This is a genomic window from Pseudomonas sp. H11T01, from assembly GCF_048515765.1.
GTDB lineage: Bacteria > Pseudomonadota > Gammaproteobacteria > Pseudomonadales > Pseudomonadaceae > Aquipseudomonas.
This window is the reverse complement of record NZ_JBLYED010000008.1, coordinates 1-55,512: the sequence shown is the minus strand read 5'-3', so window position 1 is coordinate 55,512 and position 55,512 is coordinate 1. Positions and strand designations below refer to the sequence as shown.

The 55,512-nt window shown below is 58.4% G+C and carries 54 protein-coding genes (1 of these 54 only partly in view); 21 read left to right on the top strand and 33 right to left on the bottom strand.

Going from position 1 to position 55,512, the window contains the following annotated elements; genetic code table 11:
• The 3 genes from ACN1C3_RS12635 to ACN1C3_RS12625 form a co-directional block, all read right to left on the bottom strand.
• On the bottom strand, positions 1 to 1,368 hold the 5' portion of the coding sequence (locus ACN1C3_RS12635) for a proline--tRNA ligase (protein ID WP_419116152.1). It extends 348 nt beyond the left edge of the window; 1,368 of the gene's 1,716 nt are visible here — the first part of the coding sequence; it begins with the start codon at positions 1,366 to 1,368; its stop codon lies beyond the left edge, outside the window.
• A 127-nt stretch (positions 1,369 to 1,495) separates the two neighbouring features.
• Positions 1,496 to 3,082 carry an AmpG family muropeptide MFS transporter gene (locus ACN1C3_RS12630; RefSeq protein WP_419116151.1) on the bottom strand — a complete coding sequence of 529 codons (1,587 nt, stop codon included), beginning with the start codon at positions 3,080 to 3,082 and terminating at the stop codon, positions 1,496 to 1,498.
• A 42-nt stretch (positions 3,083 to 3,124) separates the two neighbouring features.
• On the bottom strand, positions 3,125 to 3,478 hold the full coding sequence (locus ACN1C3_RS12625) for an MGMT family protein (RefSeq protein WP_419116150.1): 354 nt from the start codon (positions 3,476 to 3,478) through the stop codon (positions 3,125 to 3,127).
• Between the two features lie 164 nt (positions 3,479 to 3,642).
• On the opposite strand from ACN1C3_RS12625, the gene ACN1C3_RS12620 reads away from it, so the two are divergent.
• On the top strand, positions 3,643 to 4,668 hold the full coding sequence (locus ACN1C3_RS12620) for a DUF481 domain-containing protein (protein WP_419116149.1): 1,026 nt from the start codon (positions 3,643 to 3,645) through the stop codon (positions 4,666 to 4,668).
• A gap of 128 nt (positions 4,669 to 4,796) precedes the next feature.
• On the opposite strand, the gene ACN1C3_RS12615 is transcribed toward ACN1C3_RS12620, so the two are convergent.
• The gene (locus ACN1C3_RS12615) at positions 4,797 to 5,006 is read right to left on the bottom strand and encodes a cold-shock protein (protein ID WP_014336857.1); all 210 of its coding nucleotides are present in this window, start codon (positions 5,004 to 5,006) and stop codon (positions 4,797 to 4,799) included.
• 353 nt (positions 5,007 to 5,359) lie between these two features.
• On the opposite strand from ACN1C3_RS12615, the gene dcd reads away from it, so the two are divergent.
• Together dcd and ACN1C3_RS12605 are read left to right on the top strand one after the other, a co-directional pair.
• Positions 5,360 to 5,926 (top strand): dCTP deaminase, encoded by a 567-nt coding sequence (dcd, locus tag ACN1C3_RS12610; protein ID WP_419116148.1) that lies wholly within the window; start codon positions 5,360 to 5,362, stop codon positions 5,924 to 5,926.
• Positions 5,927 to 6,034: 108 nt separating this feature from the next.
• A complete protein-coding gene (locus tag ACN1C3_RS12605; protein ID WP_419116147.1) occupies positions 6,035 to 6,244 on the top strand; it encodes a hypothetical protein in 210 nt (69 codons plus the stop codon).
• A 109-nt stretch (positions 6,245 to 6,353) separates the two neighbouring features.
• On the opposite strand, the gene ACN1C3_RS12600 is transcribed toward ACN1C3_RS12605, so the two are convergent.
• From ACN1C3_RS12600 to ACN1C3_RS12570, 7 genes are all read right to left on the bottom strand, one after another.
• Positions 6,354 to 7,118 carry an ABC transporter ATP-binding protein gene (locus ACN1C3_RS12600; RefSeq protein ID WP_419116146.1) on the bottom strand — a complete coding sequence of 255 codons (765 nt, stop codon included), beginning with the start codon at positions 7,116 to 7,118 and terminating at the stop codon, positions 6,354 to 6,356.
• A gap of 14 nt (positions 7,119 to 7,132) precedes the next feature.
• A complete protein-coding gene (locus tag ACN1C3_RS12595) occupies positions 7,133 to 8,251 on the bottom strand; it encodes a succinylglutamate desuccinylase/aspartoacylase family protein (RefSeq protein WP_419116145.1) in 1,119 nt (372 codons plus the stop codon).
• Positions 8,252 to 8,278: 27 nt separating this feature from the next.
• On the bottom strand, positions 8,279 to 8,989 hold the full coding sequence (locus tag ACN1C3_RS12590; RefSeq protein WP_419116144.1) for an ABC transporter permease: 711 nt from the start codon (positions 8,987 to 8,989) through the stop codon (positions 8,279 to 8,281).
• Entirely contained in the window at positions 8,986 to 9,714 is a 729-nt protein-coding gene (locus tag ACN1C3_RS12585) for an ABC transporter permease (RefSeq protein WP_419116143.1), read from the bottom strand. Before ACN1C3_RS12585 ends, ACN1C3_RS12590 begins: the two co-directional genes overlap by 4 nt.
• A 58-nt stretch (positions 9,715 to 9,772) precedes the next feature.
• Positions 9,773 to 10,552, bottom strand: coding sequence for a transporter substrate-binding domain-containing protein (locus ACN1C3_RS12580; protein ID WP_419116142.1), 780 nt, complete (start codon positions 10,550 to 10,552; stop codon positions 9,773 to 9,775).
• Positions 10,553 to 10,789: 237 nt separating this feature from the next.
• Positions 10,790 to 13,240 carry a penicillin acylase family protein gene (locus ACN1C3_RS12575; RefSeq protein ID WP_419116141.1) on the bottom strand — a complete coding sequence of 817 codons (2,451 nt, stop codon included), beginning with the start codon at positions 13,238 to 13,240 and terminating at the stop codon, positions 10,790 to 10,792.
• A gap of 167 nt (positions 13,241 to 13,407) precedes the next feature.
• Positions 13,408 to 14,052 (bottom strand): glutathione S-transferase N-terminal domain-containing protein, encoded by a 645-nt coding sequence (locus ACN1C3_RS12570; RefSeq protein WP_419116332.1) that lies wholly within the window; start codon positions 14,050 to 14,052, stop codon positions 13,408 to 13,410.
• A 144-nt stretch (positions 14,053 to 14,196) separates the two neighbouring features.
• Between ACN1C3_RS12570 and ACN1C3_RS12565 the strand changes: the two genes are divergently transcribed.
• Positions 14,197 to 14,754 (top strand): cysteine hydrolase family protein, encoded by a 558-nt coding sequence (locus ACN1C3_RS12565; RefSeq protein ID WP_419116140.1) that lies wholly within the window; start codon positions 14,197 to 14,199, stop codon positions 14,752 to 14,754.
• Positions 14,755 to 14,927: 173 nt separating this feature from the next.
• Here the strand turns inward: ACN1C3_RS12565 and ACN1C3_RS12560 are convergent, their stop codons facing one another.
• The 4 genes from ACN1C3_RS12560 to ACN1C3_RS12545 form a co-directional block, all read right to left on the bottom strand.
• Positions 14,928 to 15,146, bottom strand: coding sequence for an SEC-C metal-binding domain-containing protein (locus tag ACN1C3_RS12560; protein ID WP_419116139.1), 219 nt, complete (start codon positions 15,144 to 15,146; stop codon positions 14,928 to 14,930).
• A gap of 5 nt (positions 15,147 to 15,151) precedes the next feature.
• The gene (locus ACN1C3_RS12555; RefSeq protein WP_419116138.1) at positions 15,152 to 15,637 is read right to left on the bottom strand and encodes an LEA type 2 family protein; all 486 of its coding nucleotides are present in this window, start codon (positions 15,635 to 15,637) and stop codon (positions 15,152 to 15,154) included.
• Between the two features lie 72 nt (positions 15,638 to 15,709).
• Positions 15,710 to 16,186 carry a YchJ family protein gene (locus ACN1C3_RS12550; protein WP_419116137.1) on the bottom strand — a complete coding sequence of 159 codons (477 nt, stop codon included), beginning with the start codon at positions 16,184 to 16,186 and terminating at the stop codon, positions 15,710 to 15,712.
• A 4-nt stretch (positions 16,187 to 16,190) separates the two neighbouring features.
• The gene (locus tag ACN1C3_RS12545; protein ID WP_419116136.1) at positions 16,191 to 16,688 is read right to left on the bottom strand and encodes a DUF6231 family protein; all 498 of its coding nucleotides are present in this window, start codon (positions 16,686 to 16,688) and stop codon (positions 16,191 to 16,193) included.
• 318 nt (positions 16,689 to 17,006) lie between these two features.
• On the opposite strand from ACN1C3_RS12545, the gene ACN1C3_RS12540 reads away from it, so the two are divergent.
• Together ACN1C3_RS12540 and ACN1C3_RS12535 are read left to right on the top strand one after the other, a co-directional pair.
• Positions 17,007 to 17,270 (top strand): DUF1145 domain-containing protein, encoded by a 264-nt coding sequence (locus ACN1C3_RS12540; protein WP_419116135.1) that lies wholly within the window; start codon positions 17,007 to 17,009, stop codon positions 17,268 to 17,270.
• Complete coding sequence (locus ACN1C3_RS12535; protein ID WP_419116134.1) at positions 17,263 to 18,021, top strand: collagen-like protein; 759 nt, start codon at positions 17,263 to 17,265, stop codon at positions 18,019 to 18,021. The genes ACN1C3_RS12540 and ACN1C3_RS12535 overlap by 8 nt, the downstream gene beginning before the upstream one ends.
• A gap of 116 nt (positions 18,022 to 18,137) precedes the next feature.
• Here ACN1C3_RS12535 and ACN1C3_RS12530 read toward each other — a convergent pair whose 3' ends face one another.
• Positions 18,138 to 18,602, bottom strand: coding sequence for a CopD family protein (locus ACN1C3_RS12530; RefSeq protein WP_419116133.1), 465 nt, complete (start codon positions 18,600 to 18,602; stop codon positions 18,138 to 18,140).
• Between the two features lie 99 nt (positions 18,603 to 18,701).
• Here ACN1C3_RS12530 and dinG point away from each other — a divergent pair, with 99 nt between their 5' ends.
• From dinG to pdxH, 5 genes are all read left to right on the top strand, one after another.
• Positions 18,702 to 20,846, top strand: coding sequence for an ATP-dependent DNA helicase DinG (gene dinG / locus ACN1C3_RS12525; RefSeq protein ID WP_419116132.1), 2,145 nt, complete (start codon positions 18,702 to 18,704; stop codon positions 20,844 to 20,846).
• Between the two features lie 95 nt (positions 20,847 to 20,941).
• Complete coding sequence (locus ACN1C3_RS12520) at positions 20,942 to 23,365, top strand: beta-agarase (RefSeq protein WP_419116131.1); 2,424 nt, start codon at positions 20,942 to 20,944, stop codon at positions 23,363 to 23,365.
• A gap of 238 nt (positions 23,366 to 23,603) precedes the next feature.
• The gene (locus ACN1C3_RS12515; protein ID WP_419116130.1) at positions 23,604 to 24,749 is read left to right on the top strand and encodes a serine hydrolase domain-containing protein; all 1,146 of its coding nucleotides are present in this window, start codon (positions 23,604 to 23,606) and stop codon (positions 24,747 to 24,749) included.
• 136 nt (positions 24,750 to 24,885) lie between these two features.
• Positions 24,886 to 25,899, top strand: a complete 1,014-nt coding sequence (locus tag ACN1C3_RS12510; protein WP_419116129.1) for an OmpA family protein — start codon at positions 24,886 to 24,888, stop codon at positions 25,897 to 25,899.
• 24 nt (positions 25,900 to 25,923) lie between these two features.
• The gene (gene pdxH, locus ACN1C3_RS12505) at positions 25,924 to 26,571 is read left to right on the top strand and encodes a pyridoxamine 5'-phosphate oxidase (protein WP_419116128.1); all 648 of its coding nucleotides are present in this window, start codon (positions 25,924 to 25,926) and stop codon (positions 26,569 to 26,571) included.
• A gap of 5 nt (positions 26,572 to 26,576) precedes the next feature.
• Here the strand turns inward: pdxH and ACN1C3_RS12500 are convergent, their stop codons facing one another.
• Positions 26,577 to 26,813 (bottom strand): hypothetical protein, encoded by a 237-nt coding sequence (locus ACN1C3_RS12500; RefSeq protein WP_419116127.1) that lies wholly within the window; start codon positions 26,811 to 26,813, stop codon positions 26,577 to 26,579.
• Positions 26,814 to 26,980: 167 nt separating this feature from the next.
• Between ACN1C3_RS12500 and ACN1C3_RS12495 the strand changes: the two genes are divergently transcribed.
• Positions 26,981 to 27,445 (top strand): glycine zipper 2TM domain-containing protein, encoded by a 465-nt coding sequence (locus tag ACN1C3_RS12495; RefSeq protein ID WP_419116126.1) that lies wholly within the window; start codon positions 26,981 to 26,983, stop codon positions 27,443 to 27,445.
• A 79-nt stretch (positions 27,446 to 27,524) separates the two neighbouring features.
• On the opposite strand, the gene nhaA is transcribed toward ACN1C3_RS12495, so the two are convergent.
• Entirely contained in the window at positions 27,525 to 28,712 is a 1,188-nt protein-coding gene (nhaA, locus tag ACN1C3_RS12490; protein ID WP_419116125.1) for a Na+/H+ antiporter NhaA, read from the bottom strand.
• A 324-nt stretch (positions 28,713 to 29,036) separates the two neighbouring features.
• On the opposite strand from nhaA, the gene ACN1C3_RS12485 reads away from it, so the two are divergent.
• Positions 29,037 to 30,131 carry a PLP-dependent cysteine synthase family protein gene (locus ACN1C3_RS12485; RefSeq protein ID WP_419116124.1) on the top strand — a complete coding sequence of 365 codons (1,095 nt, stop codon included), beginning with the start codon at positions 29,037 to 29,039 and terminating at the stop codon, positions 30,129 to 30,131.
• 124 nt (positions 30,132 to 30,255) lie between these two features.
• Here ACN1C3_RS12485 and ACN1C3_RS12480 read toward each other — a convergent pair whose 3' ends face one another.
• Complete coding sequence (locus ACN1C3_RS12480; protein WP_419116123.1) at positions 30,256 to 31,869, bottom strand: NAD(P)/FAD-dependent oxidoreductase; 1,614 nt, start codon at positions 31,867 to 31,869, stop codon at positions 30,256 to 30,258.
• A gap of 110 nt (positions 31,870 to 31,979) precedes the next feature.
• A complete protein-coding gene (locus ACN1C3_RS12475; protein ID WP_419116122.1) occupies positions 31,980 to 32,651 on the bottom strand; it encodes a COG3650 family protein in 672 nt (223 codons plus the stop codon).
• Between the two features lie 189 nt (positions 32,652 to 32,840).
• On the opposite strand from ACN1C3_RS12475, the gene ACN1C3_RS12470 reads away from it, so the two are divergent.
• Entirely contained in the window at positions 32,841 to 33,188 is a 348-nt protein-coding gene (locus ACN1C3_RS12470) for a SecDF P1 head subdomain-containing protein (RefSeq protein ID WP_419116121.1), read from the top strand.
• Between the two features lie 31 nt (positions 33,189 to 33,219).
• Here ACN1C3_RS12470 and ACN1C3_RS12465 read toward each other — a convergent pair whose 3' ends face one another.
• The gene (locus ACN1C3_RS12465; RefSeq protein ID WP_419116120.1) at positions 33,220 to 33,819 is read right to left on the bottom strand and encodes a short chain dehydrogenase; all 600 of its coding nucleotides are present in this window, start codon (positions 33,817 to 33,819) and stop codon (positions 33,220 to 33,222) included.
• Positions 33,820 to 33,922: 103 nt separating this feature from the next.
• Here ACN1C3_RS12465 and ACN1C3_RS12460 point away from each other — a divergent pair, with 103 nt between their 5' ends.
• Entirely contained in the window at positions 33,923 to 34,831 is a 909-nt protein-coding gene (locus ACN1C3_RS12460; RefSeq protein ID WP_419116119.1) for a LysR family transcriptional regulator, read from the top strand.
• Positions 34,832 to 34,856: 25 nt separating this feature from the next.
• Here the strand turns inward: ACN1C3_RS12460 and ACN1C3_RS12455 are convergent, their stop codons facing one another.
• The 9 genes from ACN1C3_RS12455 to ACN1C3_RS12415 form a co-directional block, all read right to left on the bottom strand.
• Positions 34,857 to 35,366 carry a DoxX family protein gene (locus ACN1C3_RS12455; RefSeq protein ID WP_419116118.1) on the bottom strand — a complete coding sequence of 170 codons (510 nt, stop codon included), beginning with the start codon at positions 35,364 to 35,366 and terminating at the stop codon, positions 34,857 to 34,859.
• Positions 35,363 to 36,136: a DNA-binding domain-containing protein gene (locus ACN1C3_RS12450; protein ID WP_419116117.1), complete on the bottom strand. Its 774-nt coding sequence runs from the start codon at positions 36,134 to 36,136 to the stop codon at positions 35,363 to 35,365. Before ACN1C3_RS12450 ends, ACN1C3_RS12455 begins: the two co-directional genes overlap by 4 nt.
• Positions 36,133 to 37,026, bottom strand: coding sequence for a DUF692 domain-containing protein (locus ACN1C3_RS12445; RefSeq protein ID WP_419116116.1), 894 nt, complete (start codon positions 37,024 to 37,026; stop codon positions 36,133 to 36,135). The genes ACN1C3_RS12450 and ACN1C3_RS12445 overlap by 4 nt, the downstream gene beginning before the upstream one ends.
• A gap of 20 nt (positions 37,027 to 37,046) precedes the next feature.
• Positions 37,047 to 37,352, bottom strand: coding sequence for a DUF2282 domain-containing protein (locus tag ACN1C3_RS12440; RefSeq protein WP_419116115.1), 306 nt, complete (start codon positions 37,350 to 37,352; stop codon positions 37,047 to 37,049).
• Between the two features lie 278 nt (positions 37,353 to 37,630).
• Positions 37,631 to 38,332, bottom strand: a complete 702-nt coding sequence (locus ACN1C3_RS12435) for an ABC transporter ATP-binding protein (protein ID WP_419116114.1) — start codon at positions 38,330 to 38,332, stop codon at positions 37,631 to 37,633.
• The gene (gene livG / locus ACN1C3_RS12430; RefSeq protein ID WP_419116113.1) at positions 38,333 to 39,100 is read right to left on the bottom strand and encodes a high-affinity branched-chain amino acid ABC transporter ATP-binding protein LivG; all 768 of its coding nucleotides are present in this window, start codon (positions 39,098 to 39,100) and stop codon (positions 38,333 to 38,335) included.
• Positions 39,097 to 40,353 (bottom strand): high-affinity branched-chain amino acid ABC transporter permease LivM, encoded by a 1,257-nt coding sequence (locus ACN1C3_RS12425; RefSeq protein WP_419116112.1) that lies wholly within the window; start codon positions 40,351 to 40,353, stop codon positions 39,097 to 39,099. The genes livG and ACN1C3_RS12425 overlap by 4 nt, the downstream gene beginning before the upstream one ends.
• A complete protein-coding gene (gene livH / locus ACN1C3_RS12420; RefSeq protein WP_419116111.1) occupies positions 40,350 to 41,273 on the bottom strand; it encodes a high-affinity branched-chain amino acid ABC transporter permease LivH in 924 nt (307 codons plus the stop codon). Before livH ends, ACN1C3_RS12425 begins: the two co-directional genes overlap by 4 nt.
• Positions 41,274 to 41,504: 231 nt before the next feature.
• Entirely contained in the window at positions 41,505 to 42,632 is a 1,128-nt protein-coding gene (locus tag ACN1C3_RS12415) for a branched-chain amino acid ABC transporter substrate-binding protein (RefSeq protein WP_419116110.1), read from the bottom strand.
• 338 nt (positions 42,633 to 42,970) lie between these two features.
• Between ACN1C3_RS12415 and ACN1C3_RS12410 the strand changes: the two genes are divergently transcribed.
• The gene (locus ACN1C3_RS12410) at positions 42,971 to 43,276 is read left to right on the top strand and encodes a DUF2288 domain-containing protein (RefSeq protein WP_419116109.1); all 306 of its coding nucleotides are present in this window, start codon (positions 42,971 to 42,973) and stop codon (positions 43,274 to 43,276) included.
• Positions 43,277 to 43,752: 476 nt separating this feature from the next.
• Here ACN1C3_RS12410 and ACN1C3_RS12405 read toward each other — a convergent pair whose 3' ends face one another.
• Positions 43,753 to 45,933: a hypothetical protein gene (locus tag ACN1C3_RS12405; RefSeq protein ID WP_419116108.1), complete on the bottom strand. Its 2,181-nt coding sequence runs from the start codon at positions 45,931 to 45,933 to the stop codon at positions 43,753 to 43,755.
• Between the two features lie 198 nt (positions 45,934 to 46,131).
• On the opposite strand from ACN1C3_RS12405, the gene ACN1C3_RS12400 reads away from it, so the two are divergent.
• Positions 46,132 to 47,028 carry an NAD(P)-dependent oxidoreductase gene (locus tag ACN1C3_RS12400; RefSeq protein WP_419116107.1) on the top strand — a complete coding sequence of 299 codons (897 nt, stop codon included), beginning with the start codon at positions 46,132 to 46,134 and terminating at the stop codon, positions 47,026 to 47,028.
• On the opposite strand, the gene ACN1C3_RS12395 is transcribed toward ACN1C3_RS12400, so the two are convergent.
• The gene (locus tag ACN1C3_RS12395; protein ID WP_419116106.1) at positions 46,919 to 49,207 is read right to left on the bottom strand and encodes a putative bifunctional diguanylate cyclase/phosphodiesterase; all 2,289 of its coding nucleotides are present in this window, start codon (positions 49,205 to 49,207) and stop codon (positions 46,919 to 46,921) included. The genes ACN1C3_RS12400 and ACN1C3_RS12395 overlap by 110 nt on opposite strands.
• A 292-nt stretch (positions 49,208 to 49,499) precedes the next feature.
• Between ACN1C3_RS12395 and ACN1C3_RS12390 the strand changes: the two genes are divergently transcribed.
• The gene (locus ACN1C3_RS12390; protein WP_419116105.1) at positions 49,500 to 50,846 is read left to right on the top strand and encodes a spinster family MFS transporter; all 1,347 of its coding nucleotides are present in this window, start codon (positions 49,500 to 49,502) and stop codon (positions 50,844 to 50,846) included.
• Between the two features lie 196 nt (positions 50,847 to 51,042).
• On the opposite strand, the gene rapA is transcribed toward ACN1C3_RS12390, so the two are convergent.
• The gene (rapA, locus tag ACN1C3_RS12385) at positions 51,043 to 53,889 is read right to left on the bottom strand and encodes an RNA polymerase-associated protein RapA (protein ID WP_419116104.1); all 2,847 of its coding nucleotides are present in this window, start codon (positions 53,887 to 53,889) and stop codon (positions 51,043 to 51,045) included.
• Positions 53,890 to 54,110: 221 nt separating this feature from the next.
• On the opposite strand from rapA, the gene ACN1C3_RS12380 reads away from it, so the two are divergent.
• The 3 genes from ACN1C3_RS12380 (at position 54,111) to ccoM (ending at position 55,009) form a co-directional block, all read left to right on the top strand.
• The gene (locus ACN1C3_RS12380) at positions 54,111 to 54,452 is read left to right on the top strand and encodes an aspartate-semialdehyde dehydrogenase (RefSeq protein ID WP_419116103.1); all 342 of its coding nucleotides are present in this window, start codon (positions 54,111 to 54,113) and stop codon (positions 54,450 to 54,452) included.
• 135 nt (positions 54,453 to 54,587) lie between these two features.
• Positions 54,588 to 54,749 (top strand): hypothetical protein, encoded by a 162-nt coding sequence (locus ACN1C3_RS12375; RefSeq protein WP_392886021.1) that lies wholly within the window; start codon positions 54,588 to 54,590, stop codon positions 54,747 to 54,749.
• A 143-nt stretch (positions 54,750 to 54,892) separates the two neighbouring features.
• The gene (gene ccoM / locus ACN1C3_RS12370) at positions 54,893 to 55,009 is read left to right on the top strand and encodes a cytochrome c oxidase subunit CcoM (protein WP_419116102.1); all 117 of its coding nucleotides are present in this window, start codon (positions 54,893 to 54,895) and stop codon (positions 55,007 to 55,009) included.
• The last annotated feature ends 503 nt before the right edge of the window (positions 55,010 to 55,512 follow it).

Sequence of the window (55,512 nt, the reverse complement as noted above, 5' to 3'; positions counted from 1 at the left end):
CTGCTCGATAGCAGCGGCAACCACGCGTGAAACGCCAATGCCGTAGCAACCCATGGCCAGGGTGACAGGCTTGCCGTTTTCGCCGAGGACCTGGCACTTCATCGCTTCGCTGTACTTGGTGCCCAGCTGGAAGATGTGCCCGACTTCGATGCCGCGTTTGATTTCCAGGGTGCCTTTGCCGTCCGGGCTTGGATCGCCGCTGACGACATTGCGCAGGTCGGCGACGGTTGGAACCGGCAGATCGCGCTCCCAGTTGACGCCGAAGTAGTGCTTGTCATCAATGTTGGCGCCGATGCCGAAATCGCTCATTAGCTCGACCGAACGGTCGATGATGATCGGCAATGGCAGGTTCAACGGGCCGAGGGAGCCGGCGCCGGCGCCAATGGCGTCACGCAGTTCTGCTTCGGAGGCCATGACCAGCGGGCTGGCAACGCCTGGCTGGTTGGCAGCCTTGATTTCGTTCAGGTCGTGGTCACCGCGAATGATCAGCGCGATCAGCTTGCCTTTCTCTTCCGCGTGAACCACAAGGGTCTTGATGGTCTTTTCAATCGGCAGATTGAAGCCTTCGACCAGTTGCGCGATGGTTTTGGCGTTTGGCGTATCGACCAGGCGCAGCTCTTCACCTGGCGCAGGGCGCGAGGTTTCCCGAGGAACGGCCTCGGCCTTCTCGATGTTCGCCGCGTAGTCGGAGCCGTTGCTGAAGACGATATCGTCTTCACCGGACTCGGCCAGTACGTGAAACTCGTGGGAGCCGGCACCGCCGATCGAGCCGTTGTCGGCTTCAACCGGGCGGAACTTCAGGCCCAGACGGGTGAATACGTTGCAGTACGCCTGGTGCATGCGGTCGTAGGTGACCTGCAGCGATGGCTGGTCGGCGTGGAACGAGTAGGCATCCTTCATGATGAATTCGCGACCGCGCATCAAACCGAAGCGTGGACGGATTTCGTCACGGAATTTGGTCTGGATCTGGTACAGGTTGATCGGCAGCTGTTTGTAGCTGCTCAACTCGTTGCGCATCAGATCGGTGATCACTTCTTCATGGGTCGGGCCGGCGCAGAAGTCGCGGCCATGGCGATCCTTGAAGCGCAGCAGTTCAGGGCCGTACTCTTCCCAGCGACCGGATTCCTGCCAGAGCTCAGCCGGTTGGGTGCTGGGCATCAACACTTCCAGGGCGCCGGCGGCGTTCATTTCTTCGCGAACGATGGCTTCAACCTTACGCATTACCCGCAGGCCCATAGGCAGCCAGGTGTACAGGCCCGAGGCCAGTTTGCGGATCATGCCAGCGCGCAACATCAGCTGATGGCTGATCACAACCGCGTCGGAAGGCGTTTCTTTCTGTGTGGCGAGCAAATATTGACTGGTGCGCATGGTTGGCCGTTGTCGGTTGCTAATGACTTGAAATGATGGAGCATTGTACGGGCGAGATCTGTTTGCGTACAGGATTGCAGCCGGGCGAACCGGGGAGCCGGGCGAATGCCGGCCGCCCCGGGGTTTCCTAAAGTTCTTCGCGGACTTTGTTGGCTTCGCTGACTTCCTTGATCTCGTTGACTTCGCTGGCTGCGGCGGCGTTCACGCGGGCGCGGCGGTTTTCCTGAAACCAGTGCAGGGCGATCAATAGCAAGGTCGGAATGCCGAGTAGGGCGGTGATCAGGAAAAAGTCGTGATAGCCGAATTTCTCCACCATTACCCCGGAATAACCGCCGATCAGACGTGGCAGCAGGAGCATGATCGAGCTGAGAAGGGCGTATTGAGTGGCGGAGAATTTCAGGTTGGTCAGGCTCGACAGGTAAGCGACAAATGCAGAGGTAGCCAGGCCTGAGCTGAAGTTGTCCAGCGAGATGGTGACAATCAGCATCTTCAGATTGGGCCCCATGTCGGCGAGCATCAGGAACAGCAGGTTGGTAGCTGCCGAGGCTGCGCCACCGATGAGCAGGATCGGCAGGATCCCGAAGCGCACGATCAGCAAACCACCCATTCCGGCGCCGACCAGGGTCATGATCAGGCCGAAAACTTTGCTGACTCCGGCGATCTGATCTTTGGTGAATCCCAGATCGATGTAGAACACGTTGGCCATCACGCCCATGACCGTGTCGGACATCCGATAGGTGGCGATCAGTCCCAGTAGCAGGAACGCCTGCCAGCGGTAGCGCAGGATAAAATCGTTGACAGGTGTCAGTACCGGCGCCAAGCCGCGGCGACCCATGCTCGAGAGGCACAGGGCAGTCAGAGTGGTATAGAGGATGGCTCGCAGGAAGGCGCGGTCCTCCAAAAGCAGGTCCAGCAGGCTGACACCATTGAACAGCACGCTGGCGAAGTCAGTGTTGTAGAGTTGGGTGCACATCGCCGGTACCGAAACCAGCAGCACGATCAACACGAATACCGACACCAATTGATGCACAAAGCTGTAGCGGCCGGCTGACAGCTGGGTGCGTAGCGGCACCGGTGGTTCGCGCATAAATATGGTGGTGAGCAGTGCCGGGATCATCAGCGCACCGAACAGAATGTAGGTGCCGGCCCACGCCGAATGTTTGTAGTTGAAGCCGGTGGAGCCGAAGCCTTCGGCAAAGAACAGCGCGCCGGCAGTTGCCAGCAGTGCCGCGACCCGATAACCGGACATGTAAGCGGCGGCCAATGCGGCCTGACGGCTGTCTTCGGCAATTTCCAGGCGATAGGCATCAATCGCGATGTCTTGGGTGGCTGAGGCGAAGGCGACGACCACCGCAATGGCGATCAGCCAGGACAGATGTTTTTGCGGATCGCAGAAACCCATACCGATCAATCCGAGGATGACCAATGATTGAGCAAGGACTAGCCAGGAGCGACGACGCCCGAGTTTGCTGAGCAGTGGCAGGCGCCATTGATCGAGCAGCGGTGACCATACCCATTTAAAGGCATAGGCCAAACCGATCAGGCTTGCGTAGCCGATGGTTTCGCGGGCCACACCGGCTTCGCGCAACCAGACCGAAAGCGTCGAAAACACCAGCATGTAAGGCAGGCCGGCGGCGAAACCAAGCAGCAATAGCACGAGAGTCGAGGGGCTAGCATAGGCGGCGAGTGCGTCGCGCCAGGTTTTACGGGGCATGGGCTGGAGTCTGCCTCAGATTACGGAAACAAAGCGCGCACTCTAACCGCTGTGCTCTATCGGGCGCCAGCCATGGCGCTGAATATCAACACGATTGTTCAGGATACTGATGCCTTCCATGCGTAAACGTGCGCGCTGCTCGTCACCCGAAGCGCTACCTGCTGGCAGGCTGAGGCGCCCACCGGCGCCGAGAACGCGATGCCAGGGTAGCTTGGTGTCGCCGGGCAATTGGCTGAGTGTACGGCCGACCCAGCGTGCTGCACGGCCCAGCCCTGCCAGTTCGGCCAACTGGCCATAACTCACCACTTTGCCCGCGGGTACTTGGGCAAGTGTCAGGTAGAGTGCCGTGCGTCGGATTTGCGCCGGGCTTTCGGTTTCAGCGGGTGAATCAGTCACGTTCAGGGTTCCTGAATGAGTTTGTATTGCCGTCTATAGGGTAAGTCCTGAATTACTGAATGAGATATGAACTCAATACAAATAGTCGGGTCAGTCCTTGTTCAGGCTTTCTCTATAGGGATAATGCCGCCTTTTTTTCGCAAATTTGAGCCTTGTGTTTGCTTATGTTGTCTAGATCGCTGCTATGCCTTGCTGTTGTCAGTGCCTCCACTCCCTTGTTCGCCGATACCGTCTGGTTGAAGAACGGTGATCGTCTGAGCGGCAAAATCAGGGTCTTCGATGGTGGCAAACTCTTGATCCAGACCGAATACGCTGGCGCTATTCCAATTGACTGGAAGCAGGTCAAAACACTGGAAAGCGATCAGGAATTGCTGGTCAAGCAGGATGCCTACACGGGCGAGAAGGCCAAATCCCTGCATGCGGCAGAGGATGGAAAAGTGACCTTGGCCAACGGCGATGCGCCGAAGACCGTTGAACTGGCCAGTATTCAGCAAATCCTCAAGCCCAAGCCGGTGGTTGAAGATCTGGTGTGGAAGGGGAGCGTGGATGCGGCGCTGGATTATCGGCGCGCCGAAACAGACACCGACCAATACGACGTAAATTTCAAGACAAGTGCGCGTCACGGCAGATGGCGGCATACAGCTGAAGGCGAATACAACCGCGAATTCCAGAACAATGTGGTAACCACTGATAACTGGAGCGCCGAATATGCGCTCGACCGGTTCATTACCGATAAGTGGTTCTGGGAGGGGCGTCTGAGCTACAAGCGCGACAAAGTCGAAGACCTGTCTCGCCAGCGTACCGTCGGTACCGGTCCGGGTTATCAATTCTGGGATGATGAGCTGGGGGCGTTTTCCCTCGGTTCACTGCTGAACCGTACCGACTACGAGTATTCGGACGGCGGGACGGATAACTTCTATTCCCTGGCGATGAAGTGGAACTACAACCGTTACCTGATTGGCAAGAAGGTCGAGTTCTTCACTAACGGCGAGGTGGGCAAGCCGCTGGGTGGAGTGGCCGATTACTCCCTCGACGCCGAGATGGGCTTGCGCTACAGGGTCACTGAGTGGGCCTCGCTTAATCTCAAGGCAGAGAAGGACATCATCAGCGGTACCCATGACATCAATGGTGGCAATGACGCCGATCTGAGCAAGACTCGCTACACCGCCGGCTTTGGCGTTACCTGGTAACTGAGGCGCTATCGTTCTGAAGCGGGGTTGAGGGATTCAACCTGTTTCGGAGCGTTGTTCAGAACAAAACAAACGGGCACAAAAAAGCCCCGCTTTTGAGGGCGGGGCTTTTGCTGTATCAGTACAAGTTAGATAACTTGAACTTCTTCAGCTTGCATGCCTTTCTGGCCGCGGGTAGCGACGAAAGAGACCTGTTGGCCTTCTTTCAGGCTTTTGAAGCCGTCAGATTGGATAGCTTTGAAGTGAACGAACAGGTCGTCACCGGATTGTGGAGTGATGAAGCCGAAGCCTTTTTCATCGTTGAACCACTTAACGGTACCAGTTTGGCGATTAGACATGGTGTATCTCCTTGGACAAAGTTAACTGCGACTCAGGAAAAGCCCTGGCCGAGACTGAGTGCAAAGAGCAGGAAAAATTCTTGGAGATGGTTGGATCGAAATTCAACATATCGTGTAGAGATTCTCAGTGACACAAGCAGCACAGTGGCGCCACCTTAACCCTTTTTCCGGAACGTGCCAATGGTCTTTGCGAAGGTTTCTTTATTTTCGTGACTGACGGTGCAACACATCAGGCTCCGGGCCTAACTATTGCGGGGATCGGCGAGAAAAGCGCCCCAGACTTTGAACCCGGCGGCGCGCCCCGGTAAGATGCCGGACAGAATTTTTCCACCTCGCTATTCAGGACACCCGCCATGAGCATCAAATCGGACAAGTGGATTCGCCGCATGGCGCAAGAGCACGGCATGATCGAGCCGTTTGTAGAGCGTCAGGTGCGCGGCGAAGGCGCTGACCGGGTGATTTCCTTCGGCGTATCGAGCTATGGCTACGACGTGCGTTGCGCGGATGAATTCAAGGTGTTCACCAATATCAACTCGGCGACCGTCGATCCGAAAAACTTCGATGAGAAGAGTTTCGTCGACGTCAAAAGCGACGTGTGCATCATCCCGCCGAACTCCTTCGCCTTGGCCCGGACCGTGGAATTTTTCCGTATTCCGCGCAACGTACTGACCATCTGCCTGGGTAAAAGCACTTATGCCCGTTGCGGCATCATCGTCAACGTCACCCCGCTTGAGCCTGAGTGGGAAGGCCATGTGACCCTGGAGTTTTCCAACACGACAACGCTGCCGGCGAAGATCTACGCCAATGAGGGTGTGGCACAGATGCTCTTCTTTGAATCCGACGAAGAGTGTGAAGTCTCTTATAAAGACCGTGGCGGCAAGTACCAGGGCCAGCTCGGCGTCACCCTGCCGCGTACCTGATTCAGGCATCTGACAAACAGTTGGAATTCTTGAGCGAGCAGGTACTCTATTGAGAGTACCTGCTCCGATTCGCGCAATGTGAGTCGGGCCATCGCTCAGGAGCGCCCTATGAAACTCGATCCGCGAATAAGTGCTGAACTGGCGAGGCTTGAGCCCAATCAGGTCGGCATGCTTGCCTGGTCACTGCTGGCGCATCCGTCGGTCAACATGGCGGGCGGGATTCCGGGTCAACCCGATCCGGATACCCCGAACGAACAGCCTACCGAACCCGGTGAGCCAACCCTGCCGGATGAACCGCCTCCCGCACCTGTCGTCTGATGCCAGTCCGTTAAGCAGTTCCTGGCTCCGCACATTCCCTTCGTAGCAGCTGCCGAAGGCAGACTTCGCCAGCTGCTACGGGACGCGTAAAAGCGTGATCGGGAAGGGGTTATTTCAGGTTGCCACTGAGAAACTGCTTCAACCGCTCGCTCTTCGGATTGCCAAGCACGTCATTCGGCGCGCCTTCTTCCTCTACCAGCCCTTGGTGAAGAAACAGCACCTGGGTGGACACCTTGCGAGCGAAGCTCATTTCGTGGGTGACCATGATCATGGTCCGGCCTTCTTCGGCTAGGCCCTGGATGACCTTGAGCACTTCGCCCACCAGTTCCGGGTCGAGGGCTGAGGTCGGTTCGTCGAACAGCATGACTTCCGGTTCCATCGCCAATGCCCGGGCGATGGCTACGCGCTGCTGCTGACCACCAGAGAGGAACGCCGGGTATTGATCAGCGACGCGGGCAGCCAGGCCGACCTTGTCCAAATAACGGCGGGCGCGGTCTTCGGCGTCTTTTTTGCTGACACCCAGCACCCGGCGCGGGGCCATGGTGATGTTTTCCAGCACTGTCATGTGGCTCCACAGGTTGAAGTGTTGGAATACCATCGCCAGGCGCGTGCGGATCCGTTGCAGTTCGGCTTCATCGGCCACGTGTATGCCATGCCGGTCCTTGACCATACGGATCGGCTGGTCGTCCAGGCTCATGGTGCATTCATTGGGTTGTTCGAGAAAGTTGATGCAGCGCAAAAAGGTACTTTTTCCCGAACCACTGGCGCCAATCAGGCTGATCACGTCACCGGTCTTGGCCTTGAGCGAAACGCCTTTGAGCACTTCATTGTCGCCGTAGCATTTATGCAGGCCTTCAACGGTCAGTTTGTACATGGGGGCATGCATCCTTAAGGCGAAAGTAGGTAGCCGCTGCGATAGGCTTCTAAGCCTGCGACATGAGCGATCACCATGCCGGCGGTGGCCATGCGCCGCAACGAGCGGGCGTAAAGCAGCCCGGCGTTATTGCAATGAATGGGCGTGACGCGGTCATTGATCGGGTCGATGACCTCGGCGACCAATTGCCCCGCCTCAAGGTATTCACCCGGTAGCGCGACAAATACCAGCAGGCCGCCGACGGGCGTTGCGACCGGCTCGACGCCTGCCAACGGGGTGGCCGGGTAGGGCAGCTCTGGCAGGGGGGCTGGTTCGCCAGCAATGGCGCCAAAATGTGTCAGATAGTCGATCAGTGCCTGGCAATCCAGGCTTGCCAGCCCGTGATTGACGTCGCCCTGACCGCGCAGCTCGACGGTGACCGAAAAACTGCCCAGCGGAATCTCGAAATGCTCACCGAAGCGCTCTCGCAACTGCCACCAGAGCAGGGTGAAGCATTCATCGAAGGACTGCCCGCCCGAGTCGGTGGCGAGCAGGCTGGCCTCGGCGCCGATATAGCGCGCCAAAGGTTCGACCTGCGGCCAGGCTTCAGGTGTGGTGTACAGGTGCGTGACGGCTTCGAAATCGCAATGCAGGTCCAGCACCATGTCCGCATCGCAGGCCAGTCGTTGCAGGGTCAGGCGTTGGGATTGCAGTTGAGTGCTGGCGGTTTGCCCGGCCAATGCCTTGCGCAGGCTGGTGCGAACCAGCATGAGGTTATGGTGAGGGTCATCGCTGAGCTGGCCTTCGATCTCATTACCGACTTCTTCACTCAGGTCGACGAACCAGCGGTTGAAGTTTTGCCCGCTTTCCAGCTCATAGCGGCCCAATGGCACGTCCATCAGCACTTGTTCCAGGCCCACCGGGTTGGCCACCGGCACCAGCACGACCTCACTGCGCAGGCGGCCTTGAGCTTCCAGCTCGGCCAGACGCAGCTTGAGGTGCCAGGCCACCAGCATGCCGGGCAGTTCGTCCGCGTGCAGGGACGACTGGATGTAGATCTTGCCTTCGGCCTGCTGCGGGCCGAAGTGGAAACTGTGAATCTGTCGTGTAGTGCCCGGCAGCGGGGCGAGCAAGTCGTGAATCTGGTGGCGCATACGCTCTTGTTTCCTGAAGCAAAAGTCCTAGTGGGTCGGCCCGAGGAACGCCAGCCATCGGCGTTCGGCAAGGCGGAACAAGCCGACCAGCGCAAAGGTGACGGTCAGGTAAATCAGCGCGGCAATGCCGAACGATTGAAAGGTCAAAAAGGTCGCTGAGTTGGCGTCCCGCGCAACTTTCAAGACATCCGGGATGGTCGCGGTAAAAGCCACGGTGGTCGAATGCAGCATCAGAATCACTTCGTTGCTGTAGTACGGCAACGAGCGACGCAGGGCCGAGGGCATGATCACGTAGGCATACAGTTTCCAGCCGGTCAGGCCATAGGCTTTTGCGGCTTCGACTTCACCGTGGGCCATGCTGCGAATCGCCCCGGCAAAAATCTCCGTGGTATACGCACAGGTGTTCAGGGCGAAGGCGAGGATGGTGCAGTTCATCGCATCGCGAAAGAACGCATCGAGCACCGGCTGCGCACGGATCGCGGCGAGACTGTAGATCCCGGTGTAGCAGATCAGCAGCTGGATATAGAGCGGCGTACCGCGGAACAGGTAGGTGTAGAACTCTACCGGCAAGCGTATGTAAAACCTGGGTGAAACCCGGGCGATGGACAGCGGAATCGACACCAGAAAACCGATGAAGATCGAGGCACTGAGCAGCCACATGGTCATGGCCAGGCCAGTGATGTGGTAGCCGTCGCTATAAAGGAAGGGCCTCCAGTAATCCTGCAGAAGTTCGATCATCGCACTGCCTCCCGGGCACCCGCCGCGTAACGCCGTTCAAGCCAGCGCAGGACGAAGTTCGACGCGCTGGTAATCAGCAGGTAAATCAGTGCTGCAACCACCAGGAAATAGAACAGTTGATAGGTGCTTTTGCCGGCATCCTGAGCGGCCTTGACTAGATCGGCGAGGCCGATGATCGACACCAGCGCGGTGGCCTTGAGCATCACCATCCAGTTATTGCCGATACCCGGCAGGGCAAAGCGCATCATCTGCGGGAACACCACGAAGCGAAAGCGTTGGCCGCGTTTGAGGCCATAAGCGGTGGCGGCTTCGACCTGGCCTCGAGGTACTGCGAGGATCGCGCCGCGGAAGGTTTCGGTGAAGTACGCGCCGTAAATAAAGCCCAGGGTAATGACCCCGGCACTGAACGGGTTGATCTCGATGTACTCCCATTCCATGAAGTCGGTAAACGTGGTCAACCAGGTTTGCAGACTGTAGAAAATCAGCAGCATCAGCACCAGATCCGGCACCCCACGAATCAGCGTGGTGTAGAGCTGCGCCGGAACACGCAACAGCTTGACGCTTGAAAGCTTGGCACTGGCGCCGATCAGGCCGAGCAGAACGCTCACCAGCAGCGACAGTATCGATAATTTGATGGTCATCCAGGTGCCTTGCATCAGCAGGGGGCCGAAACCCTTCAAGCTGAAGGCGGAAAGCCCCAGTGTCTGCAACAGTTCTTCGAACATGGATCAAACCTTTGGACAGTCAAAAAAGCGCCCACCTTTTCGGGGTGGGCGCTGGGCATTATTTGCCGCTGTACAGATTCAGATCGCCAAAGTGTTTTTTCTGAATGGTGGCGTAGGTGCCATCGTCGTGTAACGCTTTGATACCTTTATCCAAAAGGGCTTTGAGGTCTTTGTTACCTTTCGAGATACCGACGGCAGTTTTGGCTGGCAGCAAAGGATCGTTGACTGGCTTGCTGACTTCGTAAGCAGCACCTTGTGGCGACTTCAGGAAACCCAGCTCGGCTTGCAACATGTCCTGAATCGAGGCGTCGAGACGGCCGGAGGTCAAGTCAGCATAAACCTGGTCCTGGTTGGCATAGGCCTGGGTGGTGACCCCCGCCTTGTCCAATACGGCTTTGGCATAGGCTTCCTGAATGGTGCCTTGCTCGTAACCGACTTTTTTGCCTTTGAGCGAGGCCACGTCAGAGATGCCGGAGCCTTTCTTGTAGACCAGCGCGGTAGGGCCGGAGAACAGCTCGCTGGAGAAGTCGATGACTTTCTCACGGGCTTCAGTAACGGTCATCGAGGAGATAACACCGTCGAATTTATTGGCTTTGAGGCCAGGAATCATGCCGTCGAAATCGCTTTCGACCCATTTGCACTTGACCTTCAGCTCGGCGCAGATCGCATTGCCCAGGTCGATATCGAAGCCCACCAGACTGCCGTCAGCCGCTTTGGACTCGAACGGTGCGTAGGAAGGGTCAACACCAAAACGCAGCTCTTTATATTCCTTGGCCAGCGCAGAGCCTGCAGCCATGCACAACGCCAGTGCAGAAAGGGTCAGCAATGCTTTTTTCATTATTCAATCCCTAAAAACCAATATGAGCGCTTGTGGCGCAGAATTATTGTTACTGGAAAGCGTAAGACCTATTAAAAGTAGCAATTTCCGAACCATAGTGCCGAACAAGTGTTTTAAAAGGTGGTTTTCGTAAAGAGATGTTGCTGTGGCGTGCCCGAAAACGGGCACTAAAAAAATATCGCACCAAGACAGGGTCTTGATCATCCCCACGCTCTGCATGGGAATGATCACCGGTGCCTACTTGCCAGGCACCAACGTCAACCGCGTCGTGCCGTAGACCTTGTCGAAGTTCTGCGGCTGCATCGGGAAGCTCATGTATTGGCCCTTGAGCCACGGATCGATGCTGTCAATGTAGTGCGGGCTGGCCGGATTTCCAGATTGGCCGGTGCTGTTGAGGCCCATCATCGGTTCCGCCTGGCCGAAGTCGACGATAAAGCGCATGGCCGGGATCAGCGTGGTATTGAAATCCTGCCCCCAAGGGTACGCAGCGGTGTTCAGTGTGGTGTGATCACCACCGGCAGGCATTGGACCGCGCACGGTTTGGCCGTTGGCGTTTTTCCACTCGTAGCGGTGCAGTTTGCCCCACTGCCAGGCTTTGTGATCGGCGCCCATCTGGCTGTCACCGGCACTCATCGCCGCCGCGAGGCTGCGGGCGAGAATTGTCGGTTTGTCTTCCTTCTGCGGGGTCCGGGTGTCGTCCCAGAATGGGCTGTCCTCACGGCCGAGCAGATGGTCGGCCTGAGCTGAGTAGGACAAATTGCCGTTGGCGACGAATGCTTTCCAGGCAGGACTGGATTCCGGACCCAGTTCGTCGAGGAAGATCTGCTTGGTGCTTTCTTGCAAGAACAGCTCGTAGATCGCTGCGTCAGCCGAGGTCGGGCTGAGCTTGCCGTCGAACGCCATCAAGCGACTGTAAGCCTCGCGAGCCTTGCTACGCTCGGCTTCGGGCAGGGCGTCGATGGCCTGCTTGAGCGGCTGGGCCATGCCCGGTGCCTCGAACATTTTCTTCAGCTTGGCGGCGAAGGTGGTGGTTTGGTCGTACTGCATGGCGATCATGCTGCGAGTGTCGTGCTTGCCGACACCGGCCAGTTCGGCGATGCGCTCGCCGCGCTCCGGGTAATACCAGGAGTTGGACAACTGCATGCCATAGCCATGGGGAATGACCCGTTGGTTGGCGGTGCCGAGCCAGCCTTGGGCCGGATCCTGGTCATAGGGATGCAGCATCGGGTCGGCGTAACCGTCCCAGTCGTAGCGACCTTCCCAGCCCGGCGACGGCAGCAAACCTTCACCTTCGCGACGGTTCGGGAAGCGGCCAGTAACTTGCCAGCCGATGTTGCTCGCATCGGCGAACACCATATTCAGCGCAATGGCGCGAATTTCACGGCTGGCGTCGGAAGCCTTCTCGACGTTCTGCGCACGGGACAGGTCGAAGAACGCATCCAGGCTCTTGTCGTTTTTGAGCTCTGGCATCTGCAATGCCAGGCCATAACCACTACTTAGTGTCGAGCCTAGTGCGCTGTTGAGCAGCGGACCGTGGCGGGTTTCGTACACGACTTCGCGAATCGCCCGCTGACCTTTGACGAAGTAGGTTTCGTTACGAACGATAGCCGGTTGCCACTTGCCACCGACTTCGTAGTAGAGCGCATTGCCCTGGCGTTTGAGTTTTTCGAGGAAAAGGTCCTGATTGTCGCCCATGACCATGGTCATGCTCCACGCGACCTTGCCGTTGAAACCAGCGACGATGGTCGGGATCCCGGCGACTGACACGCCAGCGGCCTGGTACTTCGGCGCGCGTAGCTGCACGTAATTCCACAGCGACGGCACGGCCATTGGCAGATGGCTGTCGCTGGCGAGCAGGCTTTTGCCACTGCGGCTGCGTTGTGGCGCAATGGCCCAGTTGTTCGAAGTCGCGACGCTCAGCAGGTTCAGCTCGGAGAGTTGAGCGGTGACTTTGGTGATGTCGGCCAGACCGGGGATTTGTCCGTTGAGATTCAGACCATTGAGCTTTTCGGCTTCGGCGAAGGGCAGCGGTTCATCCGGATAGGACGGAGTCAACCAGGCGAGCTTCTCGGCACCGACTTTCTGCGCCAGTACCAAGGAGGAGATTTCTTCCTGCAGGTTCGCCGATTGGCTGAAACTCAGCAGGCAAAAGATCAGTGCCGAATCTTCCGGTTTCCAGTATTCGGGCTTGTAGCCAGAGGCGGCCAGGTCTGGTGGCAGCTTGTCGCGGTAGCGGAACAGGTAGGCGTTGACACCGCGCGCATAGACTTCGAAAAAGCGCTTGAGGCGTGGGGAAGCGGCGTTATAAAGCTCGCTGGCGCTTTTTTTCAGATTGACCGCCCGCATGAAACGGTCGGCTTCCAGTACGTCAGGGCCGGACATCTCGGCCAGACGGCCTTGGGCCAGCAGGCGCATGGTGACCATCTGGGTGATGCGATCACTGGCGTGCACGTAACCCAGGGTGAACAGGGCGTCGTGGAAACTATTGCTCTCGATCAGCGGCATACCCATGGCATTGCGCCGTACCGATACGTTTTGCGCAAGCCCTTTGAGCGGCTGCACGCCGGAAGTGGGTGGCAGGGTGTCTTGAGTGTTCCAGGTCTGACAACCGGTCAGGCTGAGAACACCGGTCACTGCAGCGGCAACGCCGAACCGGGGAAGAAAATGTGTAAAGGCTGGCGAGGCCATGGCAAAGCTCCTGCGGAGGGTAGTGCTGATAAAGGCGCTACGTTAGTGAGCAGGAGGATGCCGCGCAAGAAGGGGGCGGATCTTATTTCAAGATTTGTCTGATAAACCAGCATCGCTCATGGAGTTTTGATCGTTCCCACGCGGGCGCGTGGGAACGATACTGGTCCTCAGGATTTAGGCGGGTTGATCCGTGCGGCAACGGCATACGCGCGCACGGTCGCAGAGCGGTCCTGGATGTGGTTGAACCAGCGTTGTACGTTGGGGAAGTCTTCCAGGTTCTGGCTTTGCCACTTGTGCGAGACGATCCACGGGTAAATCGCCATGTCGGCAATGCTGTACTCGGCCCCGGCTATGAAGTCGTGGTCGGCCAGTTGTTTGTCCAGGACGCCATACAGTCGAGTGGTTTCGTCGATGTAGCGTTTGATCGCGTAAGGGATTTTTTCCGGGGCGAATTGGCTGAAGTGATGATTCTGCCCGGCCATCGGTCCCAACCCACCCATTTGCCAGAACAGCCATTGCAGGGTTTGCTGCCGACCGCGCAGGTCCTTGGGCAGGAACTTCCCGGTTTTTTCCGCCAGGTACAACAGAATCGCTCCGGACTCGAACAGCGCCAGCGGCTCGCTGCCGTCAGCCGGTTTCTGGTCGACGATGGCCGGGATCTTGTTGTTCGGGGAGATCTTCAGGAATTCGGGTTTGAACTGATCGTTCTGGCTGATATTCACTGCATGTACGTTGTATGGCAGGCCGGCTTCTTCCAGGAACAGGGATATTTTGTGGCCGTTGGGGGTGGTCCAGTAATACAGGTCGATCATGGAGTTCTCCAGGTGAGAGGTGTCTTTGTCTATGGACAGCAAACTCCGCATCAGGTCGTCCTGTTTGCTTTCGATGGCTTGTCTGTAGGAAGAGGTGATGTTGAAGTTCAGGAAATTCAATGACCCAGCAAGAGAAAAGTCGGCATGGAGCTCAAGACAAACGCGGTACTGATTCTGATCGATCAACAGAAAGGCATTCATCACCCCAAGCTCGGGCGGCGCAACAACCCACATGCGGAGGACCGGATGGCCGAGTTGCTGGCCTATTGGCGCCATACTGCGCGGCCGGTGATTCATGTGCAGCATTTATCCCGCTCGCCTGACTCGGTGTTCTGGCCGCAGCAATCAGGTGTCGAGTTTCAGGAGCGATTTTTGCCATTGCCGGGTGAGCAGCTGATCCAGAAGCAGGTGCCGGATGCGTTTTGCTGGACGGCGTTGGAAGCGGGATTGCGAGAGGTGGGGATAGAACAACTGATCATCGTCGGCGTGGCGACCCACAACTCAGTCGAGTCCACGGCGCGCACGGCGGGCAATCTGGGGTTTGAAACCTGGGTCGCGGAGGATGCGTGTTTTACCTTCGACAAGGCCGATTTCTTCGGTGAACCGCATTCAGCCGAAGAAGTGCACGCCATGTCGTTGGGTAACTTGCACGGCGAGTACGCCACGGTAGTGACGACGGCCGAGATTCTGAAGAAAGGATGAAGCGGGGAGGTGTCAGTGGCACCGAGTCGCCTGCATCGCGAGCAAGCGAACGTCGCCCGGCCCTTCCCACATTTAATCTGCGTCAGCCCACGATGGTGTGAGCGGCGCAAATGTGGGAGCGGGTTTGCTCGAGATGGCGATTCAACAAGTGAAGAAAATATCCGCCCGGAGCATCAAGCGCCGTGGCACTTCTTGAATTTCTTGCTGCTGCCGCACGGGCAAGGGTCGTTGCGTCCGACGTCTTTCAGGGCGTTGCGCACCGGTTCCTGGTGGGCGTGGCCGCAGTTCGGGCCGTGAACATGGTCATGGTCGTGATCATGGTGGTCTTGATGGTCTTGATGGTCATGATCGTGGTTGCAGTCAGGGCCATGGACATGGGGTTGCTGGGTCATCGGGGTCACTCCGGAATTAAATCGGCGGGGATTATCACGCCATTGCGCGCCAGGTGCACGTAGTGTGCGATGAATAAACCGGTTTCCAGTTCACCTTCCAGACGATAGGGAATAGGTTGATCGGGTTTTTTCAGCAGTTTCACCAGATCCCGCACCTTGGACCACAGGTTGGTGCGGATCGGCACCTTGAAATAGGCGCTGCGGTTGGGCCCAACCGTGAACCAATGCTCGTGCTCGCCTTCGGTCAGCAGCATGTTCCCCAGGTGAATGCGGTACTCCAGGCTACGAACGGTCAGGTCGCTGTCGTTGGGGTTGTCGACGCGAAAGTGCAGCACGAGTTTCTGCTCCAGCAGTTTGGCCCGGACCACCTCGACCTTGACCAAGTGCACTTGGGGATCCGGCGTGTCGTCGCTAAACCAGGACGCACAGCCAGAAAGCGTCAGCGCCATGAACAAGCTGATTGTTCTTATTGTTCGAAACTCAGCGACCATGCCATTACTCCCTTTGAGGGCCCAGTTTAGCAATCGGGTGTTCAAAGTGTGTGGCGTGATCCATGTTGAAACTCAGCTGAGGAAGTAACTCGAACAGCACTTCTTGAATTTCTGCCCGCTGGCACAGGGGCAGGCGTCGTTGCGTCCGGCCTTGAGCTGCACGGTAGGATCAATGAAGTACCAGTGGCCGCTGTTCTGCACGAACGACGAGCGTTCGCGGTGGCTGTGTTCGCCAGTGCTGTCATGCCAGCGCGCGGTGAAGGTGACGAAGGCGTGTTCGGGTTGGCCGCCAAACACCTCGGAGCTTTCCACTTCCAGGCCCAGCCAAGTGCTTTGGGCGCTCCAGTCACTGATCGATTGACGATCCAGGCTTGTCTGCTGCGCGGGCAGGGTCGTCGCTACCAGGTAGTCCACCAGACCCAGCACATAAGCGCTGTAGCGCGAGCGCATCAAGGCCTCTGCGCACGGCGCTGGGTGGCCCGCATGGTAATGGCCGCAGCAAGCATCCAGCGGAGTGCCGCTACCGCAGGGACAAATCGACGTACTCATCGTATTACCACCAATACTTGCCGAAGTTTTCCGGATTGGCCCAGAACCGGGCATTCAGCCAGTCGGGCACTTGTTTGTATTCAAGCAGATCGTAGGTGAACAGGGTCAGCACCTGCTCGTCGCGCTGGAAGCGTTCACTGGCTTGCAGGGCCAGGGAGAAGAAATCAGTTTCCAGCCAGCCACAGGCTGAAAGATCCGCCAGCACAGCGATGCGACTGGCATTGAGGTTGCGAATCCCGCCAAGCAGGTTCAGGCCATCGCGCTTGGGCAGATGCTCGAGGCAATCGACCGCCAGCGCCAGATCAAAGCGGCACGCCGCCAGCTCGGGCGGCAAGGGGCCGGGGGCGGCTTGCGACACACACGTGTCCGGGTGCGCCTGCTTGAACGCTTCAAGTGCCGGGAAGTCGCTGGCACCAATCAGCAACAGACGCTGTGGCGCATAACGGTCGAGCAAAGCGGCGAGGGCTTGCTGGGGTGTGCGCGAAGAAATACCTGCGGTCATCGAAGATCCTCAATCAGAGCTGCAAAGACTAGCGCGCCCGAACGCTCGGGCCTAGAGCGGGGTTTCGCTAAATGAAGGCATTTGCCGTGAATATCGGACAAAGGTGGGTATGGCCTATTGCTGGCGGAGATTAAAACTTTACTCCTGTGTGACCGGTATGGGCCGGTAGCACAGGAGCATTCACAATTGAGATTGCCTTACCGGTTGCTGCCGGGACGATCCCCCTTGCGCCCAAGAAGAATTTTCATCGCCCTCTGGCTTATATCTCGTGGAAGTCGGTACTGTGCGCGCAAAGAATAATTATCAGCGGGGGAGCGTATGAAGGTGTTTTGGGGGCTGGGGAAGTTTTTGACCTTGCTGTTCTGGTTAGTGGTGGCGGTCAATTTGCTCAATCCGCTGATCCATCCGGTCCATCTAATGCTCAACCTCGCCGGCAGCCTGTTGCTGCTGATGCATCTTCTGGAAGTCGTGCGGTTCAATGGCAGTTTGAAAGGACGTGCCCATCGGTGGCGTGATCGCTTACAGATTCTGCTGTTCGGCATTTTTCATCTGCAAACCGTCCCGGAGCCCAACCATGCGTAATCTCTTTCTGCTGGCCGCTTTGTGCAGCCCTTTGGCCTATGCCCAAGTGGTGATGGTCGAAACCAATTCCTTGATGCGCTTGCCAAACACCACCAGTGCCCTGCAGCTGGAGCGATTGGACGTCGCCGATTACGGCACGCTGCTGATTCCCTCCAACGTGACCGAAGTGACTGTCGGAGAACTGCATCTGGGACACGAGGCACGGATTGCCATCGTACCCGGCGAGCAAAGCCTGCAATTGAAAATCAACCACGCCCAATTGGGCAGCGGTAGCCAGATTACCTCCCGCGGAGCGCCGGGCACTTACCTCAAGGCTGCCAAGCCTGGGCGTGACCTCAACCTGCGGATCAACTCGCTGAGTGCGCAAGAATTGTCGGTGGATGCCCGCGGCGGTGCCGGTGCGCCGGGTTATGTTGGCCTGGATGGCGCTAATGGTCAGGCGCCGGGTTGTGCCTGGGGCCAGGCCGGTCGCGGTGCCGATGGCGATAACGGCGGTGATGGCAATCCCGGTGCGTCCGGTGCGCACGTACGAGTGCAATTGCCGCGAGACTATCCGGGCGCGCAGATCAAGGTCTGGGTCGATGGTGGTGTAGGCGGATTGGCTGGCGCCGCTGGTAAGCCAGGCGCGGGCGGCAAGTCCAAAGGCTGCTTCGTTTACCGCGCCGATGGCGGCAAGAGCGGGCGTCCTGGCGTTGAAGGCCAGTCAGGACCTGCCGGTAATGCCGGCTCAGTGACGGTGCAGCGGTTGTAAGCAGTTTCCGAAGTGTCTGGCGTCTGACACGCCGTCTTCGCGGGCAAGCCCGCTCCCACAGGATATGCGCGACCCTTGTGGGAGCGGGCTTGCCCGCGAAGCTTTTAAGATCTAAATCAAAACATCGGCCTTGCCGACGCCACGGCCACCAACAACAAGCCCAGCAGCAGATTAATCCCCACCAAACGCCGAATCCTCCCCAGAGTCGCAGCACCCATCGGCCAATCCTCGGCCAACACCGCTTTGCGCAGTTCCGGCAGTTGCAATGCCTGAATGCGGATAAACAGCGCCGTCATCACCAGGTACAGCCCCATCATCACCTGCACATAACGCGGTGCGGTTTCAAAGCCGTTGAAGCGCAACTGGATCAGGCCAACACCGCTGATCGGCAAAAGCACTACAGCGACCCAGACCCACACAAAAAAACGTTGAAACACTTCTACCCACAACTTCAATCGCGCCGGACCTTCAAGTGCCGTCATTGCGGCGGGGCGCAGGACCATCCAGGCGAAAAACATGCCGCCGACCCAGACCAGGGCCGCCAGTACATGCAGGGTGTAAACAAGGGCGAAGGGTGTCATTCGGGTACTCCGTTCTGCGCGGGATGAATTAGCGGGTTATGATAGCGGCCGATTCGAACCACTGAAAATTTATCCAGCGTTTTTTCGCGCCCGAAGACCATGATCAGCAACGAACTCAAATCCCAGATCCAGGGCGCTTACTCGCGTTTTCTCGAAGCCAAGAGCCTCAAGCCGCGTTACGGCCAGCGTTTGATGATCGCCGAAGTGGCCAAAGTCCTTGGCGACATCGCTACCGATGACGAAGGCCGGCGCAGTGGCGACCCCGCAGTAGTGGCGGTCGAGGCCGGCACCGGTACCGGAAAAACCGTGGCCTACAGCCTGGCGGCGATTCCCACTGCCAAAGCCGCTGGCAAACGCCTGGTGATCGCCACGGCGACCGTCGCGTTGCAAGAGCAGATCGTCTACAAGGATTTGCCGGACCTGATGCGCAACAGCGGGCTGAACTTCACCTTCGCGCTGGCCAAGGGGCGGGGCCGTTACATGTGCCTGTCCAAGTTGGATATGTTGCTGCAAGAAGGCCACGCGCAAACTGCCACGGCGCAACTTTTCGAAGAAGAAGGCTTCAAGATCGAGGTCGATGAGGCCAGCCAGAAGCTCTTTACCAGCATGATCGAAAAGCTTGCGGGTAATAAGTGGGACGGCGACCGTGACAGTTGGTCCACTGCCCTGGAAGACCAGGACTGGGCGCGGCTGACCACTGATCACAGCCAGTGCACCAACCGTCATTGCCCGAACTTTGGCCAGTGCGCCTTTTACAAGGCCCGCGAAGGCATGGGCAAGGTCGACGTTATTGTTACCAACCACGACATGGTGCTGGCCGACCTGGCGTTGGGCGGAGGTGCGGTATTGCCGGACCCACGTGACACGCTTTACGTGTTCGACGAAGGTCACCACCTGCCAGACAAGGCCATCGGTCACTTTGCTCATTACACCCGCCTGCGCTCTACCGCCGACTGGCTGGAACAAACTGCCAAGAACCTCGCCAAACTGCTGGCCCAGCATCCGCTGCCCGGTGACCTGGGCAAGCTGATCGAGCAGGTTCCGGAGCTGGCGCGCGAGATCAAGACTCAACAACAGTTCATGTTCACGGCCTGCGAGCAGGTCGCCGACTTCAAGCCCGGCGAAGACGTGGAAGGTCGCGAACGGCCGCGCCATCGTTTCGTCGGCGGAGTGATCCCCGAGCACATGCGTGAAATGGGTATCGAGCTGAAGAAAGGCTTTTCGCGCCTGACCGATGTCTTCACCCGTCTCACCGAGCTGCTCAAGGAAGGTATGGATGGCGAGGTCAACATTGGCATCGCCAGCAATCAGGCCGAAGAGTGGTACCCGTTGTTCGGTAGTTTGCTGTCCCGATCCCAAGGCAATTGGGAGCTGTGGACCGCATTTACTGCCGAAGATCCGGAAGACAACCCGCCGATGGCCCGTTGGTTGACTCTGGCCGAAAGCGGTTCGTTGTTCGACATTGAGGTCAACGCCAGCCCTATCCTTGCGGCAGAAATGCTCCGGCGTAACCTGTGGAACGTCGCCTATGGCGCGCTGGTGACCTCGGCCACCTTGACCGCGTTGGGTACTTTCGATCGTTTCCGCATGCGCGCCGGTCTGCCGAAAAAAGCCGTGACGGCGGTGGTGCCAAGCCCCTTCCATCACGCGGATGCCGGTGTGCTGCGGGTCCCGGACCTGCGCGCCGACCCTCGGGATGCTCCCGCACACACGGCGGCGATCATCCGCGACCTGCCAGCACTGGTCGAAGGCTCGCGCGGCACGCTGGTGCTGTTCTCGTCGCGTAAGCAGATGCAGGACGTATTCGACGGCCTGGATCGCGACTGGCGTAAACAAGTATTCATTCAAGGCAATCTGTCGAAACAGGAAACCCTGAACAAGCACAAGGCGCGGGTTGATGGCGGTGACTCCAGCGTGCTGTTCGGCCTGGCGAGCTTCGCCGAGGGCGTGGATTTGCCCGGCGCCTATTGCGAGCACGTGGTGATCGCCAAGATCCCGTTCTCGGTGCCGGATGACCCGGTCGAAGCGGCGCTGGCCGAATGGATCGAAGCACGCGGCGGCAATCCGTTCATGGAAATTTCCGTCCCGGACGCCTCGCTGAAGCTGGTCCAGGCCTGCGGCAGGCTGCTGCGCACCGAAGAGGATCGCGGCACCATCACCTTGCTCGACCGACGTCTGGTCACGCAACGCTACGGTAAAGCCATTCTCAATGCGCTGCCGCCGTTCCGCCGGGAAATTTCTTGAGACCCGGTGGGCAAATACGCCCACCGCGTTGTCTATCTCATGTCGCCAAATTCCACACAGACCGTTCACTGGTCGTTAGGGAGAACCTCGTTCCTATGATTCGCCGCTCGCTGCCCGCTGTTTTTGCTCTGCTGTTCGCTGCGCCGCTGCTGGCTGCGCCTGCCGGACAACAGACGCTGTTCAACTTTGTCCGCCCCGCCGATGTGGTTCAGGTGGCGACTGAAGATGCCAGCCTGCCGCAATCCAATGCGGAGCAAACGGCTGAGGGCGAAGTGCTGCGCCGGGTAACTTTCAACCCGGCGAACCAGCCGAGCCTGCGCCTGACACCGCAAACCGGTGCCTGGGACTGGTCGCAGTCTGGCGCCATGAGCTTGCGGATCCAGAGCGCCATGAGCTGGGCGCTGACCCTCTATGTAAAAATCCAGAGCAATGACGGCAAGACCCTGATCAGTCGCATTGACCTGCCGGCCGGCCCTGCGCAAACCCTGTTGGTGCCCTTGCAGGCCAGCTCGCCGCTGAGCCAGGGTATGAAAGCCGGGCCACCCATGCCGATGACAGTCGATGGCCTGCGGGTCTTGCTCGCCAGTAGCGAAGGCGAGCTGGATCGCAGCCAGGTGGTGTCGGTCACACTGTCGATGGACAAGCCGAAAGTGGCGCAAAGCATCATGCTCGAGCGCTTCGGTGTGCAGGACGGTGATGCCGTGGTGAAGGCTGCCTATAGTTCGCTGGTCGATGCCTACGGTCAGTCCACTCGGGCGAAATGGCCAGAAAAGGTCAGCAGCGATGAGCAGTTGAAAGCCGCTGCCGGCAAAGAGCAACAGCAGCTGAAAACCTGGCTCGCCGAGCGCGAGCGTTCGTCCCTGGACAAGTTTGGTGGCTGGAACAAAGGCCCGGACTTCAACGCCAGCGGCTTTTTCCGCACCGAAAAGCGCGACGGACGCTGGTATCTGGTGACCCCGGAAGGTCATCCGTTCTATTCCCTGGGGGTCAACACAGTCACCGCCGACACCAACCGGACCTATGTCGCCGGACGTGAATGGATGTTTGGCGAGCTGCCCAAGGCCGATGAGCCATTGGCCAGCTACTACGGTGAGGGCGATAACCGGGGTGGTAACGGTGCCGACAAGGGCCGTGGTTTCAATGCCGGCCGCTGGTATGACTTCTATGGTGCCAATCTCCAGCGCACTTACGGTCAACCTTGTGTTGCTGCCAGCGAAACCAAGGCGGGCGTCGCAGCCGCCGCCAAAGCGGACGCCGTAGAAAACACCGCCGAGAAAAGCGCAGAGAAACCGGCCGCCGTGCCTTGCGCGCCCGGAGCCTTTGATGAAAAACGCTGGGTCAGCCACACCCTTGATCGCTTGCAGGCCTGGGGGTTCAACACCATCGGCAACTGGAGCGCCCCGACCTTGGGTCTCACTGATCGTGTGCCATACACCTTGCCGCTGTCGATTGTTGGCGACTACGCCAGCATCAGTACCGGTACCGATTGGTGGGGCGGCATGCCCGACCCGTTCGACCCACGTTTCGCCATGGCCACCGAACGCGCCGTGGCCATCGCTGCCCGTGATCACCGGGATGACCCGTGGCTGATTGGTTATTTTGCCGATAACGAACTGGCCTGGGCCGGTCCTGGTGACGATCCGAAATCTCGTTATGCGCTGGCATACGGCACTTTGCGCATGAGCACCGACGTCCCGGCCAAACGCGCGTTCCTCAAGCAGTTGCGCGACAAGTACCGCAACCAGGCCGGTTTGTCGAAGGCTTGGGGCATTGATCTGCCGGCCTGGGAACTCATGGAAGACCCGGGTTTTGAGCCGCCCCTGCCAAGCCCTGAACACCCGGAAATCGAAGCTGACTTCAAATACTTCCAGAAGGTCTTCGCTGACACCTATTTCAAGACCATCTCCGACTCGCTGAAATGGCATGCGCCGAATCACCTGTTGCTGGGCGGCCGGTTTGCCATCAGCACACCTGAAGCGGTCGAATCCTGTGCGCAGTATTGCGACGTGTTGAGCTTCAACATGTACACCCTGCAGCCGCAGGACGGATATGACTTCGCCAGGTTGCGCGATCTGGACAAACCCGTGCTGATCACCGAGTTCAACTTCGGCTCGCGGGATCGTGGTCCATTCTGGGGCGGCGTGACTGAGCTTTCGAAGGAAGAGGACCGCGGTCCGGCCTATGCCCATTTCCTCAAACAGGCAGTGGCCGAACCATCGATTGTCGGTGTGCACTGGTTCCAGTACCTCGATCAACCGGTGACCGGTCGTCTGCAGGATGGCGAAAACGGCCACTTCGGCCTGATAGGAATTACCGACGTGCCGTTCCAGGGCTTTGTCGACAGTGTGCGCAAAAGCAACGTGCAGACGGTCGATCAACTGGGCAAAGAGGCCGAGAAGGCCAAAGCCGATGCTGCTAAAGCGGCATCCCACGAAGGCGTAGGCAGCAGGAAAAGCAGCCAAGGCAAGGGCGTGGGGCAGGGCGGGCATGCCGGTGGGCATTCCGGGAATGGCCAGTGATTCCCGAGACTGTCTGACCACCGTGTCATCGTTCTTCGCGGGCAAGCCATGCTCCCACAGAGGAGTGCGTACTCCTTGTGGGAGCGTGGCTTGCCCGCGAAGGCGTCCTGACCGGCGCTGCAAATTTCGGATCCGGCCCGCATAGGGGCGACCGCCCAGCTCAAGCAGGTTCCCAAATACCTCAAGGGCTGGAACAATGTGTGTCACTTTGTAAAACGATCGTTTGAGGGAGTTGCGGGTGCAGATTCAGGGTCATTACGAGCTTAAGTTCGAAGCGGTGCGCGAAGCGTTTGCTGCACTCTTCGATGATCCTCAGGAACGTGGCGCAGCGCTGTGTATCCAGATCGGCGGGGAAACAGTGGTCGATCTCTGGGCAGGAACGGCAGATAAAGACGGCACTGAGGCTTGGCACAGCGACACCATTGCCAACCTGTTTTCCTGCACCAAGACTTTTACCGCCGTCACTGCGTTGCAACTGGTGGCCGAAGGCAAGTTGCAACTGGATGCGCCGGTCGCCAAGTACTGGCCTGAGTTCGGCGCCGCCGGCAAAGAGTCGATCACTCTGCGGCAGCTGCTCTGCCATCAGGCCGGTTTGCCAGCGTTGCGCGAGTTGCTGGCGCCGGAAGCCCTTTACGACTGGCAAACCATGGTCGATGCCCTGGCCGCAGAAGCGCCTTGGTGGACGCCCGGCGAAGGTCACGGGTACGCAGCGATCACCTACGGCTGGTTGGTGGGTGAACTGTTGCGCCGCGCCGACGGACGGGGTCCTGGAGAGTCCATCGTGGCGCGGGTTGCGCGGCCGTTAGGGCTGGATTTTCACGTTGGCCTGGCAGATGAAGAGTTCCATCGCGTTGCGCATATCGCTCGCGGCAAAGGCAATGTCGGCGACGCTGCGGCCCAGCGCTTGCTGCAAGTGACTATGCGTGAGCCGGCGGCCATGACCACCCGGGCCTTCACCAACCCGCCGTCGATCATGACCAGCACCAACAAGCCGGAATGGCGGCGTATGCAGCAACCCGCGGCCAATGGCCATGGCAATGCCCGCAGCCTGGCGGGGTTTTACAGCGGCTTGCTCGATGGCAGCCTGCTGGAAGCCGAAATGCTCGAAGAATTGACCCGTGAGCACAGCATTGGGCCGGACAAGACTTTATTGACCCAGACCCGCTTCGGTCTGGGCTGCATGCTCGATCAACCGGATGTACCCAATGCGACCTACGGCCTCGGCCCACGGGCGTTCGGCCATCCGGGTGCTGGTGGCTCCACCGGTTTTGCAGATCCTGCGCACGATGTGGCCTTCGGCTTTGTGACAAACACACTGGGCCCGTACGTCCTGATGGACCCACGGGCACAAAAGCTGGCGCGAGTGTTGGCCGGATGCCTGTAAAGGGCAGCTGATCGACAAGGATTCGCAAATACCGCAGAAAAATCCCTGGGCGGAACCCGGCGGCTTTTTTGCTTTCAAAACATCGGTTTAGGGCCTAGCGCCCGATTTTCTTCATCTCATTTTTGTGGATTATCCAATGTCATCGAATAAAACTCTCGCTCTGGCGCTTTGCTTCGCAATCACTGGTTGTGCACAAACTCCGCAGAATGATGCTGAAGGCGGCCACTGGTGGCAGTTCGGTTCTTCCGACAAGGTCGCCAGTAAAGAGTCGGCCCCGACGCCAACCAAGCCAGCAACCCCGGCCCCTGTAGCTAAAGCCGACGCACCCGCGACGGTCGCTAAAGCTGATACCGGCACCCATTGGTGGTGGCCGTTCGGTGGCAAGGATCAGGACACATCGAAGGCGACGGCTGTGCCGATGCCCGACCCGAAAATCACTCAAGCCTGGCTGGATAGCTATGAGCCACGCCTGCGTGTAGCGATCCAGGACAGCAATCTGCAACTCGAGCGCCGCGAAAACGTGCTGGTGGTGACGGCACCGGTCGACAGTTCGTTCAACCCTAAGCGCCCGACCATGTTGCTCCCCGTAACACTGGGGCCATTCACTCGGGTGGCAAAAATTCTTGAAGCAGACCCAAAAACCGCTGTACTGATACTCGGCCATGGCGATAGCTCGGGTGTTGAGACAGAGAACGTGAAAACGAGCCAGGAGCGTGCGCAGTCGGTTGCTTCGATCTTCCGTCTCAGCGGCCTGGAGCGTGATCGCCTGATGCTGCGTGGCATGGGCTCGGTGGCGCCGCGTGCGGCCAACGACAGCGTTGAGGGGCGTGCGTTGAACCGCCGGGTGGAAATCCTGCTGACGCCGAGAGACACCATGGTTGCCCTGCTGACCAAGTACAATATGCCAGCGCTTGCGCCAGTACCGATGAGGAAAGTCGTCGCCCAAGACGTCAAGCCAGAGGTCAAACCTGTAGTGGCTGCTACTCCTGCGAAGAAAGGCGCTCCAGCTAAAAAGGCCTCGACCAAGAAAGCCGCAGCTAAAACACCGGCCAAGAAATCCGCCGCCAAGACCCCGGCGAAAAAGCCAGCTCCGGCCAAAGACGCAGCTCCAGCGAAGAAAGCCGAAGCGGTCGATCCAGCCAAGAACTGATTACTCACGCAGAAGGAAAGCGCCATGACCCAAAGTCTGGCTGATATGCGCCGCGACTACGCGCGCGATGGTCTGACCGAAGCCCAGGCTCCGGCTGAGCCTTTCGCGCTGTTCCACCAGTGGTTTGCCGAGGCGGTGAAAACCGAACAGCCACCGGTCGAAGCGAATGCGATGACCCTGGCCACCGTCGATCAGGACGGTCGCCCGCATTGCCGTATTCTCCTGCTCAAGGGCCTCGATGAGCAGGGCTTTACCTTCTTCACCAACTACGAAAGTGCCAAAGGGCAGCAATTGGCGGCGTGTCCGTTCGCCGCCATGACGTTCTTCTGGCCGACTCTTGAACGCCAGGTACGCATCGAAGGGCAGGTGGTGAAGGTCACACCGCAGGAATCCGATGCGTATTACCAGGTGCGTCCACTGGGCAGCCGTCTCGGTGCCTGGGCTTCGCCGCAGAGCCGGGTGATTGCCGGTCGCGAGGAGCTGGAAGGGTTGCTCAAGACCACAGAACAGCGCTTCAGCGACACTCAACCCCACTGCCCGGAGCATTGGGGCGGTTATCGCTTGTTGCCGGAGCGTATCGAGTTCTGGCAAGGTCGTCCGAGTCGTCTGCATGATCGGCTCAACTATCGTTTGCAAGGCAGCGACTGGGCACGCGAACGCCTGGCGCCTTAAACAATTCACCGATCGGGATAGGTGGCCGCGGCGGCTTCGAGCCAACGCGGCAGATCCCTGCGTTTGATTTTCTGCTCCTGGGCACAGGCCAGCTGTTGCAGCATGAAGGCCTTTTTCTGCTCGTCTCCGTTCGCCAAAGCCAACGCCAGGTCGCGATCCATCCAGCGTTTGATCCGCACATACAGCCACCAGTGGAAGTACAACCCGGCGACGGTGGTGACGACAATAATGAAGTAGTCCATGGAAATCCTTTAGCCAGCGGCGCATGGTTTGATAATTGGCGCTACTGTGTGATGGGGCTCAGACGCGGCTGTACTGCGACTGAATGAAAACAATTTTATCCGGGCGATGCCGTGACACGCATCAAGCTGCGGAGTTTAATGAACACCTGTCCTTTGGAGTTGATGCTATGCGTAAGTCTGTTTTGCTGGTTGCTTCTTTCACCACGATGGCGATGTTGCTTGGTGGCTGCCAATCCAGCCTGACCGGTGACTCTTACTCCCGTGACGAAGCGCGTCGTGTACAGACGATTCGTATGGGTACTATCGAAGCCTTGCGTCCGGTGAAAATTGAAGGCACCAAGACCCCAATCGGCGGTGCCGCCGGTGCGGTCGTTGGTGGTGTTGGTGGTAGTGCCGTCGGTGGCGGTAAAGGCAGCATTGTTGCCGCGGTGATCGGTGCGGTAGCCGGTGGTTTGCTGGGCTCGGCCACTGAAGAAGGCCTGACCCGTACTCAAGGTGTGGAAATCACTGTTCGCGAAGACGACGGCAGCATGCGTGCCTATGTGCAGCAGGTTCAGGAAAACGAAGTTTTCCGTGTCGGCGAGCGCGTTCGTATTGCGACGGTTGGCGGTACCAGCCGCGTTTCGCACTAAACACTACCCGCTTAAAACAAAACCCCAGCCAGGTAACTGGTCGGGGTTTTGTGTTTTCAGCCTTTGAAGCCGTCAATGCTTACGATTGAAGTAATGGGTTCTTGCGGCTGGCCGTCGCCGTCACGGCGTAACCGATCAGCGCTGCGAGTATGGAGCCGGTGAGAATACCCATACGGTCCATCCCGGCGTAATCGCTACTGCCCGGAACAAATGCCAGAGAGCCGACGAACAGGCTCATGGTGAAGCCTATCCCGCAGAGAATCGCCACGCCGAGCACTTGGCCCCAGTTCGCACCTGCCGGCAGTGCCGCAATGCCGATCTTGACCGCTAGCCAGGTCAGGCCGAAGACACCAATAGTCTTGCCCAACAGCAGGCCAGCAGCGATGCCCATCGGCACATGATGGGTGAAGCTTTCGAGATTGACACCGGCCAGTGATACCCCAGCGTTGGCGAAGGCGAACAGCGGCAGAATGCCGAAGGCGACCCATGGGTGTAGCGCGTGTTCCAGGCTCAGCAGTGGCGAAGGTTCGGCGTTTTTGGTGCGCAGTGGAATACAGAACGCCAAGGTCACACCCGCCAGGGTCGCGTGGACACCGCTCTTGAGCACACAGACCCAGAGGATCAGGCCAATGATCATGTAAGGTCCGAGTTTCACCACGCCCAGCCGGTTCATCGCCACCAGCGCCACCAGGCAAGCCGCGGCCAGGATCAGCGACAATGTGGACAGCGCACCCGAATAAAAGATCGCGATGACGATAATCGCCCCGAGGTCGTCGATGATCGCCAGGGTCATCAGGAACAGTTTCAGCGAGACCGGCACGCGTTTGCCCAGCAGGGCCAGTACACCCAGGGCGAAGGCGATGTCGGTGGCCATCGGAATGGCCCAGCCCCCTAGCGCCGCCGGGTTGTCCTTGTTGAGAAACCAGTAGAACAGCGCCGGCACAACCATACCGCCGATAGCCGCAGCACCGGGCAGGACGATCTGCGAGGGCTTCGACAAATGACCTTCGAGGACTTCGCGTTTGACTTCGAGGCCAATCAGCAGGAAAAACATCGCCATCAGGCCGTCGTTGATCCACAGCAGCAGAGGCTTGGCGATCTTCAAGGCGCCGATCTGGGCGACCACGGGTGTGTCCAGCAGGCCGTTGTACAGCCAGGACAGCGGTGAGTTGTTGATGATCAGGGCTAGAGCTGCAGCAGCGATCAATAACAGACCGCTGGCAGCTTCCAACTGAAAGAAACGCGTGAACGTGCTACGCAGAGGCAAGGTCGCTCTCCATCAAATGTTCAAAAGGTGGGACACCCTAACCCGTACGGTTAGTTGTTAAAACAAAAGTTATATTCTTTTTTGTTATATATGCTGAGCAAGTGCTTTGTTGGTCTGGAGCCTAGCAGTTGTGTATCTAATTGAGTCACGACTGTATCTGTGCGGTCTGTAGGAAATTTCCTAAGATTGCCGGCCGGACCGCAGCAGGGGCCCGAACTGTTACCTGTTATCGCCGTCAGGTTTTCCCTGCGCTCGAATCACCTAAGCTGGGTGCATTACATCTTCTTGCGCCAAGTACGGCGCAAGATCCAACGAGAAAAGACCATGAGCGACAACCGACAGTGGGCCCGCGAAGCCATCCGGATCATCGAAGCAGACTTTCAACGCAGTGCCGATACACACTTGATCCCCTTGCCGCTTCCGGGACTGCCGGGCGTCGAGTTGTACTTCAAGGATGAGTCCAGTCACCCCACAGGCAGCCTGAAACATCGTCTGGCGCGATCGCTGTTTCTCTATGCGTTATGTAACGGCTGGCTCAAGCCAGGCGCTCCGGTGATCGAGGCATCCAGTGGTTCGACGGCGATTTCCGAGGCGTATTTCGCGCGTATGCTGGGCCTGCCGTTCATTGCCGTGATGCCTGCCACCACCTCTCAGGAAAAGATCGCGCAAATCGCCTTCTACGGGGGGAAAAGCCATCTGGTGCAGGATCCAACGCAGATTTACTCAGAGTCCGAACGCCTGGCCAGTGAGAGCGGCGGCCACTTCATCGATCAGTTCACCTACGCCGAGCGCGCCACTGACTGGCGAGCGAACAACAACATTGCCGAGTCGATCTTCCATCAATTGCGTTTCGAGCGTTACCCGGAGCCAAGCTGGCTGATTTCAAGCCCCGGCACAGGCGGTACGACGGCGACGCTGGGACGTTATGTACGTTATCGCCAGCATTGCACGCGCGTGTTGTGTGCCGATGCTGAGCGTTCGGTGTTCTTCGATTACTACCAGACTGGCGATGCCAGCCTGCGTCTGGACTGCGGTTCGCGGATCGAAGGCATCGGTCGACCACGGGTCGAGGCATCGTTCCTGCCCAAGGTCATCGATGCGATGGTTAAAGTACCGGACGCCTTGTCCCTGGCGGCCATGCACTATCTGGCACAACGTCTGGGGCGACATGTCGGCGGTTCCAGCGGCACCAACCTGATTGGCGCTTTGATGGCGGCGCAACAAATGGTTGCGGCGGGGGAGTCGGGGTCGATCGTGGCGATTCTGTGTGATAGCGGCGAACGCTATGCGACCACCTACTACGATCAGGATTGGCTGAAAGCCCAAGGGTACGAGTTGAGTGGCTTGATCGACGCGGTCGCAGCGAGTGCCGAGCGCGGTGAAGCGTTACCGGCCAGCGTGTTGCGCGCGGGGATCTGAAATCGTGCAAGCGACGCAAATCCAATGTGGGAGCGTGGCTTGCCCGCGAAGCAGACGCTGCGGTCTAACAGACAAACCGCGTATTCGTTCTTCGCGGGCAAGCCCGCTCCCACAGGAATAACGCTTAGGCCTCAATCCCGAGAATATCCCGCGCCACCGCTTCGGCGATGCGGATCCCGTCAACACCCGCCGACAGAATCCCACCGGCGTAGCCTGCACCTTCGCCGGCCGGGAACAGGCCTTTGACATTCAGGCTCTGCATCGACTCGTTACGGGTAATCCGCAGCGGTGATGAGGTGCGGGTTTCGATCCCGGTCAGCACGGCGTCGTGCAGGGAGTAACCCTTGATCTGCTTCTCGAACGCCGACAAGGCTTCGCGGATGGCTTCGATGGCGTAGTCCGGCAAGGCCAGCGCCAGATCGCCCAGTGCCACGCCTGGCTTGTAGGACGGTTCGACACTACCCAATGCGGTGGACGGTTTGCCTGCGATGAAGTCGCCGACCAGTTGTGCCGGAGCTTCGTAGTTGCTGCCACCGAGGATGAACGCGTGGGACTCCAGACGCTCCTGCAACTCGATGCCGGCCAGCGGGCCGCCCGGGTAATCCACTTCAGGGGTGATGCCGACCACGATCCCGGAGTTGGCATTGCGCTCGTTGCGCGAGTACTGGCTCATGCCGTTGGTGACCACCCGGTTCGGCTCGGAGGTTGCTGCTACCACGGTACCGCCTGGGCACATGCAGAAGCTGTAGACCGAACGACCGTTGCTGGCGTGGTGTACCAGTTTGTAGTCGGCTGCGCCGAGTTTCGGGTGACCGGCGTATTTGCCCAGGCGCGCGCTGTCGATCAGCGATTGCGGGTGTTCAATGCGGAAACCCACCGAGAACGGCTTGGCTTCCATGTACACACCGCGGCCGTGAAGCATGCGGAAAGTATCTCGGGCGCTGTGGCCGAGGGCGAGGATCACATGCTTTGAACGGATCTGTTCACCGCTGGCGAGCTCGACGCCATTCAACTGGCCATCTTCGATCAGCACATCAGTAACCCGCTGCTGAAACCGAATTTCGCCGCCCATGGCTTCGATTTGATGGCGCATGTTTTCGACCACGCCGGTCAGTCGGAACGTCCCGATATGTGGTTTGCTGACGTAAAGGATTTCTTCCGGCGCGCCGGCCTTGACGAACTCGTGCAGAACTTTGCGGCCGTGGTGTTTCGGATCCTTGATCTGGCTGTAAAGCTTGCCGTCGGAGAAGGTGCCGGCGCCACCCTCACCGAATTGCACGTTGGATTCGGGGTTGAGCACGTTTTTGCGCCACAGGCCCCAGGTGTCTTTGGTGCGCTGGCGGACTTCGGTGCCGCGCTCGAGGATGATCGGCTTGAAGCCCATCTGCGCCAGCAACAGCCCGGCGAAAATCCCGCACGGGCCGAATCCGACCACAATCGGCCGCTCACTCAGGACCTGCGGGGCCTGGCCGACGACTTTGTAGCTGACATCCGGAGCCGGATTGACGTTACGGTCATCGGCGAATTTGTGCAGCAAACTTGCCTCATCGCGCACGTTAAGGTCGATGGTGTAGATGAAGCACAGTTCGGAAGACTTCTTGCGCGCATCGTAACTGCGCTTGAATAAGGTGAAATCGAGCAAGTCATCACTGGCGATGCCCAGGCGCTGCACGATGGCAGGCCGCAGGTCTTCTTCGGGATGGTCGATGGGCAGCTTGAGTTCGGTGATTCGTAACATGACAGGATCCGGTATGCGGCGCAGGGGCATGCGCCGGCAGCTTTACACAAACCGGCGATTATAAGCCCCAACGCCCATTTTTCGTGAGAGTAAAACAGCAGCTCGTCGAATCAGTCGTCGCGCGAGCCACCGAAGTACGCGCAACCGCGCTGTACCTGACCATTGATCCGCAGCTCGGCACTCATGTGCTGCACGCTGCCGCTGACGTTGTCGACGCAACGCTGGGGCGCCGCCCAGAGTTCGACGTGCTGGCCATTGGCTTCGGTGGCGAGGTTGAAGCGCCCTTCACCCAATTGTTCTTCCAGATAAGGCACCGCCAGAGCGGGCTGGCCTTCGCGCTCCAGGACCATGCCCTTGCCGCTGGCCTTAAGGCTCCATTCAGGCTTGTGGCCACTGGCACGCAGGATCATGCGCTTGAACTCCGGGTCATCGCAGGCGGTGTTCGAACGTTCGAGGCGATAGAGTTGCTGCAAATCAACCTGGTCTTCGGTGCCGGCAGTGGCGCTGGTTAACTTGCCTCGCAGGTCGGCGAAAATCTTGCCGGGCTGGTCGGACAGATCCGCTGTTTCCTGTAAGACACTAGTGCCGCCAGTGTCATTCACCACATAGCGACGCGTGTCCTGGCACGGCTGGAACAGCAATTTTCCACCGGCGGCGCTGAGTTCGCCCTGCATGCGGGTCAGCCCTGCTTTGGAGGCGGTTTCCGGTTGACTGGCAAACATCTGGCAACCGGCGAACAGCGGCAGCAGGGCAAAAATCGCTATGGAACGGGCAGCACGCATCGAGTGGTCTCCTGACAAGTGCCGTCACGTTACGCAGGCTCGCGGAGCATCACAAGACCGGTGTTGACCAGGACCGTGACGGGTAAAGATTTTTCAGCAACATTCTGAGAAGTAACAGATGAGCTTCAGCGTGATGCAGAAACTAAGCTTCGGAAGCTTTTTAGAAACTGTGAGGGACAGAAAATGCCAATGGGCTGGAAATGGGTTGTGTTTTCACTGGTCATGATGGGCGCGATACCTGCTCAGGCTGCCGAGATCAATTTTTCGTCGGTCTCGGATTTCGCCAGGATGGAGTTGCTGCTAAAGGATATCGACCGTTCCAACCCCGATGAGGTGGAGTTGAACGTCACACTCACTCCTCAAGCGGCCGAGCGAATGTGCAAGATCACTCGTGAGTCGATGAAGCAGTCATTGACCGTGCTGATCAATGGCCGGCGGATTAGCACGGCGACCGTGCAATCGGAAGTGGGTGGGCAGTTCCGTATTGGGGTGCCACGGGCGATTGCCCGCGACCTTTTGCCCACGTTGATCGATTGACCCGACTCCCGCGCGCCTGATGCTCAAGGCATCAGCCAACGTGATAAGTCTGTCCCGTCTGCAAGCCTTCCACGCTTTTTGCGTAGGCCAGCGCCACGTCGGCGCCCGGAACCGGTTTGAACCCTCGGAAGTACGGCGCATAGCTGCCCATGGCTTCGACCAGTACGTTCGGGCTCACCGAGTTGACGCGAAGGCCACGTGGCAATTCGATAGCGGCGGCGCGGACGAAGCTGTCGAGGGCACCATTGACCAGCGCGGCAGAGCTGCCGGTGCGAATCGGATCGTGGCTGAGGATGCCAGTGGTGAAGGTGAAGGACGCACCGTCATTGGCGAACTCGCGGCCGATCAGCAGCAGGTTGACTTGGCCCATCAGCTTGTCTTGCAGGCCCAAGGCAAAATCCTTCTCGGTCATATCGGCCAAGGGGACGAAGTTGACGTTACCGGCGGCGCAGATCAGCGCATCGAATTTTCCGGTCTGTTCGAACAAGCTGCGGATCGAAGCGCTGTCGCTGATATCAACGTGGAAATCGCCGCTTTTACGACCGATACGGACGATTTCATGGCGCGGCGCCAGTTCGCGGTCAACGGCCGAACCAATAGTGCCATTGGCGCCAATCAAAAGAATTTTCATCGTGCTGTCCTCAAGTGGGGAGTCGAGGTTTCAGTCTAGAGTGGTTTTTTCCATTGATAAGCGCGCTAATAGGCAACCTTTGGTTTTCAAATGGAAACAATCCATGAGCGAAATGGATGATCTGGCGGCGTTCGCCGTGTTGATCGAGGCTGGCAGTTTTACCTTGGCAGCGCAGCAGCTGGGTTGCAGCAAGGGGCAGTTGTCCAAGCGCATCAGCCAGTTGGAGACGAGATTTTCGGTGGTATTGCTGCAACGCACTACCCGGCGTTTGAGTCTGACGGCGGCGGGGGCGGCACTGTTGCCGCAAGCTCAGGCGCTGGTGATTCAGGTCGAGCGAGCGCGTCAGGCCTTGGCTCGTTTGAAGGACGACATGGCAGGTCCCGTACGCATGACTGTCCCGGTTTCCCTGGGCGAGACCTTCTTCGATGGTTTGTTGCTGGAGTTTTCCCGGCAGTATCCTGAGGTGCAGATTGAGCTGGAGCTGAATAACAGCTACCGCGATTTGTCCCGGGATGGTTTCGATCTGGCGATTCGCTCGGAAGTGGCCAACGACGAGCGGCTGGTGGCCAAACCGCTGCTGGCCTGGCACGAGATGACCTGCGCCAGCCCCGCCTATCTTGAGCAGTACGGCGAGCCGCAGACGCCAGCGGATCTGGCCGAGCACCGCTGCCTGCTCAACAGTCATTACAGCGGCCGTGAAGAATGGCTCTACCACCAGCAACACGAGTTGCTCCGGGTCCGCGTCTCCGGGCCGTTTGCCAGTAATCATTACAACCTGCTGAAAAAAGCCGCGCTGGTCGGTGCCGGTATCGCTCGGCTGCCGTCCTACGTGTTGCATAGCGAGTTGGCCGATGGCCGTCTGCGTTGGCTATTACGCGACTATCAGACTCGCAGCATGCCGATGTACCTGGTGCATCCGTATCAGGGCGGCCTGCCCAAGCGTACACAAGTGCTGGCCGATTACCTGATCGGCTGGTTCAAACGCCGCGGCGAGGCCCTGGATCGGCTGTAGCAGCTGCCGCAGGCTTCGCCAGCTGCTACAGGGAACCGTAATGTTTGGCGATCAAGTGATCGATCGACAGCACGCCCGGGCCTCTGGCCATCAGGTACAGCAGGATCGCTGCCCAAGTGCCGTGAGTCGGGTAGGCATCCGGGTAAACGAAGGTTTGAATGGTCAGCGTCATGCCCAGCAGCGCCAGCGCCGAGAAGCGGGTGGCGAAGCCGAGCAGAATCAGGACCGGGAAGAAATGCTCGGCGAAGGCCGCCATGTGCGCGGCCAGTTCCGGTGACAACAGCGGGACGTGGTATTCGCTCTGGAACAACGGCACGGTGGAATCGGCGAGGCGCGGCACGCCCACTTGGAACGTGCCTTCGATGAGATCAATGGCGAAACCTTCGACCTTGGTCTGCCCGGACTTCCAGAACACCGCGGCGATGGAGAAGCGCGCGACACAAGCGATCAGACTGTGGGGAATCATCTCGAACAACTGAATGACGCGCTCAATCAGGTGAGCGACGGGATTTAGCGGCTCATGGCGGGTGTTCATGGCGATACCTTGTCTTGTCGTTGTAAGTGGCTGATGGCGTTGTGGCTGATCAACAACGCCAGGCATTGGCTCAGATCGAACTCCGGCGCGGCGTCCAGGGCATAGGCCACGGCCTGTTCCAGAGGCCAATCGCTTTGCAGGCTGCGGATGAACATCGTCGAACCGGTGTCGACGGCAAATACCTCGACCTCCAGGCCATTACGCAGAATCAGTGCGCTTTGCCCATGCAATGGGTCGACGTTGGCCAGCGTTTCGTCCTGGTGCGCCGCCCAAAGTGCGACCACGGCATAGGCCGAGTTCAGGGTGCTGACCGAGGGATGAAGTTGAATATGCAGCTCGCCCAAGGCTTGCGGGTCTGCGAGGACTGCGGCGATCTGCTCATGGCTCATGACCTGCGCATCGGCTGCGTGATAAGCCTGTACGCGCAGCCTTTCCAGCCGGGCTACATCTGCCAGGTAGGGCACGCTGGCGGCTGGCGCGAAGCCCTCGATGAAGTCGGCGAAATCGTTGCCATAGTCGTTGATCAATGGGCCTTGCGGGGGAAACTGTTGGATGTACAGCCGGGCCATGGCGCGGAAGAACTCTTCTGCAACCAATTGCAAAACCACCGGGTAGCTATCGGCCAAGGCGTTGATCAGCGAGCTCTGCACGTTATTGCGATAGACCGCGAAACGGCTGGCCGGATCGGCACCGTTAGCGCTGAACAAACCTGGTGGGCAGCTCCGTTGTGGGTCGAGCAGGGCGGCGGCGAAGGCCGCTTGAGTGCTCATGGCCGCACCTGTGCGCAACGCAGTAACTCGTCTGCCTGACAGGCTTCGGCGTACAGCACGGAAAATGCGGGCAGATGATTATCGCGCTCAATCAGGGTGGCGATCGGCCCCGTGCGTTCCAGGACCCTCAGATACAGTGCCCACACCGCGTTATCGACGGGGGCACCGTGGTCGTCAATCAGCAGCCGGTCGCCGAGGCTGTCGGTGTCTTCGGCAAAGCCTGCAAGATGGATTTCGCCCACCGCGTGCAGCGGCAAGGCATCGATATAGGCCAGTGGATCGCGCTGATGATTGATGCACGATACATAGACATTGTTCACGTCGAGCAGCAGGCCGCAGCCCGTACGAAGGATCACTTCACGGATGAATGTCGCTTCATCCATGCTCGAGCACTTGAACTCAAGGTAAGTCGCCGGGTTCTCCAGCAACATGGGGTGTTTCAGGGTGTTTTGAACCTGATCGATATGCTCGCAGACGCGGTTCAGGGTTCGCGAGTCATAGGCCAGGGGCAACAGATCATTGAGAAACACCGGGCCATGGCTGGACCAGGCCAGGTGTTCGGAAAAAGACTGGGGTTGATAACGCTCGATCAACCGCGCAAGTCGTGCAAGGTGCTCGCAATCCAGCGGACTTTCAGCGCCAATCGACAAGCCGACGCCATGCAGCGACAGCGGATACTGCTCGCGGATCAATCCCAGGAAGTGATGAAACGGGCCGCCGGCGACCATGTAGTTTTCGGCATGAACTTCGAAGAAACCGAGGTCGGGTCGGGTCCCGAGCACTTCACGAAAGTGCTCGGTCTTGAGTCCCAGTCCGGCGCGTCGCGGGAGCCCGGACGCCGGAGCCTGAGTGTGGGGATGTACGCTGTGCAGCGATGAAGTGGTCATCATCAACACTCAGGCAGAGGGGGTTACGACTTGGCTTTGTAGGCGGCCATTTGACCGAAACCAGTCGGGGAGGTCGGGCTGGCAGTCTTTTCGCAAGTGCCTTTAGGCACCAGCTTGAAGTGGTTGCTCTCGTAGTCGACTTTCGAGGTGCCGGCGCAGGTGGTGCCAGCGCCTGCGGCGCAATCGTTTTTACCTTTCATGGCGACGCCAAAGCATTTTTCCATGTTATCGGCAGCTTGTGCGGTGATCGGCATGGCGGCAATGCTCAGTGCAGAACCGAGGGCCAGAGCAAGGGCAGCGGCGGACAGGGTGCGAGTGGTAGCGGTCATGATGTCTCTCCAGAGTGGGCGTGGGTAAGTAAGCGTTTGCGCTTGCTTATCCTAGTAGAGAAACGCCATCGAGGTTCGTTACAGCTCATCCCAAAACTTTTTCAGAAATAAACGCATGTCCTTGTAGGAGCTGCCGCAGGCTGCGATCTTTTAGGGCCACTAAAGATCAAAATCAAAAGATCGCAGGCTGCGCCAGCTCCTACGCCGACCCTCAAACAAGTGGTTTCCCAGGTCAAAAAAAACGGCCCGCAGGCCGTTTTGTTTTTTGACGCGAGTGTTTAGCCGCCCAAATAGGCGTCGCGCACTTTTGGATCAGTCAGCAACTCTTCACCGCTGCCCTGCATCACCACGCGACCGTTTTCCAGAACGTAGGCGCGGTCGGCGATCTTCAACGCCTGGTTGGCGTTCTGTTCCACCAGGAACACCGTCACACCATCACGGCGCAGCTGTTCGATGATGTCGAAGATCTGTTGAATGATGATCGGCGCCAGACCCAGCGACGGCTCATCGAGCAGCAACAGCTTGGGCTTGCTCATCAGCGCCCGGCCGATGGCGAGCATTTGCTGCTCGCCGCCGGACATGGTGCCGCCGCGCTGGCTGAAGCGCTCCTTGAGTCGCGGGAACAGCCCCAGAACCTTGTCCATTTGCTCCTGGTAATCACCCTTGTCGGTAAAGAACCCGCCCATGGCGAGGTTTTCTTCCACGGTCAGACGGGCAAACACCCGACGACCTTCCGGGACCACGGCGATGCTTTTACGCATGATCCGCGCGGAGTCCTGGCCGACCAGTTCCTCGCCCATGTAGCGAATGCTGCCGCTATGGGCTTGCGGCGAACCGCACAGGGTCATTAGCAGGGTGGACTTGCCCGCACCGTTGGCACCGATCAGCGTCACGATCTCGCCCTGACGGACTTCGACGTTGACGCTGTGCAGGGCCTGGATCTTGCCGTAGAAGGTGGAAACGTTTTCGAATTGCAGCATTTACGCTTCCCCCAGATAGGCTTTGATCACTTCAGGATTGTCGCGGATCTGATCCGGCGTGCCGTTGGCCAGGGGCGTGCCCTGGTTGATCACGAAGATGTGGTCGGAGATGCTCATGACCAGTTTCATGTCGTGTTCGATCAGCAGCACGGTTACGTCATGCTCTTCACGCAGGGTGCCGATCAGCGCCTTGAGGTCGTCGGTTTCCCGCGGGTTGAGGCCGGCAGCCGGTTCGTCGAGCATGAGGATGCTTGGACGGGTCATCATGCAGCGAGCGATTTCCAGGCGGCGCTGCTGACCATAGGCCAGGGTGCCGGCCGGACGGTTGGCGAACTCCTTGAGGTTGACCTTGTCGAGCCAGAACTCGGCGTATTCCATGGCCTCGCGTTCGCTGCGGCGAAACGCTGGGGTCTTGAACAGACCGGCCAGGAAGTTGGTGTTCAGGTGACGGTGTTGCGCGATCAAGAGGTTCTCGACCGCAGTCATTTCCTTGAACAACCGCACGTTCTGGAAGGTCCGCACCACGCCTTTTCCGGCGATCTTGTGGCCGGGCAGGCCTTCGATCGCTTCACCGTTGAGCTGGATGGTGCCGGCGGTGGGTTTGTAGAAGCCGGTCAGGCAGTTGAACACGGTGGTCTTGCCAGCGCCGTTAGGGCCGATCATCGACACCACCTGTTTCTCTTTCACGCTCAGGGCAACGCTATTGACCGCCAGCAAGCCGCCGAAGCGCATGCTCAGGCCATCTACTTTCAGGATCTCTCTGCTCATTTACGCAGCTCCATGTGAGGACGTTGCATGGGCAGCAGACCTTGTGGACGCCAGATCATCATCAGCACCATCAAGGCGCCGAACATCAACATGCGGTATTCGCTGAAGTCACGCATCAGCTCGGGCAAGAGAATCATCACGACGGCCGCGAGGACCACGCCCAATTGCGAGCCCATGCCGCCCAGCACCACGATGGCGAGGATAGTGGCCGACTCGATGAAGGTGAACGACTCCGGCGTCACCAGACCCTGACGGGCGGCGAAGAAGCTGCCGGCAAAACCTGCGAAGCAGGCACCCAGGGTGAAGGCCGACAGCTTGATGATGGTCGGGTTCAGACCCAGGGCACGGCAGGCGATTTCGTCTTCACGCAGCGCTTCCCAGGCACGGCCGATCGGCATGCGCAGCAGACGGTTGATCACGAAGAGTGCGAACAGCGCCAGCAACAGCGCAACCAGGTAGAGGAAAACCACCTTGCTGACCGGGTTGTAAGTCAGGCCGAAGAACTCGTGGAACGTCTGCATGCCTTCGGCAGCCGTTCTATCGAAGCTCAGGCCGAACAGCGTCGGTTTGGGAATGTTGCTGATGCCGTTCGGTCCGCCCGTGAGGCCCGTCAGGTTACGCAGGAACAGACGGATGATCTCGCCGAAGCCCAGGGTCACAATCGCCAGATAGTCACCGCGCAGACGCAGCACCGGGAAGCCCAGCAAGAAGCCGAAGGTGGCCGACATCATTCCGGCAATCGGCAGGCAAATCCAGAAGCTCAAGCCGTAGTAGTGCGACAGCAGCGCATAGCTGTAGGCGCCCACCGCGTAGAAACCGACGTAGCCCAGGTCGAGCAGACCCGCCAGACCGACCACGATGTTCAGACCCAGACCGAGCAGCACATAGATCAGAATCAGCGTGGCGATATCCACCGCACCGCGCGAGCCGAAGAATGGCCAGACCAGAGCGACGACGATCAATCCCATGATGACCCAGCGCTGGGTGCTGGGCAGAGTCAGGAAGTGGCTCGCGCCGGCCGGGATCAATTTACCTTTGGGCACGGAGCGCATAGCGGTCGTGTATTGCCGATCGAATATCACACGCAGGAACATCAGCACCGAACAGGTGGCGATGATGATCAGCGTGGAGGTGCTGGCACCTTGCACTTCAAGGTTGATGCCGGCGATGGACAGTTTCAGACCGAGTACCGGATAGGCGACAGCCCAGACCAGCAGGGCGCTGAACAGCGCCTGTTTAAGATTCCTGATCATACTTTCTCAACCTCCGGACGGCCCAACAGGCCGGTTGGCCGGAACAACAACACCAGAACCAGAAGGCCGAAAGCCACCACGTCCTTGTACTGGTCACCGAATATATCGGCGCCGAATGCTTCGGCCACCCCCAGCACCAGACCACCGAGCATGGCGCCCGGAATGCTGCCAATGCCGCCTAGAACTGCCGCGGTAAAGGCCTTGAGGCCCACCAGGAACCCGGCGTTCGGGTTGATCACGCCATACTGCATGCTGAGCAATACAGCCGCCACGGCCGCCAGGGCTGCACCGATGACGAAAGTCAGGGCGATGATGTTGTTGGTGTTGATGCCCAACAGGTTGGCCATCTTGATGTCTTCGGCACAGGCCCGACAGGCCCGTCCCAGACGTGAACGCGAGATGAACTGGGTGAGGCAGAGCATCACCACCAGGGTCACCACGAACACCAGGACCTGCATGTAGGAGATCAGGACTTCCTGCGCTCCGCCCGGACCGAAGCTAAAGCTGCCCGGAATCAGGTTGGGGATCGATTTGTCCTTGGAGTCCTGCGAGAGCAGTACGGTGTTTTGCAGGAAGATCGACATGCCGATGGCCGAGATCAGCGGGATCAGGCGGTTACTGCCCCGCAGAGGGCGGTAGGCGATCCGTTCGATACTGTAGCCGTAGGCACTGGTTACAACGATGGTCGCCAGGAATGCGGCGGTCATCAACAGTGGCAGAGAATGGATACCCAGCATGGCCAGTCCGGCAAGGACGATGAAGGCCACGTAGGAACCGATCATATAGACCTCGCCATGGGCGAAGTTAATCATTCCAATGATGCCGTAAACCATCGTATAGCCGATGGCGATCAGGGCATACGTGCTGCCAATGGTCAGACCATTAACCAGCTGTTGGAAGAAGTGATAGATCTCAGGCATTACAACGCTCCTAAAAACCTGATACGCATTTCACTGGTGGAGTCATTTTCCCGCTCAGGCCCCGTGGATCTGCATCCACTTCAAGCGTGAGGTTTGCCAGCGAACCGCTGATGACGGTTTTGAGATTTTCAGGTGGGAAGGCTTCCGGATCACGGAGGCACGGCCCATTACCTCGTAAAACAAAGCCCACGGCACGCCGTGGGCTTTATTGGCAGTCAGTCAGGCAGCGCCTTACTGAGGCGAAACTTCGGTTTTAGGTTTACCGAAGTGCCACTGGTAAACCACGAACTTGAAGTTCTTCAGGTCGCCCTTTTCGTCGAACGACAGGTCGCCAGTAGGGGTCTTGAAGGTGCCGGCGCGGATAGCAGCGGCCACTTTAGCGGTGTCTTCGCTCTTCGCTGCCTTGATGCCTTCAGCGATCACTTCGACTGCCGAGTAGGCCGGGAACACGAACGGACCGGTCGGGTCCTGCTTCTTGGCGGCGAACGCCTCAACCAGTGCCTTGTTGGCCGGGTCCTGGTCGAAAGATTTCGGCAAGGTCACCAGCAGGCCTTCGGAAGCGTCCTGGGCGATCTGCGAGATGGAGTCGTTGCCGACGCCTTCTGGCCCCATGAACTTGGCGTTCAGGCCTTTTTCCTTGGATTGACGCAGGATCAGGCCCAGTTCCGGGTGGTAGCCGCCGTAGTAGACGAAGTCGACGTTGGCTTGCTTGAGTTTCTGGATGATCGAGGAGAAGTCTTTGTCGCCGGCGTTCAGACCTTCGAACACGGCAACCTTGACGCCTTTACCTTCGAGGGTTTTCTTCACGGCGGTGGCGATGCCTTCACCGTATTGCTGTTTGTCGTGCAGAACAGCAACGATTTTCGGTTTTACGTGATCGGCGATGTAGTTACCGGCGGCAGGGCCCTGGGCGCTGTCCAGGCCGATGGTGCGGAACACCATTTTGTAGCCACGGCTAGTGATGTCCGGGCTGGTGGCGGCTGGGGTAATCATGATCACGCCTTCGTCTTCATAGATGTCGGACGCTGGCTGAGTGGAGCTGGAGCAGAGGTGACCGACCACGAACTTGACGCCGTCGTTGACCACTTTGTTGGCAACGGCAACGGCCTGTTTAGGGTCGCAGGCGTCATCGTATTCTTTGGCTTCGAGCATCTTGCCGTCGACACCGCCCTTGGCGTTGATCTGCTCGATGGCCATTTTAGCGCCGGTGAACTGCATGTCACCGTACTGGGTCACAGGACCGGTTTTAGGGCCGGCGATGCCGATCTTGATGGTGTCAGCTGCGAACGAATGGCTGGCAACCCCGGCCAGAACCATAGCGGCAAACAGTTTGGAAATCTGCTTAGTAGCCTTATTCATAGTGCTCCACTCTTGCTGTTGTAGTTTTTATAGTCCTGGCGGCCAACGCTGCAGAACCGGATTAGATCGTTTGAGTATCTCTCCGGAATGCCCCTGGCAACTGTACCGGTACAGTGTAGAGCGCCGGTCAATCGCTTGAAAAGCTGGCTGCTGGGGGCAAAACCCGGGTATGTCGCTTAATTGACAGAAAAAGACAGAATTGCGGCGGGGGTTTTGCCTGAATTGAGCGGCAATCCTTGGCTTTCCTGAACTTTTCGATCAGTCACTCATTTGAAACTGGGTTTTTCTGCCAGGTCAGCGGCGTTATCATTGCGCCGATTTTTTTCCTGGTGAGACCCATGACTCAAGAACCTAGCACCCTCTATGCCAAACTGCTTGGAGAAACCGCATCGATTACCTGGAAGGAGCTTGAGCCGTTCTTTGCCAGGGGTGCCCTATTGTGGGTCGAGACCTCTCTGGATTTGATCGCCGTCGCAGAGGCTGTGGCGGAGAACCAGGCCGAGAAAGTGGCTGCCTGGTTGACCCGTGATGTGGTTGCCAAGGTGTCTGCGTCGCGGGCGCAAGATCTTCTGGAACGCGATCCACAGTTGTGGGCAGTGGTTGTTTCACCGTGGATTTTGATCCAGGAAAGGGCGCAGGCCTGAATGAGTGCACCAAGTTGGTGCTGTCGTTCGACAGGTAAAAGTGTGTAGGCGAGTAACCGTGATCAGAGTGATGGCACGTTGCCGTAGAGAAACGCCCCATCTGATGGTGACGGGCGATAAATCTGCTCAGGGGCGGAACAGTTGGCCGGACATAACGAAGGGCGCTTAATTGTTTCTGAGTGTGAGTAACCGACAACTTAAACCGGTCGCGGTATTCATCGCAGACAGCGAGCGTCAGATGGCCTTTAAAGGTCGCATCGACCTCTTGCCGATCCATGTATGAGAATGCAGTCAAATAGCCGCGCATTGCCAGAATCCCTCAGTCTTTATCTTTGTTTTTATTGGGTCGGACTGTAGAAAAAGCCGGCAAATACTGGCTCTGGGCGGCGAGCGGGGCAATGGTCAAAGCCCTCAATCTGGTTGACTGGTTTGGCCAAAGGGCGAGCGAATGCGCCACAGGGAGCCCCGCGCGACCTTCAGTTAGCTGTCTTGCCCGTATGGTTATTCAGCGAAATAACCTTGGTTTTGCCAATGCGATGGCGATAGATCTCGCGCAGGTACTTGATCGCCTTTTTCACGCAATCGCGAGACAAACGGATGTCGTTGATCGAGACGAACTTGTCCTTGTCGTTGATCAGCTCGCGATACTTCTTCTCGTACATTGGCTTGATCGCGTACCAGTTAGTGTCGAGGATCTTCGCCGGGTTTTCGAACTCGTTGAGCAAATCGTCGATGAGGTCTTCGTCGAACTCGTCATTAATGATGAAGTCGAGGATCGAGTTGTCCAGCGTGTCATCGAAGCGGTACGGATTACGCGCAAAGCAGCGCTTGATAAAGGCCACGATCAAGGTCAGGAAGTCGTCGGACAGGCACGGACTTTTGGCAATCAATGTGGTCAGCGACAGGTTGGCCGAGGCGCCGATCACCAAGGCATAACGCTTGAGTGTGGTGTTGGGGAACAAGCTGTTGAGATGGGTCTTCAACCGGTTCAGATCCATGTACGACAGCTTGTAGTCCTTGGGCAGGGACACGATCGATACCACCGAAGAGCAATTCTTGAAGAAGTGCAGGTCGTGCAACGCCGCAGCGTCGTAGCCCGAGTTCTTGTACTGCTCCAACGACGCGCGATAGCGCTTGGATTCGATCGGCAGCAGGCTGATGCCTTCGATGGCCTGGGTCACTTTGTTGAAGTGCGGCAGGTCGATGGAACGGAAGAACAGGTCGTCGATGTTCAGGCGTTGCGGCTCTTTTTCGAAGACTTTGAACTTGTCGCTCGACGGCACCGGGGTTTCCGGTACCACGGATTCCGCGTAGGCAATGGCCACAGGGCCGGCCAGACTCATAAACAGGTCGTTGGCGTCCAGGCGAATGGTTTCGCCGATGTCGATGCCAGCCCGACGGAAATAGTTCTGGTCGTAGTCGGTGGTCACGGCCTGGGCGGTGAGAATGTTGAAAATCTGCTGAGAGATGTACTGGTTGGCATGCTTTTCCATGGCATTGACATCAATGTTCTGGATGTTGCCGTCATCGCTTTCTTCGGCGTAACGCATGATGTCATTAGAGATCAGCATCATCGCGTTCCATGGGCGGATCCGGCCCATGACACTGGCTTCGCTGCTGTCTTCGTTGTCGAAGTTGTAGGAGAAGTCCCACTCTTCTGACAGGTATTTGCAGAGCAAGCGACCGGCGTTGATATGCAGCGCTTCGGACATTTCACTGCGGTGATCGGAAATGTTCGGCAGCACGCAAATGCCGCTGGTGAAGATCGGCTCGAAAACGAAAGAATGGCCGCTCTTGCTGTCATGCTCGTCCACCGGTTTGGTGTCGAACGTCTTGTTCATGTACGAGTATTGCTGGGCCAGGCCGAACTCCGAGGCCATGCCTGAACCGGTACCACCTCCAGCGCTGAAGATCGAGAAGTACAGGCGCGACTGGTTAGCCTTGATTCCGCAAGAATCGATCAGATAGGAGTGGATCATCTTCCAGTCTGGACTGGAAAAACGCTGGGTGTCCTTATTGAGGATGATCTTCGCCAGGTACTGGCCGAGGATCGGAGCGTTACCGGCACCGCCGGCGTGGACTTCCGAGAGGTCCATGATCTTCATTTTGCTGTAGTCGCGCAGGAAGCCGCTTTTTTCGCCCTTGCGGGAAAAACGAATACGCCCGGCGATGTCTTTATCCAAGTCGCCCAACATGACCAGCGGCTCGACCAGAAACACCGGTTTGGTGGCCTTGTTCGAGCCCAAGCGCAGGTTGTTGCGGATCCACTGCGCAGGACTGTAGCTCTTATCGGTGTAAGGCTTGTCTTCGTTGTTGAATTCGTTCAGATAGAACTTGCGGGCGTTGTACACCAGCTCCGCGACATCCAGCGCAATGTTCGATCCACAGCGGCCCAGGCCGATCAGGCAAACCGAAGGAAACTCTTGTTCGCGGCGCAGTTCGTTGTCGTCTTCAAGGTGCGGTGCGCGCGGGAACACCATATCGCGCAGGCCATCGAGGTTATCGAGGATGCGATCGGTATTGGTCTCGGTGAAGTACAGGTACTGTTGGCTCGCAAGTGGGCGCGGGCTGGTCAATGGTTTCGACCCTGAGGGTTTATCCGGGGATGTCAGCGTCAGTTCGGATATCGCGTTGGCAGGGTTATTTTTAGAAGTCATTGAGCGCCACGTTTTTGGACTGGTCGGCTGGGTGACGAGATGTCATCGAGCCATCACTGATTGGGATCTCGCGACTTTACAGTGCGATATAGGCCCGAGCGATAGGGTTAAACCTTAGAGCTCGCTAGGGGGAATCCTTTCCTGAATCCTGATGAATCGGCCAATAATCAACGTTCTTTAATTCAGCAGGAGCAATTTATGAATGCTGCGTTACCTTCTTTGGCGTTTGCGGGCATCGGTTTGATGGGGTTGCCGATGTGCCGGCGGCTACTGGCAGCGGGCTATCCGCTGACGGTATGGAACCGCAATCCGCAAAAATGTGCGCCGCTGGTCGAGGCGGGAGCGCGGCAGGTGGCGACACCCGTTGAGCTGTGCCAGCAGGCCGATGTGGTGATGTTGTGCCTGGCCGATACGGCCGTGGTGCGAGAAGTGGTGTTCGGTACGGATGGCGTGGCACAGGGTGCAACGGCCGGGAAACTGCTGGTGGACTTCTCCAGTCTTGAGCCGACTGCAACCCGGGAAATGGCCACTCAGTTGCTGAGTGAGACGGGCATGAATTGGTTGGATGCGCCGGTCTCGGGCGGTACATCCGGGGCCGAGTCCGGCAGCCTGGCGATCATGGTCGGTGGGCAAGCGATGGATCTTGAGCGCGTGCGGCCAATCCTTTTGAGCCTGGGTCAGCGGGTCACTCACATGGGCGCTGTTGGCGCGGGCCAGGTGACCAAAGCCTGCAATCAGATGATCGTCGCCTGCAATGCGCTGGTGATCGCTGAGGTAGTGGCGCTGGCAGAGCGTTCAGGTGTCGATGCGACATTGATTGCCGAGGCACTGGCCGGTGGTTTTGCGGACTCCAAACCGCTGCAGATCCTCGCTCCGCAAATGGCTGAAAGCCGTTTCGAACCGGTAAAGTGGCATGTGCGCACATTGCTCAAGGACCTGGACACGGCAGTGAAATTTTCCCGCGAGCAGGGCTCGGCAACGCCCATCAGCGGACTGGCTGCGCAACTGATGCGCTTGCATAGTGGTCAGGGCTATCTGGAAAAAGATCCCGCGACGTTAGTTCATCTGTACCGCGAGCAACGCTCAGAAGATTGAGGGCGGTCGGGCTGTGGTGTTTACGCTGGTTGATTTCGTTCAGGACCGGGCGTAATTCCCTGAACGGGACCGGGCGGCTCAGCAGGTGGCCCTGGACGAAATCACAACCGTAATGGTTGAGAAACTCATATTGCTGCTCGGTTTCGACACCTTCGGTGACCACCTGCAGATGCAGGGTATGGGCCATGCCGATAATGGCCTGGACGATCTCCATGTCCTGGGTTGACTTGGGGATGTCCTGGATGAATGAGCGGTCGATTTTCAAGGTGTTCAGCGGTAGGCGCTGGAGATAGGCCAGCGACGAATAACCGGTGCCAAAGTCGTCGATCGACAGCGAGACACCGAGAGCGCGAATCTGTCGCAGCAGTACCAGGGTATTGGCGATGTCGTCCATCAGGACGTTTTCGGTGACTTCCAGTTCCAGCCGTTGCGGTGCAACGCCGGCGGTTCGCAGTGCACTTTCGATTTCATCGGTGAGCTCCTCGCGCGCCAGGTTGAGGGCCGAACAGTTCACCGCGATTTTCAGCTCGTCACAGCCGTGCCTGGAAAGCTCGCTCAGATCTTCGCAGGCTTTGCGCAGCACCCAATTGTCCAGTTCAGCGATCAGTCCGTTGGCTTCGGCAATGCCGATGAACCGATCGGGCACCAGCAAACCATGCACCGGATGTTGCCAGCGAACCAGGGCTTCAAGCTTGGTGACCCGACCGCTTTTCATATCAAGGATCGGTTGGTAATAGAGCATCAGACCGGTTTCATCGCGCAAGGCGTTGCGCAATTCTTCTTCAAGTTGCAACTCCAGGGTGGCCTTGGTTTTCAGGTTGGGACTGAAGAAGTGCAGCCCGTTACGACCACTGCCTTTGGATTGATACAGCGCCAGGTCAGCGTTTTTCAGCAGTTCCTCGCAGGTCTTGCCGTCGTCGGGAAACACGCTGATGCCGATGCTGGTGGTCATCACCATGCGCCTCCCGGACAGCTCGATGGGCTCCTTCATTTTTTGCATGATTCGTTGCGCCATGTGCCGTGCTTCATCGTGCTCGTGGAGGCTGATCAGGATGCAGAATTCGTCACCGCCAAAGCGTGCAACCACATCGTCATGGCTGCGGGTCGTGCTTTTGATGTGGCAGGCGAGAACTTTCAGCAACTCATCGCCGGCATCATGGCCGAGGCTGTCGTTGATACGCTTGAAGTGGTCGATATCCAGAAATAGCACCGCCAGCTTGCCGCCGTGGGTGCTTTTCTCGATGAGTTTCTCGGCGAAGATCTGGTTGAAACCGCGACGATTGAGCAGGTTGGTCAAGGCGTCGTAATGGGCTACTTGCTGCAGCGATACGCGCGCCTGATCCAGTTGGCTGAGCAGCGTATTAACCCGGCGCAGGTCGTGCTCCTTATGTTGGAGCTTCTTGTCGGCCAGTGCGGCGCTGATGCTGCTGCCGATGATCAGCAGGGTGATGACGGCGACGGTCAGACCCAGCTGCATAGGGTTGTTGTCGGCGGGGAGTGGCGCAAGGTCCCCGGTGGGCAGCACCAGGGTCAGAGACCACATGCCGGTGAAGTGCATGCTGACGATCCCGGCCCCGAGCAACATGCTGGCGGTGAATTTGAGCAGTTGATGGGATATGCCGCTGCCATTGCGTAGATAACGAGACAGCAATAAGGCCGCGAGGCTGGCGCCAATGGCGATCACTATGGATAAGCCAAACAGCGTGGGTTGGTAGTAGGCAGTGGCATTCGAGCGCATGGCGGCCATGCCGACGTAATGCATGATGGAAATTCCCAGGCCCATCCACACCGACGCTTGCAGGTACTGCCAGAAACGCAGATGCGCGTGACTGAGGGTGTTCATCGCCAGCAATGAGGCAATCAAGGCAATCAACAGCGAAATGAGGGTAATCGGCATCTCGTAATGGATTTCAATCGGCGCCTGGAACGCCAGCATGCTGATGAAGTGCATGGCCCAGATGCCGCCAGCCAGACAGCACGCTCCCACCCAGCGCCAGATCCGTTGGGATGCGGGGTTTTCCGCATGGCTGACCCGTTCGGTCATATCCAGTACAGCGAAGCCGGCCGTACAAGCGACTACGTAAGCCAACAACACCAGTAGGGGGTTATGACGGCAATCAATGACGACCTGCTCACTCCCCACAAGCTCGGTAACAAAATGCAAACCAAGCCAATCCATAGCATGTCCCGTCGTTGAGTCATTCGGTGAGAGCGCCATGAATATTGGCGAATGGTTGGAGTATAGAGGCCACGCACAGGGCGCAAGTGGTAGTGGCATATTGCTTTAAATGATTTTGCAATTATTTAAATAGCGTTTAGGAATAAGGCGATGCAAAGCCTGCTGCGGCCTCCATAAGCGGGTATCACCTGTACTAATCATTACAGACAGGTAGGGCAGGGCTGACTAGATTGCTGATTCCGGGCTCAGCTGCTGGCAGTGAAGCCCTAATAACAATAAAAGAGACGGACCCATGCAGAGCTCGAACCAAGCGTCGAATGCCTGGCGCATTCTGTTCCTGTTGTTCCTGGCCAACCTGTTCAACTTCTTCGATCGCACCATTCCGGCCATCATCATCGAGCCAATCCGTATGGAATGGCATTTGAGCGACTTCCAGCTCGGGATCATCGGTACCGCATTCACTATTGTCTATGCCGTCGCCGGCCTGCCTCTAGGGCGGATGGCCGATACCGGCTCGCGCAGTAAATTGATGGGCTGGGGCCTGGCGGTGTGGAGTGGGTTGACCGCAGTCAACGGCCTGGTTGGCAGTTTCTGGGGGTTCTTGCTGGTGCGCATGGGGGTGGGTATCGGTGAAGCAAGCTATGCACCGGCCGCCAATTCGCTGATCGGCGATCTGTTTCCTGCCCATCGGCGGGCTCGGGCCATGGGCATCTTCATGCTCGGGTTGCCGCTGGGCCTGTTGCTGGCGTTCTTCACCATCGGTGCAATGGTCAAGGCGTTCGACAGTTGGCGCGCGCCATTCTTCATCGCTGCGGTGCCGGGGTTACTGTTGGCGGTGTTCATGTTTTTTATCAAGGAACCGAAACGCGGCGCGGCGGAAACCGTTCAAGTCTCCCAGGAACGAGTTGATCGGCCAATTCGCCGGGTGCTGGCTATCCCGACCTTTCTTTGGCTGGTGCTGGCGGGGCTGACCTTCAACTTCGCCACCTACGCCTGCAACTCCTTTCTGGTGCCGATGCTCCAGCGTTACTTCCTGATGCCATTGCAGGAAGCTGCTGTGGCGACCGGGGTGATCGTCGGTGTGACCGGGCTCGTCGGCTTGACCCTTGGCGGCTGGATCGCCGATAAAATTCACCAGCGCGTGGCCAACGGTCGACTGTTGTTCGCGGCCTGCAGCCTGATCATCTCGACCCTGGCCACCGCGTGGGCGCTGCACGCCGGGCGAATCGAGATCGGGGTGTTTGTCGCGGTGTTCAGTGTCGGTTGGTTGTTTGCTTACAACTTCTATACCTGCGTCTACACCGCCATTCAGGACGTGGTCGAGCCACGCTTGCGGGCTACCGCCATGGCGCTGTTCTTTGCCGGGTTGTATCTGCTGGGCGGCGGTTTGGGGCCGGTGATGGTTGGCGGTCTGTCAGACCACTTTGCTCATACGGCGATGCTGTCGGCCGGTGCCGAGCAGATGACTGAGGCGTTCAAAGCCGTTGGCCTGCATGACGCGATGTACCTGATTCCGGTGGCGTTGTTTTTGACCATGCTGTTTTTGTTTCAGGCCTCGCGTTGTTTCGTACAGGATGCCCAGCGGATGAAGGAAGGGCTGGTGCCGGTTGAGCCGCAGATACCCGCGGTGACTGCATAGGGGATGTAGATCGTTCCCACGCTCCTGCGTGGGAATGCCGCCATGGACGCTCTGCGTCCGCATTGGATGTGACGCAGAGCGTCACGGGATGCATTCCCACGCAGAGCGTGGGAACGATCTACTGACGGCTTTTCATGGTAATAAAAAAGGCCCGCATTGCGCGGGCCTGTTTTTTTTACCGGGTAGAAGAGGGCTATCAGCCCGCTACCAACACCCGAATCGCTTCCAGACGCAACGCCGCTTTGTCGAGCATGGCCAGGCCTTGCTCGCGTTGCTGGCGCAGGGCGACCAGTTCGCTGTCACGCACGGTCGGGTTGACCGCTTGCAGGGCGGTCAGGCGCGCCAGTTCTTCCTCGGTGTCGGCAGCCAGACGACGTTGCGCTTCGGCAACCCGTTCGGCGTGACGTGGTGTGATCTTCTCTTCACCGGCGTTGATCCTTGGCGTCAGCTGATCGCGCTGGGCCTGGACAAACTTGTTGGCGCTGGCCCGTGGCACGCTTTCCAGCTGGTCGTTCAAGGTCTCGAAGGAAACCCGGGTCGACAGGTCGTTGCCGTTGGCATCGAGCAGGCAACGCAGGGCTGCCGGTGGCAGGTAACGACCCAATTGCAGCGAGCGCGGAGCAACCACTTCGCTGACGTAAAGCAGTTCAAGCAACACGGTACCGGGCTTGAGCGCCTTGTTCTTGATCAGCGCGACGGCGGTGTTACCCATCGAGCCGGACAGGACCAGATCCATACCGCCCTGGACCATCGGGTGCTCCCAGGTGATGAATTGCATGTCTTCGCGAGACAGCGCCTGGTTGCGGTCATAAGTGATGGTCACGCCTTCGTCATCGCCCAGCGGGAAGCTGGCGTCGAGCATTTTTTCGCTCGGTTTGAGGATTAGAGCGTTTTCCGAATGATCTTCGCTGTCGATGCCGAAGGCGTCGAACAGGGTTTCCATGTAGATCGGCAGGGCGAACTGATCGTCCTGTTCGAAGATCGCCTCGACCAGTGCATCACCTTCGCCAGCGCCGCCGGAGTTGAGCTCCAGCAAGCGGTCACGACCGGTGTGCAGCTCGCTTTCCAGATGCTCACGCGCACTGCGTGCTTCGTCGATCAGGGCTTGCCATTCGCCGTCGTCGGCGCTTTCCAGCAGCGGCAGCAGGCGTGGACCGAACTGATGCTGCAGGGCATTGCCGGTCGGGCAGGTGTTGAGGAAGGCATTCAGCGCTTCGTGATACCACTGGAACAACCGCTCTTGCGGGCTGGTTTCCAGATACGGCACGTGCAGTTCGATGACATGCTTCTGGCCGATCCGGTCCAGACGACCAATCCGTTGTTCCAGCAGGTCCGGGTGCGACGGCAGATCGAACAACACCAAATGGTGCGAGAACTGGAAGTTGCGGCCTTCACTGCCGATTTCCGAGCAGATCAGCACCTGGGCGCCGAATTCTTCATCGGCGAAGTAGGCGGCAGCGCGGTCCCGCTCGAGGATGTTCATGCCTTCGTGGAAGACCGTGGCCGGGATGCCGGAGAGCACGCGCAAGGCGTCTTCCAGGTCCATTGCAGTTTCGGCGTGAGCGCAGATCACCAGCACTTTGGTGCGCTTGAGCATCTTCAGCGTGTCGATCAGCCACTCGACCCGTGGGTCGAAGCGCCACCAGCGCTCCTCTTCGTTGACGTCCGGCTGGGCCTGGAAGCTGACTTCCGGGTACAGCTCGGCGTGTTCACCCAGCGGCAGCTCGAGGTATTCGTCCGGGCACGGCAGTGGGTACGGATGCAGCTTACGCTCCGGGAAGCCTTGCACGGCGGCGCGGGTGTTGCGAAACAGCACGCGGCCGGTGCCGTGACGGTCCAGCAGTTCACGGACCAGGCGAGCGCTGGCTTCAGCGTCGCCATCGTTGACCGCAGTCAGCAGTGCTTCACCCTCGTCGCCGAGGAAGCCTTGAATGGTTTTGTGTGCGGCCGGGGACAAGCGACCCTGATCCAGCAGTTCCTGAACGGCTTCGGCCACCGGGCGATAGTTTTCGCTTTCGGCGCGGAATGCGTGCAGGTCATGGAAGCGGTTTGGATCGAGCAGACGCAGACGGGCGAAGTGGCTGTCCTGACCCAGTTGTTCCGGGGTCGCGGTCAGCAGCAAGATACCGGGAATGACTTCGGCCAGTTGCTCGACCAGTGCGTATTCCGGGCTGACCTGGTCTTCGTGCCAGACCAGGTGGTGGGCTTCGTCGACCACCATCAGATCCCAACCGGCAGCGAACAGTGCGTCCTGGGCCTTCTCGTCTTCGACCAGCCACTCCAGCGCCACCAGCGCCAGCTGAGTGTCTTCGAACGGGTTGGCGGCATCGCTTTCGATAAAGCGTTCAGCGTCGAACAGCGCAACCTGCAGGTTGAAGCGACGACGCATTTCCACCAGCCACTGGTGCTGGAGGTTTTCCGGAACCAGGATCAGCACCCGATTGGCGCGGCCCGAGAGCAATTGGCGATGGATCACCAAACCGGCTTCGATGGTCTTGCCCAGGCCCACTTCGTCGGCCAGCAGAACCCGCGGCGCGATACGGTCAGCGACTTCACGGGCGATATGCAGTTGGTGCGCGATCGGTTGCGCACGCACGCCACCCAGGCCCCACAGCGACGATTGCAACTGGCGACTGGTGTGTTCGAGGGTGTGGTAGCGCAGTGAGAACCACGCCAGCGGATCGATCTGCCCGGCGAACAGACGGTCGCTGGCCAGGCGGAACTGGATGAAGTTCGACAGTTGGGTTTCCGGCAGAGTGACCACTTCGTTCTGCGCGTTGAGCCCGTGGTAGACCAGCAGGCCGTCGACATCGTCGACTTCGCGCACGGTCATTTTCCAGCTTTCGAAGTGAGTGATCGTGTCACCCGGCGAGAACCTCACGCGAGTGAGGGGCGCATTCCGTAGCGCATACTGGCGAGTGTCGCCAGTGGCCGGATAGAGCACGGTCAGCAAGCGACCGTCCTGTGCCAGAACGGTGCCTAAACCTAGCTCAGCTTCGCTGTCACTAATCCAGCGTTGCCCCGGTTGATACTGCTGCGCCATGCTGCCTGACTCCCGCCTTGAAAAAGCCGACTATCTTAACGGATCGATGCCTTTAGAGCCAAAGGACTCTCATAAAAACTACCAAGCTTAGAAGGTAGCGTATCAAGGCAGTCGTCGAGACGCAGGGCGTTGGTGGGTGATGACCGGGTCACATGTTTGCGACCGATGGCTCAAGTCGTTACCCGGGCAGCCGACAGCCTGCTGACAGGAGACTAATAATTATGCTGCCACCGATGCTCCCCTTGAGTGCCGTGCCGATCACTTCTCAGCAGGACCCGGTTCGGCCTCGACCGGATATACCGCCTGTGGTGCCGGTGCAACCGAGCTCCAATGAAAGCACCATCGACCTTCAAAAGCGCGATCCCGACCATTCAGCTTTATTGTTGCGTGAGGAGCAGCAGCGCCAGCAAGAACGAAACAAGCGCCGCCGTGAAGCCGACGAAGATCCTGAAGAGCACCTGGCGATACCCGGCGATGAACTGAACGCGGACAACACCGTCCCCGTAGTGCCGCTGATGGAAGACCAACCGCGCCAAGGCTTGTGGGTGGATGTCGAGGTTTAGTGTTCAGGCACGATGCTGTTGAATACTCGACTGGTCAGCGCCCGCATCACACCGCATTATTGACGGACCTGGCGGCCGGAGCGGTGGTATGTGCTCTGGCTGAATTCGACCGACATAGATGACGCAATCAATACCATGAGCCAAGACGACAAACTGATAGACCTGAACTCCGAACGTGCCAAACGCGTGCATGACCTCAATGAAAAGCGCCTGAACGAAGTGCGCCAGGCATTTGAGCAGGCCATGCCGTTGGGAAAACCCAAGAAAAAGCCAAAAAACAAACCGAAGAAGCGTTGAAACACCCTGCATCTGTTGATGCAGGTCAGTTATTTCCCTCCTTTACGTCTTGTTTCGGGCGCTATTGATCCCGGTCAATTTTTATCGACGCCTGATTGGTTAACTTAGCCCCATCGCAACAGGGCAAGTGCAGGAGGCCGGTCATGTTTTTCGACAACGTGGTGATCGCCGGAGTGCTGACAGTCAGCCTCATGGTTCTGTTTTTCGCTGGTTTTGGTTTTTTTATCTGGAAAGACGCACATAAGCGCAAAAAGCCTTAGGTCTTTCCGGTACACGAGCACGCAAGGCATTTTGGGCGACTTCGGTCGCCCTTTTTTTTGTGCGCGAAGGCGACCTGTTTCTTGCGGATGTACACCTATCCATTGTGGGAGCAGCCGGTCGACGCTCGATTGGTCCGGGCGGCGTTCCGACGATGGCGGCCTGACAGCCGACCTATCTCTTGCTGGTGTACATATCCATTCCTTCGGTAACGGCCACTTATGGTTTCGCCTTTACGGCGCCTCCCTTTGGCAAACGCCGGAGTGCCGGCCCAGCCCAAAGGAAGCAAATGTATGGTCAGCCCATCTTCTGCCACCCAGCAACGATGAACGGTAAATCGAGCTTGCGCTAATGTATCCGGGCTCAGTGTGAGCACGTTTTAGCGCTCGGCCCTTGATGAGTAGTCGCTCCTGCCTGTCCTTTAAAAGGTCTTCAGCTTCCAAAACTCTTTTGCTTCTCAGGTTTTCAGCCAGGATGTCTGCCGTTTATCGTCATCAGTTACTGA

Coding starts and splice junctions, on each gene's coding strand:
- ACN1C3_RS12575 (WP_419116141.1), bottom strand. CDS start 13,240: ATGGCCTCGCCAGCCTTTACACATTTTCTTCCCCGGTTCGGCGTTGCC.
- ccoM (WP_419116102.1), top strand. CDS start 54,893: ATGTTTTTCGACAACGTGGTGATCGCCGGAGTGCTGACAGTCAGCCTC.
- ACN1C3_RS12480 (WP_419116123.1), bottom strand. CDS start 31,869: ATGTTACGAATCACCGAACTCAAGCTGCCCATCGACCATCCCGAAGAA.
- ACN1C3_RS12380 (WP_419116103.1), top strand. CDS start 54,111: ATGCTGCCACCGATGCTCCCCTTGAGTGCCGTGCCGATCACTTCTCAG.
- ACN1C3_RS12580 (WP_419116142.1), bottom strand. CDS start 10,552: ATGAAAAAAGCATTGCTGACCCTTTCTGCACTGGCGTTGTGCATGGCT.
- ACN1C3_RS12405 (WP_419116108.1), bottom strand. CDS start 45,933: ATGACTTCTAAAAATAACCCTGCCAACGCGATATCCGAACTGACGCTG.
- ACN1C3_RS12465 (WP_419116120.1), bottom strand. CDS start 33,819: ATGAAAATTCTTTTGATTGGCGCCAATGGCACTATTGGTTCGGCCGTT.
- dcd (WP_419116148.1), top strand. CDS start 5,360: ATGAGCATCAAATCGGACAAGTGGATTCGCCGCATGGCGCAAGAGCAC.
- ACN1C3_RS12435 (WP_419116114.1), bottom strand. CDS start 38,332: ATGCTGCAATTCGAAAACGTTTCCACCTTCTACGGCAAGATCCAGGCC.
- ACN1C3_RS12510 (WP_419116129.1), top strand. CDS start 24,886: ATGTCATCGAATAAAACTCTCGCTCTGGCGCTTTGCTTCGCAATCACT.
- ACN1C3_RS12400 (WP_419116107.1), top strand. CDS start 46,132: ATGAATGCTGCGTTACCTTCTTTGGCGTTTGCGGGCATCGGTTTGATG.
- ACN1C3_RS12550 (WP_419116137.1), bottom strand. CDS start 16,186: ATGAGTACGTCGATTTGTCCCTGCGGTAGCGGCACTCCGCTGGATGCT.
- ACN1C3_RS12570 (WP_419116332.1), bottom strand. CDS start 14,052: ATGATCGACCTGTATTACTGGACCACCCCCAACGGCCACAAAATATCC.
- ACN1C3_RS12495 (WP_419116126.1), top strand. CDS start 26,981: ATGCGTAAGTCTGTTTTGCTGGTTGCTTCTTTCACCACGATGGCGATG.
- ACN1C3_RS12440 (WP_419116115.1), bottom strand. CDS start 37,352: ATGACCGCTACCACTCGCACCCTGTCCGCCGCTGCCCTTGCTCTGGCC.
- ACN1C3_RS12535 (WP_419116134.1), top strand. CDS start 17,263: ATGCGTAATCTCTTTCTGCTGGCCGCTTTGTGCAGCCCTTTGGCCTAT.
- ACN1C3_RS12425 (WP_419116112.1), bottom strand. CDS start 40,353: ATGATCAGGAATCTTAAACAGGCGCTGTTCAGCGCCCTGCTGGTCTGG.
- ACN1C3_RS12390 (WP_419116105.1), top strand. CDS start 49,500: ATGCAGAGCTCGAACCAAGCGTCGAATGCCTGGCGCATTCTGTTCCTG.
- ACN1C3_RS12545 (WP_419116136.1), bottom strand. CDS start 16,688: ATGACCGCAGGTATTTCTTCGCGCACACCCCAGCAAGCCCTCGCCGCT.
- ACN1C3_RS12475 (WP_419116122.1), bottom strand. CDS start 32,651: ATGCGTGCTGCCCGTTCCATAGCGATTTTTGCCCTGCTGCCGCTGTTC.
- rapA (WP_419116104.1), bottom strand. CDS start 53,889: ATGGCGCAGCAGTATCAACCGGGGCAACGCTGGATTAGTGACAGCGAA.
- ACN1C3_RS12375 (WP_392886021.1), top strand. CDS start 54,588: ATGAGCCAAGACGACAAACTGATAGACCTGAACTCCGAACGTGCCAAA.
- ACN1C3_RS12590 (WP_419116144.1), bottom strand. CDS start 8,989: ATGATCGAACTTCTGCAGGATTACTGGAGGCCCTTCCTTTATAGCGAC.
- ACN1C3_RS12630 (WP_419116151.1), bottom strand. CDS start 3,082: ATGCCCCGTAAAACCTGGCGCGACGCACTCGCCGCCTATGCTAGCCCC.
- ACN1C3_RS12555 (WP_419116138.1), bottom strand. CDS start 15,637: ATGGTCGCTGAGTTTCGAACAATAAGAACAATCAGCTTGTTCATGGCG.
- ACN1C3_RS12585 (WP_419116143.1), bottom strand. CDS start 9,714: ATGTTCGAAGAACTGTTGCAGACACTGGGGCTTTCCGCCTTCAGCTTG.
- ACN1C3_RS12395 (WP_419116106.1), bottom strand. CDS start 49,207: ATGGATTGGCTTGGTTTGCATTTTGTTACCGAGCTTGTGGGGAGTGAG.
- pdxH (WP_419116128.1), top strand. CDS start 25,924: ATGACCCAAAGTCTGGCTGATATGCGCCGCGACTACGCGCGCGATGGT.
- ACN1C3_RS12600 (WP_419116146.1), bottom strand. CDS start 7,118: ATGTACAAACTGACCGTTGAAGGCCTGCATAAATGCTACGGCGACAAT.
- ACN1C3_RS12455 (WP_419116118.1), bottom strand. CDS start 35,366: ATGAACACCCGCCATGAGCCGCTAAATCCCGTCGCTCACCTGATTGAG.
- ACN1C3_RS12410 (WP_419116109.1), top strand. CDS start 42,971: ATGACTCAAGAACCTAGCACCCTCTATGCCAAACTGCTTGGAGAAACC.
- livG (WP_419116113.1), bottom strand. CDS start 39,100: ATGAGCAGAGAGATCCTGAAAGTAGATGGCCTGAGCATGCGCTTCGGC.
- dinG (WP_419116132.1), top strand. CDS start 18,702: ATGATCAGCAACGAACTCAAATCCCAGATCCAGGGCGCTTACTCGCGT.
- ACN1C3_RS12565 (WP_419116140.1), top strand. CDS start 14,197: ATGGAGCTCAAGACAAACGCGGTACTGATTCTGATCGATCAACAGAAA.
- ACN1C3_RS12620 (WP_419116149.1), top strand. CDS start 3,643: ATGTTGTCTAGATCGCTGCTATGCCTTGCTGTTGTCAGTGCCTCCACT.
- ACN1C3_RS12470 (WP_419116121.1), top strand. CDS start 32,841: ATGGGCTGGAAATGGGTTGTGTTTTCACTGGTCATGATGGGCGCGATA.
- ACN1C3_RS12415 (WP_419116110.1), bottom strand. CDS start 42,632: ATGAATAAGGCTACTAAGCAGATTTCCAAACTGTTTGCCGCTATGGTT.
- ACN1C3_RS12445 (WP_419116116.1), bottom strand. CDS start 37,026: ATGATGACCACTTCATCGCTGCACAGCGTACATCCCCACACTCAGGCT.
- ACN1C3_RS12500 (WP_419116127.1), bottom strand. CDS start 26,813: ATGGACTACTTCATTATTGTCGTCACCACCGTCGCCGGGTTGTACTTC.
- livH (WP_419116111.1), bottom strand. CDS start 41,273: ATGCCTGAGATCTATCACTTCTTCCAACAGCTGGTTAATGGTCTGACC.
- ACN1C3_RS12595 (WP_419116145.1), bottom strand. CDS start 8,251: ATGCGCCACCAGATTCACGACTTGCTCGCCCCGCTGCCGGGCACTACA.
- ACN1C3_RS12605 (WP_419116147.1), top strand. CDS start 6,035: ATGAAACTCGATCCGCGAATAAGTGCTGAACTGGCGAGGCTTGAGCCC.
- ACN1C3_RS12460 (WP_419116119.1), top strand. CDS start 33,923: ATGAGCGAAATGGATGATCTGGCGGCGTTCGCCGTGTTGATCGAGGCT.
- ACN1C3_RS12530 (WP_419116133.1), bottom strand. CDS start 18,602: ATGACACCCTTCGCCCTTGTTTACACCCTGCATGTACTGGCGGCCCTG.
- ACN1C3_RS12560 (WP_419116139.1), bottom strand. CDS start 15,146: ATGACCCAGCAACCCCATGTCCATGGCCCTGACTGCAACCACGATCAT.
- ACN1C3_RS12450 (WP_419116117.1), bottom strand. CDS start 36,136: ATGAGCACTCAAGCGGCCTTCGCCGCCGCCCTGCTCGACCCACAACGG.
- ACN1C3_RS12615 (WP_014336857.1), bottom strand. CDS start 5,006: ATGTCTAATCGCCAAACTGGTACCGTTAAGTGGTTCAACGATGAAAAA.
- ACN1C3_RS12485 (WP_419116124.1), top strand. CDS start 29,037: ATGAGCGACAACCGACAGTGGGCCCGCGAAGCCATCCGGATCATCGAA.
- ACN1C3_RS12540 (WP_419116135.1), top strand. CDS start 17,007: ATGAAGGTGTTTTGGGGGCTGGGGAAGTTTTTGACCTTGCTGTTCTGG.
- ACN1C3_RS12520 (WP_419116131.1), top strand. CDS start 20,942: ATGATTCGCCGCTCGCTGCCCGCTGTTTTTGCTCTGCTGTTCGCTGCG.